Origin of the sequence: Nonomuraea marmarensis (assembly GCF_043197025.1) — a bacterium.
GTDB lineage: Bacteria > Actinomycetota > Actinomycetes > Streptosporangiales > Streptosporangiaceae > Nonomuraea > Nonomuraea marmarensis.
The window spans coordinates 55,164-112,021 of record NZ_JBICRM010000016.1 but is presented as its reverse complement, the minus strand read 5'-3'; the positions used below and the strand labels follow the sequence as shown (position 1 = coordinate 112,021).

Sequence of the window (56,858 nt, the reverse complement as noted above, 5' to 3'; positions counted from 1 at the left end):
ACGACATGCCGTTGATGATCCACGACTCCAGGCCGCTGCCCTCGTCGTTGAGGACCTTGCCGTCAAGGATGCGAGCGCCGGGGGCGACGCCGACGTATTTCCCGCCCGATTTCGCGCCGCTGCCGCTGACGATGGAGGCCACGTGGGTGCCGTGACCGACCCGGTCGACGTTGTCAGGGGAGTCGGTGAAGTTACGTTCGCCGACCTCCCTGTCGGCCAGGTCGGCGTGGGTCTGGTCGACGCCGGTGTCCAGCACGGCGACCTTGACCCCCGCTCCGGTATATCCGGCCGCCCACCCCGCCGGCGCGCCGATCTGCTTCACGCTCTGGTCCAGGACGGCCTTGGCCTTGCCGTCCAGCCATACCTTGTGGATGCCGCCGGCGAACGCCCGCGTGGTGGTGGCGCCCTGGGTCATGGTCGCCCACAGCGCCGAGACCTCGTCCTTCTTGCGGGCCTGTACGGCTTCGCCGCCGATCGCGGGCAACGGGCGGGCGGCCTTGACCGTCGGCCTGGCAGCACGCGTACCGGCACCGGTGTACGTGATGATGAGTGGGAGATCGTCTCGGTGGGCGTCGTCGTAGCCGAAGCCGAGCAGGGCGGTGATGTCGAACAGCCGCTCATCCAGCTTGCCGGACGCGACGAGTGGCGCGGCGTCCGACGGCAACACGCGGACGTGACCATTGGTGCGTAAGGTCCAGAAGGTCACGTCCCGTCTGCCCTGACCGGGCTCCACGGAACTGACCTCGCCTCGGGAGTCGACCAGGACCTGGTCACCCGTGATCAAGGTGACCGATCGTTGTCCTGGTGCCGGACCCTGTGCCCGAGCCGGTTCGGCGCGCGCAGGGGCCGCTGTGATCGCCATAGCGAGCGTGAGAGTGACAGCAGCCCCGCCTCTGAAAATGCGCAGAAGTTTCATGCGACATCGACCGGCAGGGAGGAGATCTGACCGTCACGGGTGGCGATGACGACGTGCCGCGGATCCGGCCAGGCCAGAGCGCTGACTTCGGAGCCGAGAGCCCATTCCCGCAACGGAGACATGGTGCGGCTCGGGCGTCCTGTCGCCGGACGCCACAAGAAGACGTTGCCTTCCCTGCCCGCGGTGGCGAGGACGCCGGATCCGCCGGGCCGCCAGGCGAGGGCGGTGACGCCGTCGTGGCCGGGCAGCATCCTCGGGGTGGTGCCCGCGGGGCCCTTGCCGGCGAAGTCCCAGACGGTGACCTCGGGAGCGCCGTCGGCGGCGAGCCAGCGCCCGGTGGAATCGAAGGTGAGGTGGGAGACCTTCTGTGGATAGCCCGACATGGTGAGTTCGGCGCCGTCGCGGGCGCGCCAGATGTGGATGCTGGAGTCCTGGTTGCCGGTGCAGATCCAGCGTCCGTTGGGCGTGACGGCGATGGCCAGGTGGGATCCGCCGTAGGGGTAGGTGGCGACCGGCGTGGCCTGGTGACGCTCGTGGCAGTAGACACCGTTGTAGGCGATGATCGCCAGGCGCCTGCCGTCGCGGAGCCAGGCCAGGTCGGTGACGGTGCTGGGGGCGGGGGCCGTACGCCACAGCTCCTGTCCGGAGGCGTCGAGCACGACGGCGGTGCGCCCGTCGGCGATGGCGACTCTTCCGGGGGTGGCCCAGCGGGCACGGGCGGACCATTGGCCGCTCTTGCGCAGGATCGCCTGCCCGCTCTGGACTTGCCAGATGCCGTAGCCGAGGGGGCCCGTCACCGCGAGGTGGGAGGCGTCGGGGGACAGCGCGACGTCCAGCATCCCGCCCGGCAGCAGGTAAGTACCTCGCGGCTGCCCGGTGGCCGCTTCCAGCAGCCACGCCGAGCCGTCGGCACCGCCGATCGCGATCAGGCCGCCCACCGCGTTCAGCGCCACCGGGGCGTTGTCCACGCCGGTATGCCAGACGGAGTGGAGCGCGGTGCTCATGCGGCGGCTCCGGTCAGGCAGGCGGCGAAGCTGCGTTCCAGCTCGTCACGGTCCAGGTTGCGGCCGATGAAGACCAGCCGGTTGATCCGCTCGCCGTCCCAGACCTTGCCGGGGGCGCCGTCGAAGAGCATGTGCACGCCCTGGAACACGTACTGGCGGTCCTCCCCGTCGATGGCGAGGATTCCCTTGGAGCGGAAGATGTCGGTGCCCTTGGTCGACAGCAGGTCTCCGAGCCAGTCGTTGAGCTTGTCGACGACGACCTCGCCGGGCAGTTCGATGCCGACGGAGGTGACGCTCTGATCGTGCTGGTGGTCGGTGTCGGTCAGGAAGGCGGGGTCGTTCTCCAGCACCCGGTTCAGGTCGAACGCCCCGACGTCGAGGACCTGGTCCAGCTCGACCTTGGCCTGCTGGGCGGGGATGATCTCGGCGAGGGCGTTGATCTGCCGCAGCTGATTTCTGACCTCGCCCAGGTCGTGCTCGCTGACCAGGTCGGTCTTGTTGAGCACGATGCGATCGGCGAAGGCGACCTGTTCGATCGCCTCGTTCTCCACGCCGTCGGGTTTGACCTCGACCAGGTGCCGGCGGACGTGCGCGGCGTCGACGAGGGTGACGATGGCGTCCAGCCGGAGCTGGTCCTTGATCTCGTCGTCGACGAAGAACGTCTGCGCGACCGGGGCGGGGTCGGCCAGGCCGGTGGTCTCCACGACGATGCGGTCGAAGCGGTCGCGCTGCTTCATGAGCGCGCCGAGGATGCGGATCAGGTCGCCGCGCACGGTGCAGCAGATGCATCCGTTGTTCATCTCGAAGATCTCTTCTTCGGAATCGAGTACGAGAGCGTCGTCCACGCCGACCTCACCGAACTCGTTCTCGATGACGGCGATCCGCTTGCCGTGTTCCTCGGTGAGGATCCGGTTGAGCAGCGTGGTCTTACCCGAGCCGAGGAAGCCGGTGAGCACAGTCACCGGCACACGGTCGTCAGACATGATTACTGTCCTTTCTTGGAGAACTGGGAATGGGCGGTCCATGACTTCAGCGGCAGGCGATGTACGGCTTGCGCCAGCAGGAAGAAGACGACGAGGGTCAGCACGACCGTGGCGCCGGACGCCAGGCGCCAGCCGTACGTGATGGAGGCCCGGTAGCTGACCTCGAGCCCCGCCCAGGCGGCGACGGCCGCCAGGACGCAGGCGAGCGGGACGATCAAGCGCAGCCGGTCGCTCAGGAGCCGGGCGGTGGCGGCGGGCACGATGAGCAGCGCGATCACCAGCAGAGTGCCGATCGCCCTCGCTCCGGCGACGACGACCAGCGCGACCACCACGTTGAACAGCAGCTCCAGCAGCCGCAACCGGTATCCCTGCGCGCGGGCCGTCACCGGATCGAAGGCGATGAGCACCAGCGGCCGCCAGCAGACGGCGAGAACGCTCAGCACGATCGCGGCGAGCACGGCGGTCTCCGTCAACTGCGTAGCGCTGGTGAACAGCACCCGGCCGAACAAGAACGCGGTCAGGTCGGCAGCATAGGTCTGGCGCTGGGAGACCAGCACCACGCCGAGCGAGAACATCGTGGTCAGCAGCACCGCCAGGCCGGTATCCGCCCGGACGCGCGCCGACACCGCGGTGAAGACGGTCGCGGTGAGTACGGCCGCGGCCAGGGCCCCCGGCAGCACCCCCGGCTCCCCGGCCAGCACGAACCCGGCTGCCACGCCGGGAAACACCGCATGCGCCGTGGTGTCGGCGGCGAACGCCACACCACGCAGCATGACCAGGACGCCGACTGGGCCTGCCAGCAGGGCCAGCAGGAGGAGCACGATCAGCGCCCGCGCCATGAACGGAACGTGCAGGAAGGTCATGGCGTCATCGCCTGGTAGAAGTGCTCGGGTTGCAGCACCTGATCCGGGGTGCCGAGGGCGCGTACGGTCCCGTTGAGCAGGCAGACCAGGTCGCAGGCCCGCCGGGCGAGGGCGAGGTCGTGGGTGGCGAGCATGATCGTCGTGCTGATGGCGCGAAGGCCGGCCAGGGTTTCCAGGATCGTCTCCTGGCTGGCGGAGTCCACGCCGTTGAAGGACTCGTCCAGCAGGAGGAGCCGCGGCTCGGCGGCGATCGCGCGGGCGAGCAGGACGCGCTGCCGCTGCCCCATCGACAGCGTGCCGAACCGGTCCTTCGCCCTGGTGGCGAGGCCGACCCGGTCCAGGGCCGATGCGGCGATCTCCCGGTCGTGCCGGCGAGGGCGCCGCAGCCAGCCGATCGAGCGGTAGCGGCCCATCAGCACGACCTCGCCCGCGGTGGCCGGGAAGGCGGCGTCCAGGGTGTCGGCCTGGGGCACGTAGGCCACCTCGGGGCGGGCCCGCGCCGGGTCGCGGCCGAGCACGCGCATCAGGCCGCCGGTCTCGACCAGTCCGAGTACGGCCTTGATCAGCGTGGACTTGCCGGCGCCGTTGGGGCCGATGAGAGCCAGGGCGCTGCCGTACGGCACGGAGAGGGTCACGTTCGTGAGCACGATCCGCTGGCCATAGGACGCCGACAACCCCTCGCAGGTGAGCGCGGCCTCAGCCACCGAGGGCTCCGACGATCACCTCGGTGTTGTGGCGCATCATGCCGAGGTAGGAGTCGGCGCCTGTTCCCGCGGGGCCGAGCGAGTCGCCGTACAGGGAGTTCTCGCCTCCCACGACCTTGACCCCCGCTTCGGTGGCGAGCGCCTGGGCGGTCTTGGGGGGCAGCGTGGACTCGGAGAAGATCGCCCTCACGCCGGCCTTCTGCACGGCGGCGACCAGATCGGCCAGGTCCTTGCCGGTGACCTCGGCGGACGTGTCGAAGCTCGGGATGATGGCGCCGACGAAGGTCAGGCCGTAGCGGTCGAGGTAGTAGCCGAAGGCGTCGTGGTTCGTGACGATCTTCCGGTTGGCCTCGGGGATTGTGGCGATGCGCTGCTTGATCCAGCCGTCGAGCCGGTCGAACTCGGCCTCGTACGCCTTGCGCCGTTGGGCGTAGGCGGCCGCGTGCGCCGGGTCGGCCTGGGCGAACGCCTTCTCGATGTTGGCCACCATGATTTTGGCGTTTACCGCGCTGTGCCAGATGTGCGGGTCGTGCTGGCCGTGCTCGTGGCCCTCCTGACCTTCGCGCAGCGTGACTCCCTGGCTGGTGTCGGCGACGGGGCCGTTGTAGCCCGCCGAGGCGACGGCCTCGTCCAGCCACGGCTCGAAGCCCACACCGTTCTCGACCACGACCTGAGCGGTGGCCAGGGACTGGAGATCGGCGGGGGAGGGGTCGAAGTGGTGCGGATCCACGTTCGGCTTGAGGAGTTGGGTGACCCTGACGGCGTCGCCCCCCACCTGCCGCGCCATGTCCGCCACCTGGGTGGTCGTCGCCACGACGGCGATCGTGGCCTGTGCCTGCGTGGCTGGCACAGCTGTGCCGCCGCACGCCGCAGAAGCCAGGAGCGCCAAGATCGCGGCGCCCCGGCGCGCTCGCTTGAGCACGTTTTCTCCTCAATTAGGGCTGGTGCTTGCGGCCTCAACCATGTAGAAAATGAAAACCATTGTCAAGCGAAGCATGGAGGTGATCATGGAATCGCAGTGGATCGCTGCTCTCGGCGAGGCGGGCATCAGGATGACCCGGCAGCGGGCGCGAGTGCTGGACGCGCTGGCTCGGCACGCGCGGCCGATCACCGTCCAGGAGCTGCATGCCGAGCTGCTGGCGCGAGGGGAGCACATCGGCCTCACCACGGTGTACCGGGCGATGTCCTCGCTCGTCGAAGCCGAGTTGGTGCACGTCTTCTCCCAAGCGGGTGAGGCCACCTACCGGTTGTGCGGCCCGGCGCGGCACCACCATCTCGTCTGCCGGATCTGTGGCCTGGTGGTGGAGCGGCGGGAGGACGACGACATGGGAGGATTCATGGCCGAAGAGGTCTACGGTGTCTGCGCGACCTGCGTGGCGGCGCCGTGAGCGCCTTCGCCTGGCGGGGTCTGGTGGAGCTCATCCTGGTCGGCGCCGTCTGCGGCGCGCTCGGCGTGCACGTGGTGCTGCGCCGCCTGGCCTACACCGCCGACATGCTCTCGCACGTGATGCTCCCGGGTGCCGTCGCGGCCAGCCTCGCTGCCGTGGACATCCGGTTCGGAGCCGCCACCGCGGTGGCCGCGGCCGGTGGAGCCATCACCTTGCGCCGGACCGCCGCATGGATGGGAAATCCCGCGGTCACCGGAGTGATCGTCAGCGGTGCACTCGCCACGGCAGGCATCCTGGCCTCCGCCTCGGACGGTTTCCGGGTCGACCTCGCCGCCGCGCTGGTCGGCTCGCCGCTGACCGTCACCACCTCCGACATTGCGGTGTTCGCCGCCGTCGGCCTCGTGGTCGTGACCACGCTGGCATCGCTGGCCAAGGAGCTCCGGCTCTCTGCCTTCGACCCCATCGGCGCGCAGGCGCTCGGCTATCCGGCGCGCCGGCTCGACGCCGTGCCGCTGGCGCTGCTCGGCGTGGTGGTCGTGACCGCCGTGCCGGCGGTCGGCTCGATGCTGCCGCTCGCCCTGCTGGCCGGGCCGGCCGGCGCCGCGCTGCTGTGGACTCGCCGCCTCCTGCCTGCCATGGTGCTCGCCGCCCTGCTCGGCGCGGCGGCCGGAGCCGTCGGCCTCGCCCTGTCTCTGCACTACCGGCTCGCGACCGCGGCCACCGTCGCTCTGGTCTGCGGCCTGATCTTTCTTGCCGCCTTCGCGACGAACCTCAGGAGGAATCGATGAACGGGGTAGAGCGGGGCCGCCACATCGCCGAACGATTCGGTGGAGGCCACCCAGGTCGGCACCAACTGTCCGATCAGGCTTGACGATCGCCGCACAGCATCCCTAATGTCCTCATTTGGAAACGATTATCAATTTAGTGGGTCTGGTGTGATCGATCAATACGAGCGTTCCGCGGAGTTCTTGGACCTCCTGCTGGCGCCGCACTGGCCGGAGCTCGGGCCGCCGCTCGCCCGCGCGCTCCACGGCGTGCCCGGGCCCGTGGTGGACGTCGGCGCCGGCGGCGGCCATGGCACGCGGGTGATCGCCGAAGCGGTGCCCGGCGTTGAGGTGCTGGCCGTCGAGCCGTCACCTGGGCTCCGCTCAGTCCTGCTGGCGCGCGTGCACGACACCCCCGGGTTGCGCGAACGCGTGACGGTGTTGCCGGAGGGCTTGCTCCAGGCACGCCTGCCCGCCCGGCTCGGCGCGGTGGTGGCGATGAACGTGATCGGCCACTTCGATCCGGCCGAGCGGGCGGCCCTGTGGGACCTGCTCGTCGAGCGGCTGGTTCCGGGCGGCCGGGCGGTGGTGAACCTGCAGCCGCCAACGGAGGCCGCGGCGGTTCCGGAGTTCCGGGGCGGCGACGTGCGGATCGGCAGGCGCAGGTACGAGGGACTCGCCCGCGCGGAACCGGCGGGGCCCGAGCAGCTCACCTGGCACATGACGTACCGCACGCACCAGGACGACGAACTCGTCGACGAGGTGAAGGTGAGCTATGCCTGGTGGCTGCTCAGCGAGGAGCGGATGGTGGCGGAGCTCGGCGGGCGGGGACTCAAGGTGCAGGCTGCCGGCCCCGGCATGTACGTGATCAGTTGAACAGGGCGCCCTCCGACCTACCGCCGAGGACACACCGATGAACCTGTTCACCTCCGGCGGACTCGGAGCCGGTTCGGCTCACACCACAGAGCTGAAGAGAGCCGTACGGAGCCTGCTCCGTGCCTGTCCATGAAGCCAGTTTGATCGGAGATGCCGATGTCCTTGTCCCGAAGTCCCCATGGCGCCCCCTCGGTCGAGACTGAGCTGAGTCGGATTTGGGGTGAGTTGCTCGACCTGGACCCCGGCGCAATTCCGGCCGACGCCAGTTTCCTGCGGCTGGGTGGTGACTCGGTCCTAACCGTGCGCATGTCGGCCATGGTCCGCAAGCGGATGGCGGTGGAGCTGGCGCTGTCAGACGTGACGGTGGAGATCACCTTGGCCCAGCTCGCGGACGCGGTCAGGCGACGTCGAACCGCCGGGAACGGATCGGCACGCGCACTGCCGGTGGAGATCGAGCACCGTCCTGACCCGTCGGCGCCGTTCCCGCTGATGCCGCTTCAGCAGGGGTACTTCGTGGGGCAGCACGACGGCTGGGAGCTGTCGTACGAGTCGGCACACTTCTACGCCGATTTCGGGCTTGTCGGCCTGGATGGGGACGAGGCCGCGGAGGCGTTGGAGGACGCGCTGGCGCGGCTGGCATTGCACCAGCCGATGTTGCGCGCCCGGATCACGCCGCAGGGAGAGCAGTATGTCCTCGCTCCCGACGCGCCCAGTGCGATCCCCCGGCCCCGCGTGTACGACCTCCGCGACGCAGACCGTCCGGAGGTGGAGGCGCATCTGCTGGCCGTCCGGCATGAGATGCGCACCACCGGGCCGAACCCGCTCGACGGGCCGGGGCTGGACATCCGGCTCAGCCTCCTTCCTGATGGGCGCGGGCGGTTGCACACGGGCGAGAGCCTGCTCATCATGGACGGCTGGTCGGCGACGCTCCTCAACCGCGAACTGCTCACCTTGGCCGCCGACTGGAACGCCGTTCTGGCACCGCTGGACGTGGACTTCGGCGACTACGTGACCTCTTTGGGCCGACTGCGTGACAGCGAGCCGTACGCCGCGGACCGGGACTGGTGGTGGTCGCGACTCGGCGACGTGCCGAGCCCGCCCGCGCTGCCACTCCGCGCCGATCCCCGCGACGTGCGAGCCACCACCATGGAAACCCGGGAGAACCGGCTGGCGGCGGACCGCTGGGCGGCCCTTCGGGACCGTTGCGCCTCTCGGGAGGTCACGCCGTCGGCCGCCATGCTGACCGCGTTCGGCGTGGTGCTCGCTCGGTGGGCCGGGCATCGGCGGATGCTGCTCAATTCTCTGCAACTCAACCGGCTGCCGTTGCACCCCGACATCCATCGCGTCATCGGCGCGTTCGCGACCACGATGCTGCTTCCGGTGGAGCTGGCGCAGGGCCGTACGTTCGCCGATCTGGCGGGGGAGGTGCAGCGGACCTTCACCGAGCACGCGGCGCACAACCTGGTCTCAGGCGTGGAGGCGTCACGGGAGCTGGCCCGCCGGCGTGGGACCATCCGGCCCGTCGCGCCGGTGGTCTTCCAGAGCACCCTCGGCATGGACGCGGCGATCGGCGCGCAGGCCGAATCCGCCGGTCCGCTGGGCGATCTGGACTTCGACGACTTCCACCATCAGCTGCGCACCCCGCAGGTGGCGCTGGAGGCTCGCTTCTACGAGCTGCGCGACGAGTTGGTGCTCGTCTTCTCGCTGGTGGCGGAGCTGTTCCACACCGAGCAGGTGGACGCCGCCTTCGCCGATCTGCTGACGCTGGTCGAGACGCTGGCCGATGGGCCGGGGTGGGACCAGATCGTCGACCTGCCCGGCGGCGCGGCTCCGGAAGGTAGGACCGGCCTGTCGCTGGACCGGCTGCCGGAACACGACGCCGCCCACGAAGACGGGCCGCCGGTCGACGAACTCGAACAGCGAATCTGCACGCTCTGGGAGGAGATCCTGGGTGTTCCGGTGCTCGACCGGGCCGCCGGCTTCTTCGCCCTCGGCGGCGACTCGCTGCTGGTGGTCCGCGCGCTGGCCCGTCTGGCCAAGGACGTGGGCGGTGCGCCCAGTGTCCGCGAGTTCCTCAACGCTCCCACGGTGGCGGGGGTGGCGGTGGCGGTTCGGGCGCGCCTGCAGGATGCACGGCGATGACAACGATCGGCATCCTCGGTGGCACGGGGACCGTGGGCCGGGTCGTCGTGGATCGGCTGGCCCGCTACGGACTTGGCGAGCTGCGCATCGGCGGGCGCGACCTGGACCGGGTGACGGCCGTTTGCCGGGCGACGCCGGGGGTGGCTGTGCCCGTGCGCCTGGATCTGTACGATCCCCGCGAACTGCGCGAATTCTGCACCGGGTGCCAGGTCGTGGTCAACTGTGCTGGGCCGTCCTACCAGGTGCTCGACACCGTGGCACGGGTTGCGGTGGCGGCCGGGGCCGACTACGTCGACGCGGCCGGGGATCTGGCGGCCATTGACGCCCTGGAGTCGGCTGCGCCGCCGGAGCTGGGCGAGCGGGCGGCGGTGTTCTCGGCCGGCCTGATGCCGGGGCTGTCGGGGTTGCTGCCCCGCCTGCTGGCCACCAGGCCCCTGGCACGGCTGGACAGCTACGTGGGCGGTGCCGCCCGCATCAGCGAACTGTCGGCCGTGGACGCGCTGCTCACCCGTGGTCCGCGCTTCGGCACCGCGTTGGCGGCTTGGCGGAACGGTCGAATCGTGCCGGGTGCCCTGGCCCCGCTGCGCGACGTGACGCTGCCCGGTTTCCGCGGGCGGGTGCACGCGTGGCCGTTCCTGTCGGCCGAGTCGGCCCGGCTCGCCACCGAGCTGAATGTCAGAGAGCTGCGCAACTACACCGTTTACGTCACCGACGCCATCCAGCGAGCGCTGGCCATGGCTTGGGCGGACGATGGGCCGATCGAATACCACGTCCCCGCCGTCGTGGCGGCGGCCGAGGCCGACATCGCCGCCACCGGCCCCTACTACACGCTGCTCTTCCAGGCCGTGCCCGCTCCCGGGCGGGACACGGCGACGCCGGACGGTCCGCGCCGGCTGCTCCTGCGCACGCCGGATTCCTATGCGCTGAGCGGTGTCGTCGCGGCCATCGCCACCAGCGAGGTGCTGAGCGGCCGGGTCAAGCCGGGCGCCCGATCGGCCGCCGAGTGCTTGGACGCGGCCGGCGTGTTCGCCCGGCTGTCCGCTGATCCGCTGGTGACGGAAGCCGAGATCCGCTGACGCCCGCTTGCCACCTCTGTAGTGAAAGGCCCATAGATGACGGAGGCGACCGTGATCACCCTGACGGATGAAAAGAGCATGCGATGAAGTACGACGTGATCGTGGTGGGTGGTGGCCCCGCGGGGCTGAGCGCCGCGCTGGTCTTCGGACGGCAGCGCCGGCGGGTGCTGCTGGTCGACGGGGGCAGGGCGCGCAACGCCCCGGCCGACGAGATGCACATGTACCTGAGCCGGGACGGGTTCCCACCCGCGCGGCTGCTGGAGCTGGGCCGGTCGGAGTTGGCCGCCTATCCTTCCGTGGAGATCCGGCAAGGCGCCGTGCTGTCGGCACGAGGCAAGAAGGATGACTTCGAGGTCGAGTTCGACGGCGGTGTGATCGAGCGGGCCCGCCGGCTGGTGCTGGCCACCGGGCAGGTGGACGAGCCGTACCCGATCGACGGGCTGAGGGAGCGTTTCGGGCGCGGCGTCTACCACTGCCCCTTCTGCCACGGCTGGGAAACGCGCGACAGGTCCCTCGCCGTGATCACCCAGAAGCCGGCGGAGACCTCGCTCGCGCTGTACGTCGCCGACCGGTTCAGTACCGATGTCGTGCTGTGCACGCACGGCCCGCTGGAGCTGCCCGCCGTGATCGCCGCCAAGCTTGACGAAAAGGGGGTCCGGGTGATCGACATCCCGATCACCCGGGTGGCCGGCGAGCCGGGTGCCCTGGAACTGCACTTCGCCGACGGCAGCACGCTGGCCCGCCAGGACATCTATCACCGGGCGCCCACCCGGCAGCACTCCGCGCTCGCCGCCGAGCTGGGCTGCCGGCTCAACGACGACGGCACCGTCCGGGTGAACGAGTTGCAGGAGACCACGGTGCCGGGCGTGGCGGCGGCCGGGGACACCGCCAAGCTGCCGGCCGTCCCGGACGCTCCCACTCTGGTCTCGCTCGGCACCGCCGACGGGGTACGCGCCGCGGTGTGGATGGACGGCGACCTGTTCCGCTCCGACCTCGGCCTGGTCCCGTCCTGACCAGGCGGGTGGCCGGAGTGCCCGGCGGCACTCCGGCCACCCGGCTCAATCCCTGCGGGCCACGAACAGGTGCAGCCCGGTGGCGGCGAGGGGGTGATCCTCGCCTGGCAGGGTGAACGACGGGCGCAAACCGGCGCCTGTCAGCACGGCCAGCCATTCATCCCGGGTGAGGAACACCCGGTCGCCGGCGTTCCTCGGATCGCCGGGTTCCAGCCGGGGTTCATCGACCCGTGGCGACATGAGGAACTGCATCGACGTCAAGATGGCGGGCATCTCCCGGCAAGTCTCCACGAAGACGAACAGCCCGCCCGGCGCCAGCAACCCGCTGAGCCCAGCGACCACGTCCTGCGCGTGGCGGGCGTTGTGCAACACGTTCGCCGACAGCAGCACGTCCTGGGATCCAGGCGGTACGCCCTGGGTGGCCGGATCGGCGTTGACATCGAACAAGGCGAAGCGGACCCCCGGACGGTCCCCGAAGCGCTCATGCCCCAGCGACAGGAAGTAGCGGGACACGTCGGTGAAAAGGTAGTCGATGTCCTGGCCGGTCAGCGCCCGCAGCGCGTCCACGGTCGTGCCGCCGACCCCGGCGCCCAGCTCAAGCACCCGCAACCGGCCTCCACCCTGTTCGGCCGCCCACCGCAGCGTCTCCCCGGCGGCGGCGTTGAGATACCGGTTGACGGTGTTCTCCCGGTACGCGCCGTCGGCCGTGCCGGTGTCGTCGCCGGCGAACAGCAGCGCCTGCAACGGCACTTCGTCGTGCAGCAGTTCGGGCAACCGGTTCATGGCCGCCAGCAGGAACCTGGTCGTCTCCGCCGGATAGCCGATCTCGGCGCCGTCGGCCTCCATGCCCCGGCCGGCCGCGACGACCTCGTCCCTGCGCACTTTCCGCAACCCATGGAAGCGGCCCTCCGTGTCACGGGCCAGCAACCCTTCCCGCGTGAGCGCTTCGAGCCAGCGGCGCAGGATCCACCGGTGCCGCTCGGCCACCCCCAGCGTGCCCGCTATCTCGTCGGCCGTGGCCCTGCCCCGGATCAACCCGGCCGGACGCAACGTGCACGCCATCGCCAGCAGCGCCGCCTGGTCCAGCCGGTCCAGGAATCCCGGCAGCCGCGCGGCCTCCACGTCCGCGACCGCCTCGGCCGCCCGCTCAGCGGCGCGTCGCCGTACTTCTGCGCCGTCGCAGGCCGTGGCGCTGGTATCGGGCAGATCCACCAGTATGGGGATGTCAACACTTGACAGTGGCGAACGGCGTAGGACGGCGCGGGAGATCTCCTGAAGCCTGCGGCGGGCGAAGGCGGCGAACGGGTCGTGCACCGTCCCGCCTCCGGCTCCGATCCCGGCCACCGGTCCCGCCGCCGCATCCGCCGGGCTGACCACGCCGAGCGTTCCCGGGTCGCCGGGATCGGCCACCACGGCGGCCCGGCGGCCGAGGACGGCACGCAGGCGGGAGGGCGCCACGGCCCCCTGGCGATCGGGCGCGAGGATGGCGTTGGGTATGCCGTGGACGTGCACCGGCTCACCGGACAGCAGGGCCTTCAGCGCGCCCAGGCGGTCGTCGCCGGGAAGGGACGTCCAGGCGACCTTCTCCGGCGCGGGCGGCGGCTCGGCGTCCACACGCAGCACCGCGTCGAAGCGGTAGCGGGTGAGCTCGGTGTCGTCCGTCATGGTCTTGGGATGTACGCTCATCCGGACCGTCCGCCCGCTCTCGTAGGCGATTCCGGCGGCCAGCCGGGCCAGCAGCAGCGGGTCGAACAGCAACTCCTCGTCACGCGTGGCCCGGTCTTTGGCACGCTTCGCGAGCTCGGCGTCGGCAGCCGCGAGGTCGGCGGCCCGCTCCACCCACAGCGCGTAGACGTCCAGCAGCCTGGAGTCGCGGACATCACCGACGATCACCGAGCCACCGGGCGCGACCAGCCCGATCGCGTCGCCCAGCACGGCCCGCAGGTAGTCCACACCGGGGAAGCACTGGGTGACGGAGTTCAGCAACACGCAGTCGGGGCGGCCGTCGGGCGCACCGACCTCGCCGAGGGCGGCGCGGACCGCGGGAGCCGTCGCCTCGTGCGCCGCCGCGTGCACGATGGCAGTCCCAGGACGAGCGCGGGCGCGGAGGGCGGTGACGGCGGAGGCCGCGACGTCGGTGCCCACGTATCCGTCGACGTGATCGAGCAGCCGGTGCATCAGCAGCCCAGTACCGCAGCCGAGCTCCAGGATCCATCGCGGACCGGTGCTGCGCACCAGATCGATGGTGTGCTCGATCCACTCGCGCATGTGCGCGACCGGCAGCGGGCGGCCCGTGTCGGACGCGCGCCATCCGGACAGGTCCAGGTCCGCGGCGTGCTGGACGTCCGCCTGCGTGTAGGTCCAGTCATAGACCTCGCCCCAGTGCTCCAGGTACTCGGTGACGAGGCCGCCGGTGGGCTGTACGGTCAGCGCGGACGGGGCGGGACAGATGCGCAGGGAACCGTCAGGGCCCGGTTCGGCGTCGCCGATCCAGGGGTGGGCGGTCAGTGCTTCGGCCGCCTCGGCCAGCGCGGATGCTGGGGCTGGATCAGGGTGCACGGGTGTGGTTCTCCGTTCCGATGGGATCTTGGGACAGCCGGTGGCCGGCCACGTGGAGCACTCGATCGGCGCGGGCCGCGACCCTGCGGTCATGAGTGACCAGCAGCACGGCCATGCCGTCGGCCCGCAGGCGTTCCAGCAGTCGCAGCAGTCCGGCCGCGGTGACGCCGTCCAGGGCAGAGGTGATCTCGTCGGCGAGTAGTACGGCGGGGCCGGCGGCCAGCGCCCGGGCGAGCGCCACCCGCTGACGCTGTCCGCCGGACAGCTCACCGGGTCTGCGGGCGGCCAGGGCGGGGTCGAGCCCGACCTGCCGGAGTAACCGGGGCACCTCGGCGTGCGCCCGGACTCGGGAAAGCCCGCCCAGGACACGTGCCGGCCGGGCGAGGGCCGTTCTCACGCGGTGGGCGGGATTGAGCGCTCCGGCCGGGTCCTGGCCGACGAGTTGTACGTCCCGTAGTGCCTCGCGTGGCCGTCGGTCCAGCGGCCACGCGAGGGGAAGCCCGCGCAACCACAGGTCGCCCGCTTCCGGACACAGCAGGCCGGTCAGTGCACGCAGGAGCGTGCTCTTACCGGCACCGGACGGCCCGAGAACCGCCACCAGCTCGCCCGGCCACAGGGTCAGCCCGGTGCCGGCCAGCAACGTCTCGCTCCCTTGGGTGAGTCGCAGCTCCCGAGCACGGAGCACGGGCTGCCCTTGGGCGGGCCGTTCACCCCGATCCGGATGCGCGGCCCTGGGAGCGGCGTCGAGGGCCGCGGCATCCGGCGCCCGGATCGTCAGGACCCGGTCGGCGATGCGGGCCACGAACTCCTCGTCGTGGGAGATCACCAGGGTCACCGACCGGCCGTCGCCCCGGCGGCGTTCGATCGCCTGGACGACCAGGTCGAGCGCGCCTGGGTCGAGCCCGCTGGTGGGCTCGTCCAGCACCAGCAGGCTCGGTTCGCCGAGCAGGGCGCGGGCGAGCGCCACCCGCTGGGCCTGGCCGCCCGACAACCGGTGGGGCCGGCGGTGCCACAGCCGGTCGGCGTCCAGGCCGAGCGCCGTCAGCATGGCCCGCACCCCGGCCGGTGTGCGATGACGGCCTTCACCGACCAGGATGCCGACTCCGAGCAGCGGGTTCAGGGATCCGGCCGGATCCTGGTCGAGCACGCCGACGTGCGCCATCCGCCACCGTCGCGCGTCCCGCCCCGGGCGCACCGGGCTCCCGCGCCAGGTGACGACGCCATCCGTCCTGCGCAGCCCGGGTCCGAGGATGTCGAGCGCCGCCCGTACCATCGTGGTCTTGCCGCTGCCGGAAGGGCCCACGATCGCGATGACATCTCCGGGTTCGGCGCGCAGGGCACCCCCCGTGACGATCAGCCGTCCGCGGTCGTCGGTGACGGTGAGCCCCGCCACCTCCAGCACGGCATCCCTGCCGGTCTTCGCGATGGCGGGCCCGGTGCTGCGGCCCGGCCGGTCGGCGGCGGTTTCGCTGGGCGGGGAGGGGGCGGTGAGCGCAGTCGACAGCAGCATGGCCACCAGGGCGAGTACGGTGAGCGCGGCGGCCGGGGCCAGCAGCGCCGCGGGATTGAGGGCCACGCCCGCCAGGTTCTCCCGGAGCATCGATCCCCAGTCCGGCGCGGGAGGCTGCGGGCCCAGACCGAGCATGCCGAAGGCGGCAGCGAGCTGTAATGCCAGCACGAAACGCAGCACCACGTCGGCCGACGCGAGCCCTGCCACCGACGGCAGGATCTCGCGCCCGAGGATCGCGACGGCCGTCTCGCCCCGGCAGCGGGCCGCCTCGGCGTAACCTGTGCGGCGGGCGTGCCGTACCAGGTCGCGCACCATCCGCAGCCCCAACGGGGCTCCGCCGCACACCGTGCCCGCGATCACGGCAGCGGGCGCGGGCAGGGCGACGGCGAGCACCAGCGCCGTCAGCATGAACGGCGCGGCCAGGAACAGGTCGGCCAGCGCCGTCAGCCACCGCCCGGTCCGGCCGCCCGCCCATCCGGCGGCCAGTCCGCCCGCCACGCCTGCGAGCCCGGCCGTCACGGTCGCGGCCAGCGCGGTCGGCGTGAGCTCGCGACCACCCGCCAGGAGCCGGGACAGCACGTCGCGCCCGGCCACATCGGTGCCGAGCGGCCACTGCGCACCGGGCGGCGCCCACGGCATGCCGATCGACGCGGCCGGATCGTGCGGGGTGAGCGCACCGCCGCACACCGCCGCGGCCACGGTCACCGCCGCCAGCACCGCGGCCGCCCAGCTACGCCGGTGCACGGGCGTATCCCCGGTCGGGGTCGGTCAGCGCGCCGAGCGCGTCGGCGACGGCCGACCCGGCGAGCACGACCACGGCAGTGAGCATCGCCACGGCCTGCACCACGGGGGCGTCGCGCGTGCCGATCGAGCTGACCAGCAGCTCCCCCAGCCCGGCGTAGCCGAACATCATCTCGATCACGGCCGTCGCGGCGATCAGGGCGCCCGCCGTCAGGGCGAGTACCCGAACTGCGGGAGCCAGCAAAAAGGGCGCCACGTGCCGGAAGGCCACTTGGTGGCGCGGCAGCCCGCGCGCCGCCGCGTCCCGTACGTGCGGCCGGCGCACGGTGTCGGCGACCGCCCCGCCGAGCAGCCCCGCCCCGAACGCGGCTGCCGGGACCGCCAGCGCCAGTGACGGCAGCACCAGCCGCTCAAGGTCGAACAGCGACGCGCCCTCGGCGGGCAGCAGCGACACTGGCGGCAGCCAGCCCAGCACCACGGCGAACAGGACGATCAGACCGGTGGCGAACACCACCTGCGGGACCGCGGCCATCCCCGTCACCATGGCCGAGAACGGCCTGCGCCATCGTGGTGAGGCCGTGCCGACCAGCCAGGCCAGCAGCAGCGTCAACGGAACGGCCACCGCCAGCGCACAGCCGGCCAGGGTGAGCGTCGCGGGTAGCCTCTCGGCGACCACCTCCGCCACCGGCCGGTCGGTGACGAGCGAGGTGCCCGCCTCACCACGGCACAGCCCTGCCAGCCATGACAGATAGCGCTGCCAGGCGGGGCGATGCAGCCCGAGCCCTTCCCGCACCTGTTCGAGCTGTTCGGCGGTGGCTCCGCCCCCGGTACGGCTCTGGGCCGCGTCCGAGGGCAGCAGTTCCGTCGCACCGAACACCAGCACCGACACCGCGACGAGCAGGACCAGCGCCCGCGAGACCGCCACGCCGACGACACGCGTCATCACCCGTCCAGCCGGACCTGCTCGATGAAGGCCACGTCGAACCCGGGTCCATCAGGCAGGCCGGAGACGCGCGTCGAGGCGAGGTCCAGCCCGTCGCCGACGCCCCACACCACGTACCCGCCCTCCTCACGCAGGTCGCGCTGGAGCTTTCCGAGGGACTGGCGCCGCCGCTCGTCGTCCTTGGTCGCCATTGCCTGGTCGTAGGCGGCATCCCAGCTCGGACGCTGCCACGCGGTCTCGTTGGTGGGGGAGTTACTGAGCAGGGAGACACGGGCGACATCGGTGAACGGGATGCCGCCGAAGAAGCCGGTATAGAAGTCGCTTTGTGCGAACACCTTCGTCCAGTAGGTGTCCGGCGGCTGGTTGGTCACCCGCACGGTGATACCGGCCTGGCCGAGCTGCGCTGCGAACAGGGTCGCCGCGGTGTCCATCCCCGGATACGAAGCGGTGGTGGCCAACTCCAGTGTCAACCCGTCGGCGTGCCCCGCCTGCTTGAGCAGCTCCTTGGCGCGGGCGAGATCCCTCGTCCGCTGCGGCACGCCGGCCGGGCTGGAGGGGTCGGCTGGGGTCAGCAGGTCGTTGCCGATCTTCCCGTACCCGAGGAATACCTTGTCCAGCAGTTCCTGGCGGTCGGTCGCGAGTTTGATCGCTTCCCGCACGCGGGGATCGTCGAACGGTTCGCGGTCCAGCCGCATGACGAACGGGTACATGGTGACGGCGGGGCGATGCACGACCTTCAGGTTCGGGTTACCGGAGACCTGCCGCACTGTGGCCGGATTGACGCTGCTCGCCACATCAGCCTGACCGGAGATCACCGCCTGGGCGCGGGCCTGCGGATCGGGCACGGCCATGAGCTCTATCCGCGGCGTCGGCGGCCGGTCGCCCCACCACCGGTCGTTGCGTTCGAGCACGGCGTGCTGGGCGTTGCCGCCGGTCATCCGGTACGGGCCCGAGCCGACCACCGGGCGGTCGAAGGCGGTGGTGCCCTCGGGGATCACGAACGTGAACGATGCCAGCGCCTGCGGCACCTCCGCGTAGGGCTTGACGGTGACGAGTTCGAGGGTGTGGTCGTTCACCATGCGGGCGGCGTCCATGTCGAACATCTGCAGCCGGCCGAAGTTCTCGGCGGCCTTGTCGGCGATACGGCGCAGCGAGAACAGCACGTCCGCCGCCCGTACGGGCTTGCCGTCGGTGAAGGTCACGCCCTCGCGCAGCCGGATCGTCCAGGTGGTGAGCTTGGCATCGGGTGCGAAGGAGGTGGCCAACCGCGGCTTTATGTTGCCATCCGGCGCGTATGTTGCCAGGACGTCGTACATCAGGGCGAAGCGGGTCAGGTCGGACTGGTTGCCGATACCGCCGTGCGGGTCGTAGATCGCGGTGGCGGGAGCACCGACCGCGACGTACCGCAGCGTCTGAACGGCCGGTGCCGTCGCGGAGCCGCCGCTGTCGCCGCCGCATCCGGCCGTCACCAGGGCCAGGCCGAGGACGAGGGCACCGAAGCGGGTAGGCAGGGAGGTCATCAAGGGTTTTCCGTTTCTTGTTCTGGTCGGGTCAGTACCGGGCGAGAACCCGATTGATCAGTTCGGCGAGCGAGGTGACGGCGGGCGGGCGCAGCACGCCGTAGTGGTCGGTGTCCAGCCCGTGGACCTCCAGCGGGCCGGCCAGATGGCGGCCCCAGCCCAGGTCGGGAAGGTCCGGCGGAGTGTCGTCCACGCCCATGCCCACGCCGGAGTTGCGCACGGCCCGCCGTTCGGCCCGGACCAGCACGGTGGCGGCGGTCTCGTCGGCCAGCCGCCGGGGCGTGTGGGCGCCCAGGCCACGCAGGTGGCGGGCGAAGACGGCGACCCGTTCCCGCGGGTCCTCGCCCCGGCCCAGCAGCCGGTGCTCCCGAAGCCGCGCCGCGACCGCCTCCCACCGCTGCTCGGCGGGCATCGCGAGCAGCGCCTCACGGTCCGCGCGGGTGCCGACGCCCAGGTCGAGGCCCAGGTACGCCTCGAACGCGCCGAGCTGCCGTACGGTCGCCTCGGCCAGCTCATCGCCTGGCAGCGGCGTGATGTAGGTCGGGTCGTTGGAATCGAACATCAGCAGCAGCCCGACCGCGGCGCCGTCTTCATGGAGCTGACACGCCACCTCCTGGCCGAGGCTCCCGCCCATCGACCACCCGCCGAGCAGATAGGGACCGCGCGGGCGGTGCCGCCGGATCGCCTCTCGGTAGCGGCGGGCCAGGCCCCGCAGGTCGTCCGGGGCGGACGAGCCGGCCAGGCCGGGGTCGGTCAGCGCGACGATCGCGAACCGCTCATCCAGCAGCCGGGACAGCTCGGCATAGCACAGGACGTCACCGCCGGACGGGTGGATCAGGAACAGCGTCCGCTCTTCCGTCCCCTCCCGCATCGGCACGAGGATGTCGTCATGGCCGCCGGACACGGCAGCGGGAGGCTCGTCCCACGCCGAGGGCTCGGTGGCCAGGCGGCGCAGCCGGGCCGCGTACCTGGCGAACATTTCATCCACCTCGGCGTCGGGCAGCAGCCCGGCGACGGCATCCCACTGCACCAGCAGTTCCTCACGCTGCACCAGCACCTGGTGGTCCAGCCACGTCTGCGGGGTCTGGCTGAGGGCGTGGACCTGTTCACCCACCCACTGCAGATCGGGCCGGCCGCCGACGAGGTCCTCCAGGCCGAGAGCGCTGGTGAACACCACGGGCACGGACTCGGCGCGTCCCTGCCCCGAGGCGCGTTCGGCGAGGAGGTCAAGCGCCGAGTAGGTGCGGTGGTCCAGGTCGGCGAACAGCCGGCGCTGCGCCCGCCGTACCTGCTCGGCGAACGTCCCGGGCTCGCGCCGGTCCACTTCGTGCAGGAGCAGCGAGGTGAAGTCGCCGACGACCTTCTCGACGTCGGGGTGGATCGGCGGACGGTCGAACAGGGTGAGTGTGACCGCGAAGTGCTCGCTTCCCGACCAGTCCGCCAGCGTCTCCGCATAGGCGGTCAGCAGGACGGCGGTGGGGGTGACCTTCTGCCGGGCCGCCTCCTGTTTCAGCGCGCGCCACTGTTCGGTCGTCAGCCGCGCGGTGCGGCGGACGAAACGCGGGGCGCCGTCGGGTACGGCGACCGGCAGCGGCGGAGGGCCGGGCAGCGTGTCCAGCCGTTCCCGCCAGTAGCCGGCGGCGCGCCGCCATTCGGCGCCCTGCCGGGTCTGCTCCAGAGCGCGCACGCAGGCCGCGAAGTCGATGGCGGGCTCGGGCAACGGGGTATCGGGGTGCTCGTAGTAGTGGCGGACCTCCCGGTCGATGATCCAGTAGCTGCCGGCGTCACAGATCAGCACGTCAACGCCGATGAACAGCCGCACCCGCCCCCCAGGCAGCCGGGCGACCTGGATCTGCACCAGCGGCCAGCGGTCGGACGGGCCGGGGTCACGGGAGATCCGCTCCCGCAGCCGCGTCAGCCGGTCGGCCAGGGCCGCCTCGCCGGACCCGGTCAGGTCATGCATCCGGATCCGGTACGGAGGCACGTGGTCGAGCACCTTGAGGCGCCCTTGGCGGGTGACGATCGCGCGCAACATCGGATGCCTGGCGATCACCTTCCGCCAGGCATGCTCGTACCGGGCCAGGTCCAGGTCGGGGCAGTGGTATTCGAGGTAGAACTGGCAGGCGATGTCGCCCAGTGCGTAGCCGCCCTCACGCCCGACCCAGTAGGCATGCTGGACGCGGGTCATGGAGAAGGTGCCGTCAGCTGAATCCGCCGGGTCGTCGCGTCGTGTCCCGAGGTCTTCAACGGCGGCCGGCGGTCCCGTCACGGCGGGCCGGCCCGGCTCCCGGGCGGTCAGCAGACTGGCGAGCGCACCGACCGTGGGGTGGGCGATCAGGTCCCGCAGCCGCAGGTGCACCCCGTGGGAACCGCGCAGCAGGGCGAGAATGCGGGTGGCCAGCAGGGAATGCCCGCCGAGGGCGAAGAAGTCGGCGTCGGCCGAGGTCACCGGCACGCCCAGCAACTCCGACCACAGCTCGGCCACCGCCCGCTCAGCGGGGGTGAGCACGTTCTCCTGGCCGGGATCGGCGGCCTGCCGCACGGGCGGGACGTAGGCAGCCTGGGCGACGCGTTCGCGCAGGTCGGTGGTCGACACGGCGACCACCGGCGGGCGGGGGCGGCGCCGGCCGGCCAGGACCCGGTCCAGCGCCGCCATCCCGGTCTGTGCCCCAAGTGCGAACGCCAGCCGTACCGTCCGCTCGGTACCGGCGGGGCCGACCTTCCACGCGTCCCACACCACGCTGACCCATCTGGCGCCGGATCCCGCTCCTTCGGCGAGGGCGTCCAGGTAGCGGTTGGCCGCGCAGTACGGCCCCATGCCGATGCCGCCGACAAGGGTGCCCGCCGAGGACATCAGCACCACGTCGCGGGGCCTGCGGTCGGCCGGCAGCCGGTCGACCGCCTCGCGCAACGCGAGCGCACCGGCGATCTTGGCGTGCACGTGCCCGGCGACCTCGCCGGGTCCGACCCCGCGCAGGGGACGCAGGCCGGCAGTCGCCACGACCCCGGCCGCGTGCACGACCAGGGCGAGCGGTCCTTGGGCCGATAGCTCCTCAAGGAGCGCGGCGGTGCCTTCGGGATCGGCGGCGTCCAGCCGCCTGACCTCGATGGGCAATCCCTCCTCGGCAAGCCTGCGCAGTGACGCGGCCCGGTCCCGGGCGGCCGGATCGGCGTCATCGCCGGCGGGCGGCCCGGTCCGGGAGGTGACCACCACGCGCAACCCCTTGCGGGCGAGATGGGCGGCGGTGGTGAGGCCGACATCACCGAGTCCTCCGATGATCAGTGCCGTCGGGACGCCGGCGGAACCGGAGGTGTCCGGGGCATGCCGGGGCCGCCATGGGACGATTCCCCGCAGCCAGCGGTTTGCGCCGCGCAGGGCCGGCTCCGCGCCGGAGGCCGCGGTGGCGAGGAGGTCGGCCAGCTCGGCGGGCACCGCCTCGGCCAGGTCAGTGTGCTCGTCCACGTCCAGCACCCGCCAGCGCACACCTGGCTGCTCCTGGGCGATGACCCTGGGCAGCGCGTGCAGCGCCGCGGCGGCGGGATCGGAACGTTCGATGCCGGTCACCCGCTGGGCTCCCCGGGTGACCTGGAGGAGCAGCCGGGCGGACCGCTCCCCGGTGAAGAAGGTCTCGGCGAGCCGCGCGTGCGCCAGCACGCCTTCGCTCACGGCCTCAGGGTCGGCGCGGCGGGCACCCCACTGCCCGGCCAGCATCACCACGCCCGTCCACTCGGCGTCGGGATGTTCACCTGCCCGGGCCGCGGGAATCGCCTCCGCGCCGGCGGCCGACAACGACTCGACCACCGTGGCGATCGTGTCCTCGTCATCACCGGTAACTGCCCAGAGGCCCTCCAGCCCAGCCACCGGATCGAGCGGCGGGACCTGAGTCCAGACGGGAATCTGCAACGGTTCATCCTCGTCGGGCTCCCGCGTCCCCGTGACGGGCCGCGCGGGCTCCTCCGGCGGATCGATCCACAGCCGCCGACGCTGGAACGCCTGGCCGGGCAACGCGACCCGCTGCCGCCGGTGATGCATTCCCGCGAAGTCCGGCTCCACTCCGTGCGTCCACAGCTGTCCGACTGTCTCGCGAAGAGCCAGCAGATCGTTGTCGTCCTGGTCGGTGGCCAGGGTGGTCAGTGCGGCCCGCAGATCCGGCAGGCGGTGGGCTCGGGCCAGAGCCGCCAGTGCCCCGCCGGGCCCGACGTGGACCAGCACCACCGGTGCCCCCTCGGCCCTGTCCACGGCTGTCCGGAGCCCCTGGGAGAACCGCACCGGCTCACGAAGCTGCCGCACCCAGTGGTCGGCCGTACCCAGCTCGGTGGTCACCACTTCCCCGGTCAGCGTGCTGACCACGGGCAGCGACGGCACCCCGGCGGCCAGCCCCGCCGCGGCGGCCCGCAGCCGGGGCAGGGCCGGTTCGACGAGCCGCGAGTGCGCCGCTCCGTCGAACCGCAGCCGGGCCGGCTCGTGTCCGGCGTGCATCAGCGTCTTCTCCAGCGCCGCCACGGCCGGCTCGGGGCCGGAGACCACGCACGAACCGGGAGCGTTGAGTGCCGCCAGATCGATGCCGGGATGCTCGCGCAGCAGCTCGCGGGTCTCGGCCTCGCCGAGCGGCACGGACAACATGGCGCCGTCGCCGGCGGCTTGGGCCATGGCCAGGGAGCGGACGGCGACGAGCCGTACCGCGTCCGGCAACGGCAACGCTCCGGCGACCACGACCGCGGTGTACTCGCCGAGGCTGTGCCCGACGACCAGATCGGGGCGCACACCCCAGGTCTCCAGCAGCCGTGCCGTGGCCAGGGAGACCGAGAACAGGGCGGGCAGCCCCGGCACCGGCCCGCGGATCCGGTCCTCGTCACCACGGACGACCGCACGGATGTCAAGGCCCAGGTGGGCGGCGAACAGCTCAGCGCACTCGTCCACGCACGCGGCGAACGCCGGCTCGGCGTCGTAGAGGGTGGCGCCCATGCCCGCGCGGGCGCTGCCCCCGCCGGGAAAGGCGAACACGAGCCTGGGTGGTACAGGGGGCGCTGCGACCGGCGCGGCCTCGCGTAGGGCCGCCGCCACATCCGCGTCATCGGCGATGACACTGACCCGATGGGTCTGGTGGCGACGGCCCTGCTGCAACGTGTAGGCCAGGTCCGCCACCTGTACGGCGGGCGCCCCCTCGACCCAGCCGGTCAGGGCTGCCACGGTCTGCTCCAGCGCCTCGGGGGTGTGCGCCGACAGCACCACCGGGTGCGGCCGGCGATCGGCGGGCGGGGCGGGCCGCTCGGGTGCGGGTCCTGCGACGACGTGGGCGTTGGTGCCGCCGATGCCGAACGAGCTGACCCCGGCCAGCTCCGGACCGTCCCAGCGGCGAGTGCGGTTTACCACCTCGAACGGCGACCCCGCCAGACTGAGCAGATCGTTGACGGGTTCGGCGTGCAGCGAAGCGGGCAACACGCCATGCCGGATCGCCAGCACCGTCTTGATGAACGACGCGATCCCGGCTGCGGAGTTGGTATGGCCGAGATTGCTCTTGACCGAACCCAGCCCACACCACGCTGGGCCGGTGTCGCCGAACACCTGACGCAGCGCGGCGACCTCGATCGGATCGCCCAGCCGGGTGCCGGTGCCGTGCGCCTCGATGTAGCCGACCTGCCGGGGGTCCGCCCCGGCGATCGCCAGAGCCTCTGCGACAGCCCGGGCCTGCCCGCGCACCGACGGCGCGGTCAGCCCGGTCTTGCCCGCTCCGTCGTTGTTGACGGCCGATCCGTGCACCACGGCGAGAACCGGGTCGCCATCGTCCAGGGCGTCGCGCAGCCGGCGCAGCACGACCGCGCCGACGCCCTGGGTGTAGACGATTCCGGTGCCATGGGCGGAGAACGGGCGTACCCTGCCGTCTTCGGAGTAGATGCCGTCGGGGGTGGATAGGTATCCCCGGCCCTGCGGCACGATCAGAGAGGCGCCTCCCGCCAGTGCCGTGTCGCACTCACCCGACAGCAGCGACTGCACCGCGAAGTGCACCGCGACCAGCGAGGTCGAGCAGGCGGTGTTGACCGAGACCGCCGGGCCGGTCAGGTCCAGCCGGTAGGCCACCTGTGCGGGCAGGTAGTCGGTCTGCGTGGAGATGGCCGTCTGGAGGCTGCCACCGGGATCGGCGCCGCCGCCGGTGGGATCCCAGCGCCCGGTCAGATTCGCGGCCAGATAAGCACTCTGCGCTGCTCCGGCGAACACCCCCACCGCTCCGGCGCCACGGCCGCCCCCGTGCCCGGCCTGCTCCAATGCCCGCCAGCAGATCTCCAGGAAGAGCCGCTGCTGCGGGTCCATCAGCGCGGCCTCCCCGTCAGTGAGCCCGAACGGCTCAGGATCGAACAGGTCCTGGCCCTCGATCAGCCCGGCCACCGGCACGTAGGCGGGGTCGCCGCGCAGCTTGCGGGGCACTCCGCGCTCGGCGAGCTCGTCATCGGTGAGCCGGGTCAGCCCTTCACGCTCTTCGACCAGCAGCCGCCACAGCGCATCAGCGTCCGGCGCGCCGGGGAAACGGCAGGCCAGACCGGTCACGGCGATAAGGTCGTGATGAATGTTCATCGGATGGCCGCCTCGGCCTTGAGCCGCGCCAGGCGCCTGGCCTGGGCCCGTCGCGAGGCGGTGTCCACCGGCTCCGCCGCACCGGTTCCGGCCGGTACGGCTGGCGCCGAGGGCGTCGGCGGCGACTCGCTTTCCTCCCGGCGTTCGGTGATGTGCACGGCGAGCTGCCGGATCGTGGGACGGTTGAACATGTCGAGCAGTGTCAGCTTCGGATCGAGCAGTTCGGTCAGCGTCGCGTGAGCGCGCACCAGGGTCAGCGATGTGGCCCCGAGCCGGAAGAACGGCAAGGTGGGATCGACCTCCATGCCCCCGAGCAACTCGCTCAGCACCCGGCTCACCACCCGCTCGACCTCGGCATCGGGCCGTGTCGGGCCTGGCGTGCCAGCCTGCGCTTCATCCCCGATGGGCTCGGGGGCCTGCGGCGTGGGAAGCTCGCGATCCTGGGCGGCGGGGCCGGAGGGTATCGCGGGCAACTCGATGAGGGCATCGTCATCGGCCAGGCGCTCGCCCAGCGTCAGGCCCGCGGCCGCGCGTAGCCGTTCGGCCCAGAAGCCGGCCGCGGCCATCGCCCGCGCTGGGGGCAGTGTCCCCGCGGCGATCCTCACGGTGATCTCCAAGCCATCCTCGGCCGCCTCCCGGATCAGCGTGGCGAGGTCCGCCTCAGAGGCTCTCGGACCGGGCACCGATTCGGGCGCCGGGGGAGCGGCCACATCATCGACCAGTTGCTGATCGGCGGGATCGCCGGGCCGTTGATAGGGGTTCGGCAGCGCCTTGTAGTCGATCTTGCCGTTGCTGGTGACGGGGAACCCGTCCATCGGCACGAACCGGCTCGGCACCATGTAGTCGGGCAGGCGCTCGCGCAGATGGGCGATGACGGCCTCGTCGGCGGGCGGTTGTCCGTGGTCGGCCGCGACCACGTAGGCCACCAGCCGGGGCCGGCCGTCCGGCCCCGGAACCGACAGCGCTACCGAATGCTGGACGCCCGGCATACGGCGCAGCACGGACTCCACCTCGCCGAGCTCGATCCGATGCCCGCGGATCTTGACCTGGCGGTCCATGCGGCCCATGAACTCGATGGTGCCGTCGGAGCGCCAGCGTCCCAGGTCACCCGTGCGGTACAGGCGGCGTCGCAGGACCGGATCGGTGACGAAGCGCTCTGTTGTCTGCCGTTCGTCACCGATGTAACCGCGGGCCAGCCCGTCTCCGCCGATGCGCAACTCGCCGGGCCGTCCGATGGGGCACGGGCGCCCCTGATCGTCCAGGATGTGGAAGCACTGGCCGGGTAGCGCCCGGCCGTACGGGATGCTCGCCCAGGAGGGAGACACCTCACCGATCGGGTAGCAGATCGACCAGATCGACGCCTCCGTGGCGCCGCCCAGGCTGACCACCTGGGCGTCCGGCGCCATGGCACGGATGCGATCGGGCAGCGTGACCGGGATCCAGTCACCCGACAGGAAGACCAGCCGGAGCGACGCGAGCGCCCGGCGGGCCCGGTCCGGGTCGATCTCGGCGTACTCGACGAGCATTTCCATCAGCGCCGGGGCGGTGTTCCACACCGTCACCCGGTGACGTTCCATGAGGTCGAGCCAGTGGCCGGGGTCCCGCTGGCGGGCGGCGTCCGGGAGGACGAGGGCGGCGCCGGTGCCCATCACCCCGAAGACATCGTGGACGGAAAGGTCGAAGCTGAAGGCCGACAGCGCCAGAACGCGGTCCTCGGGGCCGACGGGAAACCTGTCGATCATCGCGTCGATCGTCGTGCGCGCGGCCCGATGCTCAATGGCCACGCCCTTGGGCCGCCCGGTCGAACCGGACGTGAAGATCACATAGGCGAGGTCGTCCGGACCGGGCCGGCGGGCAGGTGCCGTCCGTGCCTCCTTCTCCAGATCGGCCAGCCGGTGCACGCTCACCGTGCCGGGCCAGGCTGGCCCACCGTCTCCGGGTACCAGCGCGTGGTGAATGCCGGCCTGCTCGCAGACGGAGGCGATCCGGCTTTCCGGCCAGGACGGTTCGACCGGCACGTATCCCGCGCCGCTCGCGCAGACGCCGAGCAGGGCGACCACCTGTTCGACGCTCTGGGGGAAGGCGACGGCGATGAGGTCTCCGGGGCCGACGCCGAGGGCGGCCAGCGCGGAGCCGATCCGTTCCGCCCGACCGGCCAGTTCCTCGTGCGTGAGGCCGCCGCCCGTGGCCAGCAGGGCTTCCTTGGCCGGCATGGCGTGGGCCGCGGCGCGTAGCGGATCGGTCAGGAGCGGCCCCGCATCTGTGCGGACGCTCAGCGGTTCGTCCGCCAAGTACGACGGATCCCAGCCGAGCCCGGGATCGTGCCAGGCGTCGGGATCGGCGGCCAGTCTGCGTAGCAGCCTGTGATGCGCGTCTCGCATGCCCTCAACGAGCCCGTCGGCGAACACCCCTTCGACCGCGTCCCAGCAGATGCGCAGCCGGCCGTCCTCATCGTGGACGATGTGGTCCAGGGCCACCTGAGGAGTTTGGGAGACGCCGAAGATCTCTTCGCCGAGCCAGCCTGCGGGGGAACCTCCTGGTGCGGTCAGACCGACGCCGCTGGTGAAGACCACCGGATGGCTAGGGGTGAGGTCAGCAGGCGTCGCGACCTCACGCATCACCTCGATGCCGGAGACGGCGCGGTGCTCCAGGTCAGTCCAGAAGCGGCGGTTGACCTGGGCCGCGAAGTCTTCGAATCCGTTCCAGTGCCGCAGGTCTACCTGCGCGAACTCGACGAGTACCGTGGTGGTGAAGTCGCCGACCACGTGCGTCAGTTCAGGATCGTCAGGGCGGTCGAACAGCGTGGTGTTCAGGCAGAACGCCTCGTCGGCGCCCCAACGGGCCAGCACCAGCCGGAACGCGGCCAGCAGCACCCCGGTTGGACTCAGCCCGCGCCGCGCCGCCTGTTCTCTTAGCGCTCGCCATTCCCCGCTGTCCAGCTCGGCGTAACTGCGGGTGAACCGATGGGCACGGACCTGCGCCAGATCCTTGGCCCATGGCAGACGCGGTCCTGGCGGCAGTGACGTGGCCCGCCCCCTCCAGTACTCCAGGTCATGTTCCCGGCGCCGCACCTCGTCAGGATCGGTGTGCCGGCGGCGAACGACCTCGGCGAAGGTTGTCGGTACGGGGGGCAACGCGGTGTCCGGATCAGCGACGAGCCGCCCCCATTCGGACATGACCTGCATCCAGCCCGTCAGATCCAAGGAGAGGATGTCGGTCCCGAGGAAGATCCGGGTGCGGCCGTCCGGGAGAAAGGCCGCCCGGATATCGAAGAGCGGCCACCTGTCGGCGGGACGCACCTGGTGGGAACGTTCGTACCGCAGCAGGCGGACTCGCTCCTGCACCTCGCCCGGGCCGGCCTTCCGCAGGTCCTCGACGGCGATCTCGTACGGATCGACGTGGGGGAGGATGTGCTGCCGTCCCCGCCGATCGACGATCATCCGCAGCATGGGATGGCGCTGCACCAGCCGGTTCCAGGCTTCCGTCAGCCGCGCCAGGTCGGCCTCCGGGCCGTCAGGACCGGTTTCGCGGTCGTACTCCCGGTAGTAGAACGTCGCGACGCCTCCCAGCGGGAACGCCGGATCCCTGCCGATCCAGTAGGCGGTCTGCAGTGGCGTAAGCGGGAACCCTTCCTCTTCGGCAACGGCCGTGAGACCGAGCCCCGGTTTCCCAGGGTCGGCCATGCCCGCCGCGATGGTCCGGACCGTCGCCGCTCCCAGGAAAGCCGTCATCGGCAGGTCCAAGCCCAGGTCGCGCAGCCGTCGGCGCAGCCGGACGGCCGTGAACGACTCCAGCCCCATGAGGGTCAACTCGGTATCGGCGGCCACCGCCGAGGTCGCTAGTCCAAGTACTTCCGCAACGAGATCCGTGACGTCCTCAACGGACACAGGCGAAGAGGAGAGGGGCGCTTCGGGCATGGGTCTCCTTCAGATCGACGCACAAACCGGCCAAAACCAGCACAAGCCGCGCTATCTACGCAATGATAATCATTATCATGGTCTGTCGCTCGACTCCATAGGCCACACCGGTTGTCACCGGATCGGCGTCGGCAGGGGTGCCAAGAGCCCTGATCTTCACTCTCAAGCTGATGCTTCGAACGGTTTGATCAACTGCGATGGATGTTCACCGATCGACGCGACTTCTCCGCTAGGCGTCCGTGCTCAGCGGGGCGGGAGTTCCCGTTCCGATGAGTGAGGTGGCGTCCAGGTCGTCCAGCTTGCGTTCGCCGAGGAGGTGCTGGAAGGCCGTGTGCACTCGCTCGGCGGCGGATTCGTCCAGGCCGGTGAGCATGCCGCGAAAGCCGCTGCCGAGCGCGAGTCGCCAGGCGAGCGTGGGGTTCAGCGGGATCCGCAGCGGTGCGCGGGTCACGGTGATCTGTGTAAGCCTGCGGGCGGCCAGCCATGCGGCCAGCTCGTCCTCGGTGTCGATCCTCGACACCGCCTGCTTGCTGGGGGGCGGGCCGATCCGGACGTCTCGTACGCGCTCGACCGCCTCGGTGAACAGCCGGCCGAAGTCCTCCATCGCGCCCTCGGCCCAGGTGGTGATGACCAGCCGTCCGCCGGGCCGGAGCAGCCTGGCCAGGCGGGAGGCTGATGCGTCCATGTCGGGCAGCAGGAATACGCCGTGGACGCATTGCACCACGTCGTAAAGGTGACCCTGGTGAGGCTCCCAGGCGGTGGCGTCGGCCTGGATGAAGCGTGCGTTGTCCAGACCTTCGAGCGCCGCGCGGCGCCGGCCGTGGGCGAGTAGCTCTCCGGCGAGGTCGATGGCGTCCACGTGCCCCTGTGGCCCGGTCGCCTTCGCGGCCGGTATGGCCGAGGCGCCCGCGCCGCAGCAGACGTCCAGCACGCGTTCGCCCGGCTGGATCCGGGCGGTCGTGACCGTCGCCTCTCCGATGCGGTTCCACAGCAGCGGCGAGACCGCGGCGTACTCGTTGGCGGCGCTGTCGAAGACGGTGCCGATGCCAGCAGATGTCATAGGAATTCTTCCGTCGGTGAGGTTCCGGCCATTCTGACCGGGAAATGATTATCGCCACCGCCCCGTCATTGCAGCAATGAAAATCATTCTTGTATGGTGTCGAATGCGGCGGCACGGGGATCCGGGGCCGCTAGGGCGGGGTGGGGCCTTGGGCGTGGAGGCAGGGTGAAGCTGCGCAGTCCTTCGTCACCCAGTGTCCTGGCCGGCTTTGCTGCGGCCGTCTACCACGAGTGCGATGGCCAGCCCGGTGAGAGCGAGGGCGAGGGCGGGCACGATCGCGAGGCGAGGTGCGGCGACCAGCAGCGGCGTGGCCTCGCTCACCATGCCGCCCCAGTCGGTGTCGGGCGGGGGCGGGCCGATGCCGAGGAAGCTCAGCGAGGTGACGGCGATCAGCGTCCGGGCGATGTCGTGGTCGCCGACGACGGCGTGGTGATCGTGCCTTCGGGCAAGGCACTCGAGCTCGTGCAGTCGGCTGAGGACCACGAGAACTGGGAGGAGTTCAGCCGGATGCGGCTCGCGCAAGGCGCACGACTGTCCGACTACTACCCGCTCAGCCCCGACAGCCGCGCCGAGTACGAGGCGTGGCGCGACGCCGGCCGCCGGCCGCTTGTCTGAGCCCCCGCCCGCCATCCGGGGCTGGCCGTCGTGATCGACCACCTGGCGAACGCGCACGAGCCGGGTGCCGACCCACGGTCCTGGCGCACCGCGCTCGATGAGCTCGCCCGGGCCCGCTCTCGGGCGATCAAGCGCTGTGGTCACCGAGCTGAGGCTCGGGACGGCGCAACTCGGCGGGCTCTACGCACCCATGGGTGGCCGTCCGCGTCCGTCGCAGGCCAGATGGATCTTGCTGGTCAGTCCGCCACGGGATCGTGCACGTACACGGTGAGTACGGGTGTGCCTTCCCGACCCGAGCTGGCGCGTCGGTCATTCTCGGCGGCCTGACCCACCCCGTTGGCTTGACCAGCAGTTCACCAGGTCTTGCCGGCCTGCTCCCGGATCGTGCGGTTGATCCGATTGAAGAAGTTGGTGATCGCGATGTTCAGGATGATCGCGGACAGTTGCTTCTCGTCGAAGTGAGCGGCGGCGGCGTCCCAGATCTCGTCGGTCACGCCCGGCGCGCCGTCCTGGATCCGGGTGGCGCCCTCGGCCAGCGCGAGCGCTGCCCGCTCCGCCTCGGTGAAGAAGGGCGTCTCGCGCCACGTGACCACGTTGTGCAGCCGCTCGTCGGTCTCTCCGTGCTTCTTCGCCGACTCGACCCCGGCAAAAACGCACGGGCTACAGCCGTTGATCTGGCTGGCCCGCAGGTGGACCAGCTCGAGCAGGCGCGGATCGACGCCACCGGCGTGAATCGCCTTGTGGAGGTGCTGGATCGCGGTCATCACGTCGGGATTCGCCCGGCTCTTCATACGTGCTTCCATGGTCTTGCCCCTTCATCGGTTACCTGCGCCCATCCGGGCTCGTCATCACCCATGACGGAGCAGATCCGAGGAAGGTAACAACATGTCCGACACCAGCCCGACGGACCCGGTGGCCGAGGCGTTCGAGGCCCAGCGCGACCGGCTGCGCGCGGTCGCCTACCGCATGCTCGGATCGCACGCCGACGCCGAGGACGTGGTCCAGGAGGCCTGGCTGCGGCTCTCCCGCCAGGACAGGGCGACCATCCACAACCTCGCCGGCTGGCTGACCACGGTGGTCGGCCGGATCAGCCTCGATGTCCTGCGATCGCGCCAGGCCCACCCTGAGGCGTCCTACGACGACCGGCTACCCGAGCTCGTCGTGACGGTCGACGACGGCCCTGCGCCAGAGGACGACGTGGCGCTCGCCGACTCGGTCGGGCTCGCGCTCCTGGTCGTCCTGGAGTCGCTCGGGCCGAGCGAGCGGCTGGCGTTCGTGCTGCACGATCTGTTCGCGGTGCCGTTCGACGAGATCGGCCAGATCCTCGGCAAGTCCACCGACGCCACCAAGATGCTCGCCAGCCGCGCCCGCAGGAAGGTGCAGGCGACCGAGCGGCCGACGGTTAGCGGACGGGAGCAGCGAGAGGTGGTCCAGGCCTTCCTGACGGCGGCTCGCCGCGGCGACTTCGAGGGGTTGCTGCGCGTACTCGACCCCGAGGTGAGGCTGACCGTCGACACCCCCGATGGTGCGGTCGTCATCCTCGGCGCCACCCAGGTCGCCGCCGGCGCGCAGCTGGGCGCCAGCGCAGCCGCGCGGGGGCGAGCGGTGCTCGTCAACGGCCTTCCCGGGATCGTATCTTGGCGCGAGGACGGCTCCCCACTCTCGGTCATCGCGTTCACCGTCGTCGACGGCCGGATTGCCGGCATCGCGACCGTGACCGACCCGGCCAGGCTCGCGTCGATGGACCTGCCGGATCCGGGGTGAGCCACTGCCGAGACGGCGCCAGTGCGAGCAGTCAAGGTATGTGGATCAGTTGACCTGTTTCAGGCTGCGTGGGCTTCGGGGCGTTCGACGAGGTGTCCGCGTTCGAAGCGGGCCCGCCGGAGAGCCGGACTCAGTTGCCCACGCCGAGGTAGGACATGAACGCGGACGGGTACCGGTCGCCGCGGGCCCCGCCCGGCGGCACAGCCTTCTCGATGTCGGCGAGATCGTCCGCCGTGAGGACCAGGTCCATCGCGGGCAGCGCCTCGGCCAGCCGCTCGCGGGTGCGGGCGCCGGCCAGCGGCACGATGTCCTCGCCCTGTGCGGCCACCCAGGCGATGGCCAACTGGGCGACGGTGCAGCCCTTCGCCTCGGCGACCCGGCGCAGCGCGTCCACGAGGGCGAGGTTGTGTTCCAGGTTCCCGCTGGAGAAGCGCGGGCTGAAGCCGCGCATGTCGCCGGGGCCGGCGGTGTGGCCGGCGGTCCAGTGCCCGGAGATGAGGCCGCGGCTGAGGACGCCGTAGGCGGTCAGGCCGATGCCGAGCTCCCGCAGCGTGGGCAGGACGTCCGCCTCCACCGCGCGGGACATCAGCGAGTACTCGATCTGCAGGTCGGCGATCGGATGCACGGCGTGCGCCCGGCGGATCGTCGCCGCATCGACCTCCGAGAGCCCGATGTGCCGCACGTATCCGGCGTCGACCATCTCCTTGATCGCGCCCACCGTCTCCTCGATGGGGACCGCCGGGTCCAGCCGGGCGGGACGGTAGATGTCGATGTGGTCGGTGCCCAGCCGGGTCAGCGAGTAGGCCAGGAAGTTCTTCACCGCCTCGGGACGGCCGTCCTGCCCGCCGAACTCGGAGCCCGGCCCCCGCAGCTGGCCGAACTTGACGCTCAGCTGGTAGCTGTCGCGATCCCGGCCGCGCAGTGCCTCGGCGAGCAGCAACTCGTTGTGGCCCATGGCGTAGAAATCGCCGGTGTCGATCAACGTGACGCCGGCCTCCAGCGCGGCGTGCACGGTGGCGATGCTCTCCGCGCGGTCGGCCGCGCCATAAGCGCCCGACATGCCCATCGCACCCAGGCCCAGCACGGAAACGGCCGGTCCGGTGCGGCCCAAAGTTCGCATCTGCATCACGTTCTGCCTCCTTGTCGATGTCACCCCCAACCCTGCGCCCGGGCCGGGACGGGCGGAAGCGGAGCGTTCATCATGGGAGAGCCGCTCCCTGGCTCGGCTCGCCGGCCGCGCGGCAGAATGAAGCCATGCAACGTGACCAGCTCGCCGACTTCCTGCGCCGCCGCCGCGAGGCAATCCGGCCGGCCGAGGTAGGCCTGGCCGACAGCCCCCGCCGCCGCACCAGCGGCCTGCGCCGGGAGGAGGTGGCGATGCTCGCCGGCATGTCGGTGGACTATGTCGTACGCCTCGAGCAGGGCCGCAGCAGTCAACCCTCGACCCAGCTGCTCGGCGCGCTGGCCCGGGCGTTGCGCCTGTCCGACGATGAGCGCGACCACCTGTTCCACCTGGCCGGCCACCGGCCCTCGCCCGCCGACGGGGTGGCCCGCCTGGCCCGCGCCGGCCTGATACGCATGCTCGACCTGCTCGGCGACACCCCGGCCCTGGTGCTGTCCGACCTGGGCGAGGTGCTCGCCCAGAACCGGGCGGCCGCCCTGCTGACGGGCGACCACACCCGCTTCACGGGCGACCGGCGCTACCCCGTATACCGCTGGTTCACCGAGCCCGCCGCCCGCGCCGTTTGCCCGCCCGAGGAGCAGGAGCATCAGGCCCGCCAGATGGTGGCCGACCTGCGCGCGGTCGCCGGCCGCCGGTCCGGTGACCCGACGGTCGCCGGGCTCGTCGACCGGTTGCAGGCCGCGAGCGCCGACTTCCGCCGGCTCTGGTCCGAGCACGAGGTGGCGGTCCGGCGCGCCGACCGCAAGACCCTGCTGCACCCGCGGGTGGGCCGCCTGCTGATGGACTGCGAGACCCTGATCACCCCCGACCAGGGGCAGCAACTGCTGGTGCTCACCCCGGCGGACGCCGAGACCCGCGAGCGGCTGGAGCTGCTGCGGGTACTCGGCATCGAAGAGTTCCCCACGAGGGCAACGGACACGCCCGTACGGTGAAGCACGACCGGCTGGTGGAGATCGCGGCCAACCTCGAGGCCCAGGTCCAGGAAGCTCACGAACGTGGGTGGCGCGGAGAGGTCACCGGGCTGCAGGTCCCGTGGTTCCGCCCGATCCGTTTCCCGGCATCTTCGCTACGGTGGTCGAACCGAGCCCGCCGAAGTTCCGTCAGGTGTCGGGTGATCTAGATCGGCGCCGCCCGATACGGTCGGCTGACCAGACGGAGAATCGACCCGGTCACGATGTGCACCGTGGGTGACAGTGCGCCCTCTTCGATGCCGTCGGACCAGGTGCTCCGTCAGCCGCCGCGCTGACATGGGGTGGTTCACGATGACACGAGGAATGCCGCGCCTGCGGATCTCCACTCGACTGGTCGTCCCGGCTCTGGTGGCGCTGACCGCCGCCACCGGGATTGCCGGGCCGGCCACCGCCGACCCACTCCCGGGGCCGGTCTTCGTCGACGGGCAGGCCCAGATAGTGCCCGAGTTCGCCGATCCCGGCACCTGGATCCGGGAGCGGTTGTGGGTCGAGACCGAGTTCGACTCCGACGGCGACGGCCGACGTGACCGCATGCACGTGGACGTGACCAGGCCGGGGCCGACCGCCCACGGGCTGAAGGTGCCGGTAGTCTACGAGACCAGCCCGTACTACGCCGGAACGGCCTCGACCCAGCGGCAGTACTTCTGGAACGTCAACACCGAACTCGGCCAGCAGCCTCCGCCCCGGACCTCACCGCCGCCGATTGCGCACAGGCCGGACCGGACCGCCGTGTCGACCAGCGAGGTCAGCACCTGGGTGCCGCGCGGTTTCGCGGTGGTGCACTCGGACTCGCCCGGCACCGGTCTGTCCGAGGGCTGCCCGACGGTGGGCGGGGCCAACGAGTCGCTGGCACCGAAGGCGATCGTCGACTGGTTGAACGGCCGGGCGAAGGGCTACACCGGCGTCGTCGGCGGTCAGCGGGTCTCGGCGACCGGCTGGTCCACCGGCAAGGTCGGGATGACCGGTACGTCGTACAACGGGACGCTTCCGCTCGCGGCGGCGACGACCGGGGTCAGGGGGCTGGAGGCGATCATCCCGATCGCGCCGAACACCTCCTACTACCACTACTACCGCTCGAACGGGCTGGTCCGGAACCCGGGCGGCTGGCCGGGCGAGGACATCGACTACCTATTCGACTACATCAGCAGCGGCTATCCGGACCGCCGGGAATACTGCGCCCAGCACGTCCGAGCCGACCTGATGAACCGGTACCAGGACCGGTTAACCGGTGACTACAACGACTTCTGGGCGGGGCGGGACCTCCTCAACGCGGTGCGCGGGGTCCGGGCGGCCACCCTGATGGCGCACGCCTTCAACGACTGGAACGTGGTGCCGGAGCACAGTGTCCGGATCCTCACCGCGCTGAAGGCGCAGGGCACACCGGTGCAGGCATACTTCCACCAGGGCGGGCACGGCGGTGCGCCGCCGCTGGACATGCGTAACCGGTGGTTCACCCGCTATCTCTACGGAGTACGCAACGGCGTCGAGAATGATCCGCGGGCCTGGATCGTCCGCAACGAGACGGGGGAGAGCCAGCTCACGCCGTACGCCGATTATCCGAACCCGGCGGCGGCGCCGGTCAGCCTGACGTTGCGGCGCGGCGGCAGCACCGCCGGCGGGTTGACCTCGCTGGCCCGGGCGGACAGCGGCACCGAGCAACTCGTCGACGCCGGTAACCTCGCCTGCAGCGCGGGCACCCTGGCCACCCAGGTGTCGGAGCACCGGCTGCTCTACGTCACTCCGGAACTCAGCGCGCCAGTGCACATCTCTGGCACCACGCAGGTCCGGATCCGGCTGGCCGCGAGCAAGCCGGCGGCGAACCTGTCGATCGCGCTGGTCCGGTTGCCGTGGACCAGCGGCGCGGACTGCGAGTCCAGCACCCGCGGCTCGACGACCAGCATTATCACCCGGGGCTGGGCCGACCCGCAGAACAACCGTTCGTTGCGGCACGGTGACCCACTCAAGCCCGGCAAGTTCGTCGAGCTGACCGTGCCGTTGCAGCCGGACGACCAGGTCGTTCCCGCTGGGTCGCGGATCGGGCTGATGATCTTTTCGACCGACCACGAGTTCACCCTGCATCCCGCGCCGGGCACCGTGCTCACCGTCGACCTGGCCAGAACGTCGGTCGAGCTGCCCGTCGTCGGCGGGCCGCTGGCGATGCCGATCTGCGCCGAGCCGGACGTCCGGCAGATGGTGGTGGTTGGCGGGATCGACAGCGGGGTGCCGAACCGGTCGCTGGCCGGCACCTGCACGGTCAACGACCACATCCTGGACACGGAGGAGTGGCCGGACCACGGCCAGTTCGTCCGGCACGTGACCGAAGTCGCCGGCCGGCTCGTCGCGGCGGACGTGATCACCGCCCGGGAACAGTCCGCACTCGTCCGCGCCGGCGCCCAGTCGAAGGTCGGCAAGTGAGCCCCCGTGACCACCGTCCTGGCCAAGCTCGGCGTGCGGGATCGAGTGCAGGCCACCGTGGCAGCATACGAATCCGGCCTCGTGCAGCCGGGCAGGGATCGCCCTGACTGCCCGCCGTCTTCGGTCAGCCAGCTCGGGTGAGGGTGTCGATTGCGGTGACGTCTTCGGTTGTGAGGTCGAAGCCTTGCAGGTCGAAGTTGGTGGCGATGCGTTCCCGGCGGGAGGACCTGGGCAGGATCACGATGTCGTGTTCCAGATGCCAGCGGAGGACGACCTGGGCGGGAGTGACTTCGTGCCTTTGGGCGATCTCGGTGAGGACTGGGTTGTGCAGGTCGGTGTTCTTGAGGCCGCTGTAGCCCTCGACGACTACCCCTCGGTGGCGGTGCTCCTCCAGCAGGGCTGGGTCGTGCCGCGCCGGGCTCCACGGAATCTGGTTGACCGCCGGCTGCTGTCCGGTGGCCTTGGTCAGCAGGTCGATCAGTGCCGGGCTGTAGTTGCTGACCCCGACGTTGCGGACCAGTCCGGCGTCCTTGGCGGACAACAGCTCCTGCCACGTCGAGACGAGCTCGTCCCGGCCCGTCGGCCAGTGGATCAGCCAGAGATCCACGTAGCCGGTGTCGAGCAGCCGAAGACTCGACTCCAGGGTACGACGGGCATGCCGCGCGTCCTGCGGGGGGAGCTTGGTGGTGACGAAGACCTGCTCCCGGTCCAAGCCACTGTCTTTCACGGCTCTGCCGACGTCCGACTCGTTCTGGTACAAGGTCGCGGTGTCGATATGTCGGTAACCGATCTCAAGCGCCGCACGCACCGACTCGTACGCCGCCTTGGGCCGCAGCTGCCAGGTCCCAAAACCGATCAACGGCAGCGCTGTGCCACCAGGCAGGTTCACTGTCTTAGTCATGCGTAGCATTCTGCCCCAACACCCTGCCTTGATCGACGGCCGCTCGCTAGGCACGGGCAGCTGTGGCACTTTGTCGAGCTGCTGGTGCGGCCCTCTGCCGCCGCGCTGGCCGAGGCGGGTTCTATCAAGATCGACAGTAGCTGCCGGGTCGGCGGCGGACAGTCTGGTGAGCCGCCCAGGCTCGGCCGGCAAGATCATTGTCTGGATACGGTCTGTTCGTGATCGTGTCGAACACACTCTTCTGCCGCTGTGATGTGAGTGCGTTCGCGCTGGCCCACTCGGTCTGCCGGCTCGCCGGACGAGGCCGGAGTCCAGATGCACCGAGAACGCGCGCCCCATACCCGGCGCCGAGGGGGATGAGGCCTTCTTTCATGAAAGGCCCGTGACAGACCTCCGGCACAGGCAAGGCAGTCCGCGGGCAGCGGCTTACCCAAGGGGCGGGCTCGCGGTGTTGCCGGACCGGATGGCTCATCGGTCGCTCTGCCCCGTACCCCCCAGGCCCTGGCGGTGAGCCGGATGGACCCGTCCGGGGCGGAGGGCAGGCGGACACGCAGCAGATCGCGCAGCGCACCACGGTGCTGTTCGGTCAGGGGCTCGTAGGCATCGCCGACAGCGCACACCTCGTGCTCGTGGCCCACATGGTGACAATACGACCGTTTCCGATCACAGCTCCAGCAATGCACTCATCTGCCGCGATCCTCACGCCGCCCCGTGGGCTCCGCGCACATCCCCCGCCGTGATCACACTTCGCCTCCTTGCCCTGACCGCCCGGCCATGCCGCAAGCTGGGTGGTCGGTAGGCGGGTCGGCTCTGGTCTTCCGTCCAAGGTGGGCGCAGCTTCGGGTGTGACTTCGTGCGATGAGTTCTTGATGGCGACGACCGGAGCGGTGGGTGCTGATCCGCTGCGGATGGCGACTCGTGACCCCAGGAGGGACTCGAACGCACTGGTCTGCCCATGAGCGGTCGCGCGATCAGCCGACGTCGCGGCAGAGGCAGAAGGGATGGCCGGCCGGGTCGAAGAGCACCCGGACATTGTCCTGCGGCTGGTAAGTAGCGACCGAGGCTCCGAGTGCGACCGCCTCGGCGACCGCCGAGTCGAGGTCTCCGACCTGGAAGTCGAAGTGCATCATCGGGCGCTGCTGCCCGTCGACGGGCGGCCACACGGGGGCCTGGTAACCGGCCGCCTGCTGGAACACGACATAGATGGATCCCTCGGGAGCGGCGAGGATCGTGGTGCCCGGCTCCTCGTGACCGATGGTCCACCCGAGCAGTTCGGAGTAGAACCTCGCCAACGCGCCGGGGTCAGGCGCCTCGATAGCGGTTCCCCACCACATGCCTTTCGTTCGAGATCGCACCCGTGCACCTTCCAGGGGAGTGTCATTGTCGGTCATTGGGCACCCTAGAACCCATTGCGGACGTTCTACTTCCGGAATCGCAGGCCCGCTGACGATCGTCGCGCTGCCCCGCATCGCGTCTGCCGCTACCGGGGACACCCGCTCATGCCGCGATGAGCGCGTTGGGTCAGCTCCCCTCCCTGCGCAGGTCATCGATGATCCACAGCAGAGCAGACACCCCGTTGGAGTACCGCAGGTAGCGCGGGTTCTGGTTGCTCTTCGGTTCGCACTTGTTGCGGAGTCGACGTAGCTCCTCGATCATCTGCTGTAAGCGTTCGACATCAGTCATTGATCACCAAACGGGCGTTCGTTCGGACCGGCCGGGCTTCCCCGCCGGGTTACGCTGATCACGTGTGGGTTTCTCCCCGTGAGGACTGTGGTTCCATGACCGATGGCGCGCGGACCGGCCCCTCGATCCGGCAGCTCTCCTCCGAGGTCGTCTACTCCAACAGCTGGATGACGCTGCGCGAGGACAGGATCGAGCGGCTGGACGGGTCGCACGGCGTCTACGGCTATCTGGAGCGGCCCAACGCAGTGCTGGTCATGCCGCTGGAGAATGACGGCTTCCACCTCGTGGAGGAATACCGCTATCCGATGCGGCGCCGTTCGTGGAGCTTCCCGCAGGGGTTCGCGCCCGCGCCCACGCTGGAGGAGGCGGCCCGGGACGAGCTCGAGCAGGAGACCGGGCTGCGGCCCTCCAGCATGACGCTGCTCGGCACCATCGACGTGGCGCATGCCATCAGCACCGAGCACTCCAACGTCTACCTGGCGACGGACCTCACGCACGGTGAGAGCGTCCGCGAGCACACCGAACAGGACATGCGCCAGCATTGGGTGTCACGCACCGAGTTCGAGCAGATGATCCGCACGGGCTCGGTCCGGGACTCTGGGTCGTTGGCGGCCTACACGCTGTTCTTGCTGTCCGGGCATGCCTAGCGCCCGATGTTCTCGCGGGCGGAGGCCACGGCCTGGAGGATCTCGATCTGCCCGTCGCCGGTCGCGGCGAAGGGCGAGACGACCAGGGTCGTGGCCCCGTTCTTGAGATACTCCCGCATCCGGTCGGCGATCCGCGTGACGGGGCCGAGCAGGGAGACGCGGTCGGCGAACCCGGCGGGCACGGCCGCCTGCGCACCCTTGAGGTCGCCCGCGGCGTACCGCTCGTGGACCACGGCGGCCTCCTGCCCGAAGCCCATCCGCCCGGCCAACTGGTAGTAGAAGTTCCGCCTGCGGTCGCCCATGCCGAGGAAGTGCGAGAAGTAGCCGCGCACCGTGTCCACGGCCCTGTCCGGGTCGTCGTCGACGGACACCGGCAGGCCGGGGAGCACCTCGAAGCCGTCGAGGTCCCTTCCGGCCCTGGTCCGGCCGGCCCGAAGATGGTCGACGGCCTGGGCCAGCGACTCCGGGGTGCAGAAGACGCCGAGCCACCCGTCGGTGATCTCGCCCGCCAGCCGCAGGTTCCGCGGGCCGACCGCGGCCAGGTAGATCGGGACACGCGGCCGGACCGGCTGGGTGAGCAGCCTGAAGGGCGGTGCCGTGCACCCGCGAGGCGGGAGCTGGAAGTGCTCCCCGTCGTAGGTCACCTGCTCGCGGTCGAGGGCGCGGCGCACGATCTCGAGGTATTCGCGGGTACGTCCCAGCGGCCGGTCGAACGGCATGCCGTACCAGCCCTCGGAGATGTCCGGGTTGGAGATGCCGAGCCCGAGACGGAACCGCCCGCCGGACAGGGTGTCCAAGGTCGCCGCCGTCAGGGCGGTGAGCGCCGGGGTCCGGCCCGGGATCTGGAACACGCCCGACGCCAGGTCGATGTCGCGCGTGCGCAGCGCCACCGTGCCGAGCACGGTGGCGGCGTCGGAACGGTACCCTTCAGGCGCCAGGGCGAGGTCGTAGCCGAGTCGTTCGGCCTCCTGCGCCACCCGCACTGCGTTCTGGTATGTGAGGTTGACGCCGAGTTTCATCGCCATGGCTCCTTCCGGACGGACCGGTCTCGGGGGATGTCGGACGGCCGGGCTCAGGCTGGCCTGCCCTCCACGATGCCGTGGGGCGGAGCCGTCGGGTGGATGGTGGCCAGCTCGAACCCCGACGCCTCCAGCAGCCGCCGCCACTCCTCTGCGGTGCGCTCGGCGCCCTTGTCGTTCACCAGCATTGCGATGTCCATGAGCTTGCTGTAGTGCCACTCGTTCAGCTCGGGGAGCACGCCGTCGATGATCAACAGCCGGGCGTCCTGCTTGCCGCCGATGGCCCGGCGCACCCGGCGCAGAATGCCCTCGCACTCCGCGTCGCTCCAGTCGTGCATGATCGCCTTGAGCACGTACGCGTCGGCGCCGCTGGGGACGCTCTCGAAGAAGCTGCCCTCCTCGCAGTGCACGCGCTCGCTCATGCCCTCGCGTTCGAGCAGCTCGCGGGCGCCCTTGATGGCGGTGGGGATGTCGTACAGGATGCCGCGCACCGACGGGTAGCGCCGCAGGATCGCCGAGAGCAGCTGGCCCTGCCCGCCGCCGATGTCGGCGACGATGGGGAAGCGGCCGAAGTCGAACGACTCGGCGATGCGAGGGGCGCGCGCGTCGTTGAGCGCCGTCATGGACCCGTGGAACACCTCGGCGAACTCCGGTGCGTCCTGCTCCAGGTACTGGAACCAGGTCTTGCCTCCGCGCAGCTTCGGACCTACGGCCTCGCCGGTACGGACCGTGTCCATCACGTGCCCCCAGCAGTTCCACACGGTCGTCTCGCCGTAGAAATAGGCGAGGTTGCGCAGGCTCCCGGGCACGTCGCTGCGCAGGTACTGGGCCTTGGGGGTGAGCTCGAAGCGGCCGTCGGGCCGCTCGGCGAACACTCCCACGGCGGCCGCGGCGCGCAGGAACCGGTAGAGCGTACGCGCGTGCCCCCCGGTCGCCCCGGCCAGGTCCTCGGCCGTGCGCGGCCCGTCGGCCAGCAGGTCGGCGATGCCCAGGCGAGCGACCACGTGCAGCACGCCCGTGATCCACTTGCCGGCCAGCATCAACAGGACCTGCTCCTGCTCGGGCCGGTCGTCGCTGAACGGCGGGGTGCCGAGTGCCATGGGCGAGGGCTCGTTCGTCATGTTCCCTCCATCGGGTGGCCGAAGGTCTGATACCGGTGCTGGGGACGACCGGTGCCGCCGTGATGCTGGCAGTTACCGCTGGAGCGCTGCTGGTTACCGGATAGAGCGGTCCTCGCCACGGGGCAGGACGCCCGGTGCGGCGCGTGCCTGCGGCCAGCGAGGCTCGATCGAGCCTGGAGAACGCACTGCGACACTCGCCCGAGTGACGGCTCGGACGACAGGAGGCGACAGATGCGGGACCAGGTCCGTTGGCGGGAGGCGTGTGGCGCGGTGACCAGGTGGTTGGCCGACGGGTTGATGCTGACCGGCTTCGCATTCCATGATCCGTCAGTGGGCGACCGGGCGCTGTTTGAAAACCAGCGACGCTCGAGTGATTCCAGAGGTCCTGGTTCTAACCTCCCAGCAATTCCCGGGAGGCGACGTCCGGAACTGGCTGGAGGTCACGGGGTGGATTCAACTTGGAGGATCAGTGGCAAAGACGATTGATCGTCGAAAGCTCCTGTCGAGGGGCGCGATAATGGCCCCCGCTGCGGGAATGGCGGCGCTGTTCAGTGCTGATGTGGCGAACGCGGACATCGAGGGCGTGGGCAACCACTTCATCCTCGGCACCTGGCACGTGGACATCTTGTTCCCGGGGCCGAACCCGCCGGAGAAGGGGTTGTTCCTGTTCACCAACACGGGGCTGGTCATCTGCACCAACACCCGCGTCAGAGATCTCGGGCTGGGCAAGTGGAAGCCGCTCAGCTCGACCCGCTTCGACTACTCGTTCAGGCACCACATGTTCATGCCTGACGGCAGCTGGGTGGGGACTCTCGACGTCGCCCATTCGGGCACCGCGGCACAGAACTCCTTCACGTCGTCGGGAACAGGCACGGTTTACGATACGAGCGGGAATCAGACTGAGACGGTGACGTCCCAGACGTCCGGGGTGCGTTACTGACCCGTACGCCGTCGGCGCACGGACGCTTGGCGCCTGAGCGCGCGCCGGCCGGATTCGGAGCGACGGGGATGACTCCAGCCCGGCCGGCATCCGGAGAGGGCCGACCCCGGTCTCACCGACCGGGGTCGGCCGCACCCATGTCGTACCCATCTATGCTGGGGAAGCCGGTCGCGGCATCCGCCCCGGGGTGGTCTCACCGGCCCTACTTGCCCCCCGCTACGTGCACCACGCTGCCGGTGACGTTGCCGTTGACCGCCGAGGCGAAGTACAGGACCAGCCCGGCGATGTCCTCCGGTGTGGAGATGTGCCCGGCCGGCTCGCCCTTGTTCAGGGCGCGCTTGATCTCCTCCGGGGACTTACCGGCCAGCCTCTGCCTGAACTCCTCCGGGACCCGGGCGAGAAAGCCCTTGGTGACGGTGGGGCCGGGGGCCACGACGTTGACGAGCACGCCCTCCGGCGCCAGCTCGGTGGCCAGCGTCCGGCTCAGCCCGTGCAGGGCCATCTTGCTCGCGACGAACGCCTCGTCGCCGGTGGCGCCGCGCTGGACGATGTTGGCCGAGATGAACACGATCCGGCCCCAGCCGTTCTTCTTCATCCACGGCAGGGCGGCCTGCACGGTGTGGAAGGAGCCCTCGACGTCGGCGCGCAGCGACGGTTGCCACTCCTCGACCGGGACGTCCTCGAAGGCAACTGGATCGACCTTCGTCCCCGCGATGGCCGAGGCGTTGATGACGAGCGCGTCCACACCGCCCCACTCGGCGGCAACGGCGTCGAAGGCGGCGCGGATGGACTCCCGCTCCGTCAGGTCGTAGCGGACGACGATCGCTTTGCCGCCCAGCCCTCTCACATCCTCCGCCACCTGGCGCGCACCGTCCTCGTTGCGGTGGTAGGTGATGGCCACACTGGCACCCTCGGCCGCGAAGGCGCGGGCGAGATGGCCGCCGATCGAGCCGCTGCCACCGGTGATCAAGACGACTTTACCGGCGAGACCGAGATCCATTGACCACTCCCTGACGGTCGGCGGGGCAAGCGAGTTAGACGTTGAGTCACGCTAAAGAGCTTCGCTCGCAGAATGCTCGAATAGCGCTCGATGACGCCGCTTGGCACGGGCCGCGCCATCGTCCGGCCTTCGAGGGGGAGCTGTCAGGGTTCAGAGGACCGAATCCCGACACGACAGGAAGGCAACGGACCATGCGCGTGCTGTTCACGGGGTGGGCATGGCCCTCGCATGTGTATCCCATGGTTCCGCTGGCCTGGGCCTGCCTGGCCGCGGGACACGAGGTACGCGTGGCCGCCCCGCCCGGCCTCGAAGGCATGATCCTCCGCGCGGGGCTCACGCCGGTCCGCGCCGGACGCGAGGTGGACGTGACCGGCGTCGTGCGCGGCTTCGTCAAGGGGCCGGGAAACGGGAACGGAAACGGGCCGGCGCGCTCCGCGCAGGCCGGCCCGTCGGCCAAGATGCCCCGCGCGCTGGGCATGTTCGTCGACCTCGCCGTGGCGATGGTCGACGACCTGGCGGCCTTCGCCCGAGACTGGCGGGCGGACGTGGTCGTCTACGACCCGACCGCGTGGGCGGGCCCGCTGGCGGCCGCGGCGGCCGGCGTGCCCGCGGTCCGCCAGTTGTACGGGGTGGACCTGCTGTTCCCGGCCAGGGACGCGATCGTCCGGGCGCTGGAGCCCGTCGGCGACCGGCTCGGCGTCGGCCCGGTGGACCCCCTGGGCCTGCTGACCATCGACCCTTGCCCCGCCGAGCTGCAGGGCCCGGCGCCCGGAGCCAGACAGCGGATGCGCTACCTGCCCTACCACGGCGTCCACGATCGCCGCCCGGCCGGGCCGCCCGCCCGGCGGGACCGGCCCGTGGTCTGCGTGACCTGGGGAACGACGATGTCCAGACTCGGCGACGAATACTTCCTCGCCGGTCACGTGGCCCGGGCCCTGGCCGGCCTGGACGCGGAGATCCTGCTGGCGGTCACCCCCGGGCAGCGGACCACGCTGGGGCCGCTGCCGCCGGACGTGCATGTGGTGGAGTCGGCCCCGCTCCGCCTGCTGCTTCCCGGCGCCGACCTGCTGGTGCACCACGGAGGTGCCGGCTCGATGCTCACCGGCCTCGTCCACGGGCTGCCGCAGCTCGCGTTGCCCGAGCTCCCCGACCACATCGCGCACGCCGGGCGGCTCGCGGCCACCGGCGCCGGGGTTGCCCTGAATCCCGCCGAGGGGTTCGGTGCGGACCGGATCCGCGCCGCCGTCGAAGGCCTGCTGGCCTCGGCAGATCATGAAGGCTCGGCCAGGCGCCTGAGCGCTGAGATGGCCGCCCACCCGACCCCGGCGGCGCTGGTCGCCGAGCTGGAGCAGCTGGCCGGGGCGCGGGCCGCCGGCCGGGCGGCGGTGTGAACCGCTGCCGCGACCCGCATTCGAAGGTGCTCCGCGCCAACGCGCTGGGCTGAAAGGAGACGCACATGCGCCGTACCTTGATCGTTGCCAGGATGGACCCTGGTAACGCCGACACGGTGGCGGACATTTTCGCCGACTCCGACGCCACGGAACTGCCAGGGCTGTTCGGCGTCACCCGTCGCACGCTCTTTCGCTTCCACGACTTGTACTTCCATCTGGCCGAGGCGGAGACCGACGTCGCATCGCGCGTGGACGACGTGCGGCAACACCGCCTGTTCCGGGATGTCAGCGACAGGCTGGCCCCGTACGTGCTGCCCTACGACCCCAGCTGGCGTGGCCCGCGCGACGCGATGGCCAGCCCGTTCTACGAATGGGAGAGAGGACAAGGTGGCCGACGTGTCTGACACCGGTGTCGCGCCCTCGGAGGCGAGCCCGACGGACAAGGTCCTCCTGACGAAGGTCAGCCTCGACGAGACGCCGGTGAACAGGCGCCGCGGCGGCGAGATCCGCGTGCTGCTCAGCCCGAGGACCACGCGGACCAGCTCGGGGTTCATGGGGATGCTCACCCTGCGGCCCGGCGAGTACGTCTCGGAGCATTACCACCCGTACTCGGAGGAGTTCCTCTATGTGTCCCGCGGGACGATGGTGGTGCGGATCGACGGCGAGCAGGAGCTGGAGCTCGCCGCCGGCGAAGGCATGGTGATCCCCAAGAACGCCCGGCACCGGGTGATGAACCGCGGCGACGGCGAGGCGTTCGCGGTCTTCCACATGTGCCCGCTGGCGCCGCGGCCGGAGCTCGGCCACGTCGACACCGAGCCGTACCCAGACGGGTCCGCGGAGGTGGGGCCGTGACCGGCGGGCGACGGGTCGTCATCACCGGCATCGGGACGGCCACCCCGGGAGGCATCGGGACCAAGGCCTTCTGGGAGCTGCTCACGGCCGGCCGCACGGCGACCCGGACGATCTCGCTCTTCGATCCGACCGGGTTCCGCTCGCGCGTCGCCGCCGAGTGCGACTTCGACCCGCGTGCGGAGGGACTGTCGGCGCAGGAGGTCCGCCGGATGGACCGTGCCGCGCAGCTCGCGGTGATCTCCGCGCGGGAGGCGTGGGAGGACAGCGGGCTCGGCCAGGATGCCGTGCCGCCGGAGCGCCTGGCGGTCAGCCTGGGCAGTGCCGTGGGCAACACGATCAGCCTCGAGCAGGAGTACGTCGTGGCCAGCAACGGCGGCAGTCGCTGGGAGGTGGACCACTCGTACGCGATCCCGCACCTGTACGACTACCTGGTGCCCAGCACGCTGGCCGTCGAGGTGGCCTGGGCGTGCGGGGCCGAGGGGCCCGTCTCGCTGACCTCGACCGGCTGCACCTCCGGGCTGGACGCCGTCGGGCACGGCTACCAGCTCATCCAGGAGGGCTCCGCCGACGTGGCCGTGGTGGGCGCGACCGACGCCCCCATCTCCCCGATCACCGTGGCGTGCTTCGACGCGATCAGGGCCACGACACCCAGGAACGACGACCCCGAGCACGCCGCGCGCCCCTTCGACGCCAGCCGCAACGGCTTCGTGCTGGGCGAGGGCGCCGCCGTGATGGTGCTCGAAGACCGCGACCTGGCCATCCGCCGGGGCGCCCATATCTACAGCGAGGTGGTCGGCTTCGCCGCCCGCAGCAACGCCTTCCACATGACCGGGCTCAAGCCCGACGGCCGGGAGATGGCCGAGGCGATCCGGGCCGCGCTGGACCAGGCCCGCTTCGACCCCGCGGACATCGACTACATCAACGCGCACGGCTCCGGCACCAAGCAGAACGACCGGCACGAGACGGCCGCGTTCAAGCGCAGCCTCGGTCAGCGCGCCTACGAGGTGCCCGTGAGCTCGATCAAGTCGATGGTCGGCCACTCGCTGGGCGCCATCGGCTCCATCGAGGTCGCCGCCTGCGCGCTGGCGATCGAGCACCAGGTCGTCCCGCCCACGGCGAACCTGCACAACCCCGACCCGGAGTGCGACCTGGACTACGTGCCGCTGACGGCCAGGGAGCAGGTCCTGGACGGCGTGCTGACCGTGGGCAGCGGCTTCGGCGGCTTCCAGACCGCGATGGTGCTCGCGCACCCGGGGAGGTGACCGCGTGAGGGCCCCGACCACCAGGTACGTCGTCACCGGCATCGGGACGGCCGCCCCCAACGGCCTCGGCACCGAGGCGTTCTGGTCCGCCACTCTCGCGGGCCGGAGCGGGATCGGGCGCATCAGCCGGTTCGACCCGGAGCCGTACCCCGTGACACTGGCCGGAGAGGTCGGCGACTTCGCCGCGGACGACTACCTGCCCACCAAGATCACCGTGCAGACCGACCTCATGACCCACCTGGCGCTGGCGGCCTCTGAGATGGCGCTCGCCGACGCCGGGATCGACCCGGCCCGGCACCCTGAATACGCGATGGCCGTGATGACGGCCAACTCCTCGGGGGGCAACGAGTTCGGGCAGCGCGAGATCCAGGCGTTGTGGCGCAACGGCCCCCGCCATGTGGGCGCGTACCAGTCCATCGCCTGGTTCTACGCCGCGTCCACGGGCCAGATCTCCATCCGGTACGGCATGCGCGGCCCATGCGGGGTGATCGCCACCGAGCAGGCGGGCGGGCTCGACACCGTCGCGCAGGCCCGGCGGGCGCTGCGCCAGGGGACCGGCATGGTGCTGACCGGCGGCACCGACGCCTCGCTCAGCCCGTACGGGCTGGTCACCCAGTTGCCCACCGGGATGCTGAGCCGGCGCGCCGACCCCGCCCGCGCCTACCTGCCCTTCGACGTGGCCGCGTGCGGCTACGTACCGGGGGAGGGCGGCGCGATCCTCGTCATGGAGGACGAGAGGAGCGCCAGGGCGCGCGGCGCCGAGCGGATCTACGGCGAGATCGCCGGCTACGCGGCCACCTTCGACCCGGCGCCCGGCTCCGGCCGGCCGCCGGGGCTGCGCCGGGCCATCGAGGGCGCGCTCGCCGACGCGGGGATCGCCTCCGGCGAGGTGGACGTGGTCTTCGCCGACGCGAAGGGCGTCCCCGAGGCAGACCTGCTGGAGGCCCGGGTGCTGGCCGCGGTCTTCGGGCCGAACGGCGTGCCGGTGACGGCCCCCAAGACCATGACGGGCCGCCTGTACGCCGGTGGCGCGGCGCTCGACCTGGCGGCGGCGCTGCTGGCCGTGCACCACTCGATCATCCCCCCGACCACCAACGTCACCCGGCTCGCCCTCGGTTGCGACATCGACCTCGTCCTGGACGCCCCCAGGGAGAGCAGGGTCAGGACCGCCCTGGTGGTGGCCCGCGGTCATGGCGGGTTCAACGCCGCCCTTGTGGTCCGGGCCGTGGGCGGCTGAGGCCACACATCCGCACTGAAGGAGGAACACGTGGACAAGACAGAGCTCCAGTTGGACGAGTTGAAGCGGATCATGCGCGAGTGCGGCGGGTCGGCCGACCCGGACGCCGACATCCTCGATGTGTCGTTCAAGGACCTGGGCCTGGACTCGCTGGCGGTCCTGGAGATCGAGGCCCGCATCGAGCGCGACTACGGCGTCGAGACGTCCGACGACGCCATGGACAAGCTGCAGACGCCCCGCCAGACGCTCGACTTCGTCAACCACCGCCTGTCGGCTGCTTAGGAGTGACGTGATGGCAGGTCACACGGACAACGAGATCTTCATCGCCGCCCCGTTCGACCTCGTCTGGGAGATGACCAACGACGTGGAGTCGTGGCCGGAGCTGTTCAGCGAGTACGCCTCGGTGGAGATCCTGCACCGCGAAGGCGACCTGGTGCGCTTCCGGCTGACGATGCACCCCGACGAGAACGGCAAGGTCTGGAGCTGGGTCTCCGAGCGGGTCATCGACCGGCAGGCCGGCACCGCCCGCGCCCAGCGGGTGGAGACGGGGCCGTTCGAGTACATGAAGATCCGGTGGGACTACACCGACACCCGGGACGGTGTGCGCATGCGCTGGATCCAGGACTTCCACATGAAGCCCGAGGCCCCCGTCAACGACGCGGGCATGACCGATCGCATCAACCGCAACACGGTCGTGCAGATGCGCCGCATCAAGGAACGAGTCGAGAGCGCCGCCCGGGCGGCGTCGGCTCCGGCATGACGTGGTGGTCCTGGTCCTGGTGCCGCTGGCGCTGTTCGGCAACGGCCTTGCGGCCGGCATCATGCTCTCGACCGTCATCGGGGTCGTGCCCTGGATGCTGGTCCAGCCATACGACAAGTACGTCGTCGCGACCCGTTTCCTGTGGGCCCGTTACGACCCGTTCATGCCGATCGTCAACGCGCTCACGTGCGTGCTCGACCTCGTGCTGATCTTTGTGGCGCCAACGGTCGCGTCCCGGACGCTGTTCGCGGTCGCGGCCGGGCTGCTGCTCGTCGTGATGGCGATCTCGATCATCAAGAACGTGCCGATCAACCGGTACGTGACCTCGCTCGATCCCGACGTCCGCCCTGCCGACTGGGAGCGGCGGGACCCGCGGATGCGCTGGCGCAGCTGGAACCTCATCCGCACGGTCCTGGCCCTGGTCGCGTTCGGCGTGAACGCCGGGGCCGCGACCACCCTCATCTGAACGTGAAGGGACGACCCATGGAATTGCGACTCGCCGGTAAGAAGGCGATCGTCACGGGCGGCACCCGCGGCATCGGGCGGGCGATCGTGCTCGCCCTGGCCCAGGCCGGCGCCGACGTCATCACCTGCTACCGGCAGGAGGGCGAGGCGGCCGACCAGCTCGCCCGGGAGCTGAAGGAGCTCGGCGACCAACACCACGTGATCAAGGCTGACGTAGGGAAGCCGGAGGAGATCGAGCGGCTCGTCGAGGAGTGCCGGTCCCGATTCGGCTCGCTCGACGTCGTCGTCAACAACGCGGGCGCGATCAGCCATATCCCGTTCGCGGAGCTGACGGTCGAGGAGTGGCGGCAGGTGCTCGACACCAACCTCACGGGCGCCGCGTTCGTCGTCGGCAAGGCACTGCCGCTGCTCGGCGAGGGCGCCTCCATCATCAACGTCGGCTCGCGGGTGGCCACCGTCGGGGTGCCGCTGCGCGCCCACTACACCGCCGCCAAGGCCGGCTTGATCGGGCTGACGCGATCGCTGGCCAAGGAGCTGGGCCCCAAGGGGATCCGCGTCAACGTCGTCGCGCCCGGCCCGGTGGAGACCGAGATGGACATCCCCGCCCCGGTCCGCGAGCGCTACCAGAACCTGATCGCGCTCGGCCGGCTCGGGACCTCGGAGGAGATCGCCAACGTGGTGCTCTTCCTGGCCAGCGACCTGTCGAGCTTCGTGTGCGGCGAGACGATCCACGTGGACGGAGGCATCTGACATGACGGCCGGCAGCGACGCCCCCATCTTCCGCGTGATGCTGCGCATGCAGATCAGGCCGGGCATGGAGGAGGAGTTCGAGAAGACCTGGTACCAGGTCGGCGACGCGGTCACCCAGCATCCGGCCAACCGCGGCCAGTGGCTGTCCAAGAGCACGGAGGAGACGGGCGTCTACTACATCGTCAGCGACTGGGTCGACGAGCCGTGCTTCAGGGAGTTCGAGAAGAGCGAGCGCCACCTGGAGCACCGCACCAAGCTGCACCCGTACCGGTCGGGCGGCTCGATGACCACCATGAACGTGGTCTACGACATGTCGCGCGAGACGGCGCACCGGCGATGAGCGACCGGGTGCGCGTCCTCGTCTTCGTCACCGCCGTCGGTGCCGGGGCGCAGGCCGTGGAAGACGCCTACCACCAGATCAGCCGGCGCCTGGCTGGCACGCCCGGGCTGCTCGGCAACGAACTGCTGCGCTCGCTGCACGATTCCGACGGCTTCCTGGTGTTGAGCGAGTGGCGTGACCTGGACGCCTTCCGCGCCTGGGAGGAGGGGGAGTCGCACCGCTCGACGACCGCCCCGCTGCGTCCCCTGCAGGACCGCTCGCGGGGCGCGTCCTTCGGGATCTACACGGTCCACGCCGCCTACAGCGGCAGGACCGTGGCGTACGCGGAGGGGGAGATGAGCTAGGCATGCCGGAGCTGATGGGCACCGTGGCGGTGCTGGGCAGCGGCCTCACAGCGGGAGTGCTGTTCTGCGTCGCGCTGAGCGTCGTGCCGACGCTGCGCGCCCTGCCTCCCGACCGCTACGTGCAGACCCACAAGCTGCTGGGGCGCAACTACGACCCCACGATGCCGTTGATCGTGCTGACCACCGCGCTGGTGGACGTGCTGCTCGCCGTCGTGACGCCGGCGGACGGGCCGCGCTCGCTGTTCGCGGTCGCCACCGTGCTGATGGTGGGCGTCTCGGTGGTCTCGCACCTGTGCAACGTGCCCATCAACCGGAGGGTCAAGGTGCTCGATCCGGCGGCGATCCCGGAGGACTGGGCGGACCCGCGCCCGGTGTGGCGCAGGTGGCACCTGCTGCGGACTGTACTCGCCGTGGTGGCGCTGGTCGTCAACGCGGCGGCCGTCGCGCTGGCCTGAACACGGCTCGGAACCAAACGGAGGAATGATGGACCTGGCGATATCCGGCAAGCGCGTCCTCGTCACGGGCGGGACGCGAGGGCTGGGAAGGACGACCGTGCTTGCGCTCGCCCGCGGCGGCGCCAAGGTGGTGGCCTGCCACAGCAGCGCCGGCGCCGCCGCCGACGACCTCTCCCGGGAACTGAAGGAGCTGGGCGATCAGCACCACGTGGTCCGCGCGGACGTGACCGCGCAGGACGACGTGGAACGGCTGGTCGGCTGCTGCGAGGACGCGCTCGGCGGGCTCGACGTCGTGGTCAACAACGTCGGCGTGGCCGGCGAGGCACCGGTGGACGAGCTGTCGCCCGAGGAGTGGAACCGCGTCCTCGACACCAACCTCACCGCCTGCTTCCTGGTCACCCAGGCGACGCTGCCCCTGCTGACCGAGGGCGGGTCCGTGATCTACGTCGGCGCCTCGGCCGCGCTGCGCGGACGCCCCGCGACGGCCCACTACACCGCCTCCAAGGCCGCTCTGATCGGGCTGACCAAATCGCTGGCCAAGGAACTCGGCCCCCGGGGCATCCGGCTCAACACGATCGCCCCCGGCGTGATCGACAAGGGGGAGGGCCAGGGCCCGCCGCCCCACCTGAGGGAGCGCCTGGCCGGGATGACCGCGCTGGGCCGGCTGGGCACGCCTGACGACGTGGCCGGCGCCGTGCTGTTCTTCGCCAGCGATCTGTCCCGGTACATCACGGGAACGACTCTGAACGTCGATGGAGGAATCTGATGCCGTACGCAGCCATCACCTACCGGGTCAAGCCCGGCCACGAGGACGAGATCGCCGAGATCTTCGCCGGATTCCAGCGGGTGTCCACGCCCGCGCTCGTCGACGACGAGGGCAAGGCGGCCGGCCGTCTGCTGGGCACGGCGGTGTTCATCAAGGACGAGGTGATGATCCGGGTCATCCACTACGAGGGCGACCTGATTCACGTGGCCAGTAACATGGCGCGGCACAAGGGCGTGCATGCGCTGGAGGCGAAGCTGGCACCGTACCTCGCCGAGACCCGCGACACCAGCACGCCCGAGGGGTTCGGGCAGTACTTCAGGAACGCGACCATGCGCTGCATCTCGCAGCTGTCCGCCGACAGCCTGCTGACCGAGGCCCGGACGCCATGAGCCTGCCACACGTCGCGCTCATCGGGACCGGTGCGATGGGCGCGGGCATGGGGCACCGGCTGCTGGCGGCCAGTCATCCCGTCTCCGTCTACAACCGCACCCCCGTCAAGGCCGCCTCGCTCGTCGAGGCGGGTGCTCGGGCGATCACCACCCCGCAGGCCGCGGCCGAGGCGCCGATCATCCTGCTCAGCCTGAGCGACGAGTCGGCCGTCGAGCAGGTGCTGTTCGACACCATGCTGCCGGAGCTCAGGAAGGGCACGGTGGTGGTGGACACCACCACCACCTCACCGCTGTACGCGCGCATGGCTGCCACGCGGCTGTCCGGACTGGGGGTCGCCCGCGTCGAGGCGTGCGTTCTGGGCAACCCGGTCATGGCGCGCGGCGGGAACCTGCGCATCTTCACCGCGGGCGAGCATGACGACGTGGAGGCCGTCGGCGCGTTGCTGAGCGTGCTCGGGCAGGAGATCCGCTACCTGGGCTCCGCCGGTACGGCCAGCACCATGAAGCTGGCCTTCAACCTCCTGCTCGGGGTGCAGACCGTGGGCTTCGCCGAGGCGGTCTCGTACGGAGTGAGCGCCGGGCTCGACCGCGATCTGCTGATCGACGTGATCGCCAACAGCGGCTTCAGCTCACCGGTCCTGGCCTTCCGCGCCGCGTTCATGCGCGAGCGCTGCTACGAGCCCGCGGCCTTCAAGACCCGCCTGATGGAGAAGGACCTTCGCCTCGCCGCGAACGACGCCATGGCCCGCGGGATCTTCCTTCCGCTGACCGAGAGCGCGGGCGACCTCATGGCCGACGCGGTCGCCGCCGGTCTGGGCGACCAGGACGCGGCGGTGATCAGCGAGCTGCCGAAGCGGCGGCTCGGCGAGACCCAGCCACCCAAGAACGGAGCCGCCAGATGACCGCGCAGCCCCCGAAGATCACCACCCCCGCCGAGCTGATCCAGCTGGGAAAGACCGCCTTCTGCACGGCCAAGGTGATGCTCAGCGCTCTGGAGCTGCGGCTGTTCGCCGTGCTCGCCGAGCAGCCGCTCACCGGCCCGCAGCTCGAGGAGCGGCTGCGTCTGCACCCCCGCGCCTCCCGGGACTTCTTCGACACCCTGGTCGCGCTCGGGCTCCTGATGCGCGAGGAGGGGCGCTACTCCAACACGCCCGCGGCGGGGCAGTACCTCGACCCCGGCAAGCCGGCATACGTCGGCGGCTTCCTGGAGCGCTCCGACCGGGTCCTGTACCCGGCGTGGGGCGACCTGACCAGGGCGCTGTCCACGGGCAAGCCCCGCGTGACGAATGCCTTCCGCGAGATGTTGTCGGACCCCGACCGGCTGAGCAGCTACCTCGGCATGATGGACACGCTCAGCACCATGCTGGCACCGCTGATCGCACGTGCCTTCGACTGGAGCGCCGTCAAGTCCTACGCCGACATCGGCGGCGCCCGGGGCAACCTCGCGGGCCGTATCGCGCAGGAGCATCCGCACCTGTCCGTGCACGTCTTCGACCTGCCGCCGATGGAGAAGGCATTCCACCAGCACGCGGAGCGGCTCGTGGTGGCCGATCGGGCCACGTTCCACGCGGGAGACTTCTTCGCCGACCCGCTCCCCGAGGCGGACGTGCTGACCATCGGGCACGTGCTGCACAACTGGGCCCCCGCCGAGCGGCGCACGCTGATCGAGAAGGCGTTCCAGGCGGTCAACCCCGGCGGCGCGCTGATCGTCTACGACCGGATGCTGGCCGACGAGCCCGTCGACGCCGAGAACCTTGTGATCAGCCTGGACATGCTGCTCACGACCGACGGCGGCTCCGAGTACCTGGTCGCGGAGTGCCGCGAGTGGATCGAGGAGGCGGGGTTCACCTTCGAGTCGGCCCAGCCGCTGGGCGAACACGACACGCTCGTCGTGGCGAGGAAGGAGAGCTGACGCGTGAACGTCGGAGTCGGTCTGCCGACGACGGTGCGCGGGGTGGACGGCGCGACCGTGCTTGAATGGGCGCGGCGGGCCGACGCCTGCGGCCTGTCCTCGCTCGGCGTGCTCGACCGCCTGGTGGCCGGTAACCAGGAGCCCGTCGTCACGCTCGCGGCCGCCGCCGCGGTGACACGGCGCATCAGGCTTGCCACGACGATCCTGATCGCCGCGTACCGGGGCGGCGCCGCGGTGCTGGCCAAGCAGCTGGCCACCGTGGACGAGCTCTCGGGTGGCCGGCTGGCGGTCGGGGTGGCCGCCGGGGGCCGCGCCGACGACTTCGAGGCCGCCGGGCAGCCGTACCGGCAGCGGGGCCGGCGGCTGGACGCCCTGGTGGCGGAGCTGCGCGAGATCTGGGCGCCGCCCGGCCGCATCGGCCCGCGCCCGGCCGCCGCGGGCGGTCCGCCCATCTGGGTGGGCGGCCACACGGACGCGGCCCTGCGCCGGGCCGCCCGCCTGGGGCAGGGGTGGATCGCCGGCGGCTCGTCGTCGGTCCCCTACGCGGAGCTGGCGGCCCGGGCCCGGGCCGCCTGGGCGGCCGAGGGCCGGACGGATCGGCCGCGCATGGTGGCGCTGGCCTACTTCTCGCTCGGCACGGACGGAGCTGAGCGGGCCCGCACGCACATGCGCCTCTACTACGCGCAGGCGGGCCCGTACGCCGACCGCGCGGCGGCCCAGACCGTGACGACCGCGAGCGAGCTCCAGCGGACGCTGAAGGAGTACGAGTCCGCGGGCTGCGACGAGCTCATCTTCTTTCCCTGCTCCGGCGACCCGGACCAGGTGGACCTGCTGGCGGAGGCCGCGCGGACATGAAGGGGATCATCCTGGCCGGCGGGCGGGGCACCCGCCTGCACCCCATCACGCTCGCGGTCTCCAAGCAGCTGCTCCCGGTGAATGACAAACCGCTGATCTACTATCCGCTGTCGGCCCTGATGCTGGCCGGCATCAGGGACATCCTCATCATCTCCACACCGCTGGATCTTCCGCAGATCCAGCGGCTGCTCGGCGACGGGGCACAGCTGGGGCTGCGCCTGAGCTACGCCAGACAGGCCGAGCCGCGCGGGCTGGCCGACGCGTTCATCAT

General features: G+C 70.9%; 51 protein-coding genes and 1 pseudogene (2 of these 52 cut by a window edge). 30 read left to right on the top strand and 22 right to left on the bottom strand.

Translation table 11 applies throughout. From position 1 onward, the window contains the following. From ACFLIM_RS25840 to ACFLIM_RS25815, 6 genes are all read right to left on the bottom strand, one after another. A protein-coding gene (locus tag ACFLIM_RS25840) for a S8 family peptidase (RefSeq protein ID WP_393169640.1) crosses the window boundary here: on the bottom strand, positions 1 to 784 show its start. It extends 2,399 nt beyond the left edge of the window; only the first 784 of its 3,183 coding nucleotides appear in the window; its start codon is at positions 782 to 784; the stop codon falls past the left edge of the window. 128 nt (positions 785 to 912) lie between these two features. Continuing rightward, on the bottom strand, positions 913 to 1,920 hold the full coding sequence (locus ACFLIM_RS25835) for a WD40 repeat domain-containing protein (RefSeq protein WP_393169638.1): 1,008 nt from the start codon (positions 1,918 to 1,920) through the stop codon (positions 913 to 915). After that, positions 1,917 to 2,903 carry a CobW family GTP-binding protein gene (locus ACFLIM_RS25830; RefSeq protein ID WP_393169636.1) on the bottom strand — a complete coding sequence of 329 codons (987 nt, stop codon included), beginning with the start codon at positions 2,901 to 2,903 and terminating at the stop codon, positions 1,917 to 1,919. The genes ACFLIM_RS25835 and ACFLIM_RS25830 overlap by 4 nt, the downstream gene beginning before the upstream one ends. A gap of 2 nt (positions 2,904 to 2,905) precedes the next feature. Continuing rightward, positions 2,906 to 3,766, bottom strand: a complete 861-nt coding sequence (locus ACFLIM_RS25825; protein WP_393169634.1) for a metal ABC transporter permease — start codon at positions 3,764 to 3,766, stop codon at positions 2,906 to 2,908. Continuing rightward, positions 3,763 to 4,470 carry a metal ABC transporter ATP-binding protein gene (locus tag ACFLIM_RS25820; protein WP_393169632.1) on the bottom strand — a complete coding sequence of 236 codons (708 nt, stop codon included), beginning with the start codon at positions 4,468 to 4,470 and terminating at the stop codon, positions 3,763 to 3,765. Before ACFLIM_RS25820 ends, ACFLIM_RS25825 begins: the two co-directional genes overlap by 4 nt. Beyond that, entirely contained in the window at positions 4,463 to 5,392 is a 930-nt protein-coding gene (locus tag ACFLIM_RS25815; RefSeq protein ID WP_393169630.1) for a metal ABC transporter substrate-binding protein, read from the bottom strand. The genes ACFLIM_RS25820 and ACFLIM_RS25815 overlap by 8 nt, the downstream gene beginning before the upstream one ends. Before the next feature lie 49 nt (positions 5,393 to 5,441). Between ACFLIM_RS25815 and ACFLIM_RS25810 the strand changes: the two genes are divergently transcribed. From ACFLIM_RS25810 to ACFLIM_RS25785, 6 genes are all read left to right on the top strand, one after another. Continuing rightward, positions 5,442 to 5,858, top strand: coding sequence for a Fur family transcriptional regulator (locus ACFLIM_RS25810; protein WP_393169628.1), 417 nt, complete (start codon positions 5,442 to 5,444; stop codon positions 5,856 to 5,858). Beyond that, positions 5,855 to 6,646, top strand: a complete 792-nt coding sequence (locus ACFLIM_RS25805) for a metal ABC transporter permease (protein ID WP_393169626.1) — start codon at positions 5,855 to 5,857, stop codon at positions 6,644 to 6,646. Before ACFLIM_RS25810 ends, ACFLIM_RS25805 begins: the two co-directional genes overlap by 4 nt. A gap of 147 nt (positions 6,647 to 6,793) precedes the next feature. Further along, positions 6,794 to 7,498 (top strand): class I SAM-dependent methyltransferase, encoded by a 705-nt coding sequence (locus ACFLIM_RS25800; protein ID WP_393169624.1) that lies wholly within the window; start codon positions 6,794 to 6,796, stop codon positions 7,496 to 7,498. Positions 7,499 to 7,648: 150 nt separating this feature from the next. Next, entirely contained in the window at positions 7,649 to 9,640 is a 1,992-nt protein-coding gene (locus ACFLIM_RS25795; protein WP_393169622.1) for a phosphopantetheine-binding protein, read from the top strand. Further along, positions 9,637 to 10,716: a saccharopine dehydrogenase NADP-binding domain-containing protein gene (locus ACFLIM_RS25790; protein ID WP_393169620.1), complete on the top strand. Its 1,080-nt coding sequence runs from the start codon at positions 9,637 to 9,639 to the stop codon at positions 10,714 to 10,716. Before ACFLIM_RS25795 ends, ACFLIM_RS25790 begins: the two co-directional genes overlap by 4 nt. Positions 10,717 to 10,799: 83 nt before the next feature. Further along, entirely contained in the window at positions 10,800 to 11,729 is a 930-nt protein-coding gene (locus tag ACFLIM_RS25785; RefSeq protein ID WP_393169618.1) for an NAD(P)/FAD-dependent oxidoreductase, read from the top strand. 45 nt (positions 11,730 to 11,774) lie between these two features. Here ACFLIM_RS25785 and ACFLIM_RS25780 read toward each other — a convergent pair whose 3' ends face one another. The 8 genes from ACFLIM_RS25780 to ACFLIM_RS25745 all read right to left on the bottom strand — a co-directional run bounded on the left by ACFLIM_RS25780 (position 11,775) and on the right by ACFLIM_RS25745 (position 31,033). Next, a complete protein-coding gene (locus ACFLIM_RS25780; protein WP_393169616.1) occupies positions 11,775 to 14,288 on the bottom strand; it encodes a methyltransferase in 2,514 nt (837 codons plus the stop codon). Further along, complete coding sequence (locus tag ACFLIM_RS25775) at positions 14,278 to 16,542, bottom strand: ATP-binding cassette domain-containing protein (RefSeq protein ID WP_393169614.1); 2,265 nt, start codon at positions 16,540 to 16,542, stop codon at positions 14,278 to 14,280. The genes ACFLIM_RS25780 and ACFLIM_RS25775 overlap by 11 nt, the downstream gene beginning before the upstream one ends. Then, on the bottom strand, positions 16,529 to 17,482 hold the full coding sequence (locus ACFLIM_RS25770; protein ID WP_393169612.1) for an ABC transporter permease: 954 nt from the start codon (positions 17,480 to 17,482) through the stop codon (positions 16,529 to 16,531). The genes ACFLIM_RS25775 and ACFLIM_RS25770 overlap by 14 nt, the downstream gene beginning before the upstream one ends. After that, complete coding sequence (locus ACFLIM_RS25765) at positions 17,482 to 19,002, bottom strand: ABC transporter substrate-binding protein (RefSeq protein WP_393169610.1); 1,521 nt, start codon at positions 19,000 to 19,002, stop codon at positions 17,482 to 17,484. Before ACFLIM_RS25765 ends, ACFLIM_RS25770 begins: the two co-directional genes overlap by 1 nt. Positions 19,003 to 19,033: 31 nt before the next feature. Beyond that, positions 19,034 to 25,573, bottom strand: coding sequence for an SDR family NAD(P)-dependent oxidoreductase (locus ACFLIM_RS25760; RefSeq protein WP_393169608.1), 6,540 nt, complete (start codon positions 25,571 to 25,573; stop codon positions 19,034 to 19,036). Next, the gene (locus ACFLIM_RS25755) at positions 25,570 to 29,490 is read right to left on the bottom strand and encodes a non-ribosomal peptide synthetase (protein ID WP_393169606.1); all 3,921 of its coding nucleotides are present in this window, start codon (positions 29,488 to 29,490) and stop codon (positions 25,570 to 25,572) included. Before ACFLIM_RS25755 ends, ACFLIM_RS25760 begins: the two co-directional genes overlap by 4 nt. Before the next feature lie 229 nt (positions 29,491 to 29,719). After that, a complete protein-coding gene (locus tag ACFLIM_RS25750) occupies positions 29,720 to 30,550 on the bottom strand; it encodes a class I SAM-dependent methyltransferase (protein WP_393169604.1) in 831 nt (276 codons plus the stop codon). Positions 30,551 to 30,736: 186 nt separating this feature from the next. After that, on the bottom strand, positions 30,737 to 31,033 hold the full coding sequence (locus ACFLIM_RS25745; RefSeq protein WP_393169602.1) for a hypothetical protein: 297 nt from the start codon (positions 31,031 to 31,033) through the stop codon (positions 30,737 to 30,739). A 150-nt stretch (positions 31,034 to 31,183) separates the two neighbouring features. On the opposite strand from ACFLIM_RS25745, the pseudogene ACFLIM_RS25740 reads away from it, so the two are divergent. Further along, positions 31,184 to 31,492 (top strand): annotated as a pseudogene (locus ACFLIM_RS25740) (hypothetical protein); the annotation flags it as partial. 26 nt (positions 31,493 to 31,518) lie between these two features. Here the strand turns inward: ACFLIM_RS25740 and ACFLIM_RS25735 are convergent. After that, entirely contained in the window at positions 31,519 to 31,968 is a 450-nt protein-coding gene (locus tag ACFLIM_RS25735) for a carboxymuconolactone decarboxylase family protein (RefSeq protein WP_393169600.1), read from the bottom strand. A gap of 82 nt (positions 31,969 to 32,050) precedes the next feature. Between ACFLIM_RS25735 and ACFLIM_RS25730 the strand changes: the two genes are divergently transcribed. After that, positions 32,051 to 32,929: a sigma-70 family RNA polymerase sigma factor gene (locus tag ACFLIM_RS25730; protein WP_393169598.1), complete on the top strand. Its 879-nt coding sequence runs from the start codon at positions 32,051 to 32,053 to the stop codon at positions 32,927 to 32,929. A 130-nt stretch (positions 32,930 to 33,059) separates the two neighbouring features. On the opposite strand, the gene ACFLIM_RS25725 is transcribed toward ACFLIM_RS25730, so the two are convergent. Next, complete coding sequence (locus ACFLIM_RS25725; protein WP_393169775.1) at positions 33,060 to 34,055, bottom strand: aldo/keto reductase; 996 nt, start codon at positions 34,053 to 34,055, stop codon at positions 33,060 to 33,062. Between the two features lie 128 nt (positions 34,056 to 34,183). Here ACFLIM_RS25725 and ACFLIM_RS25720 point away from each other — a divergent pair, with 128 nt between their 5' ends. Further along, the gene (locus ACFLIM_RS25720) at positions 34,184 to 35,044 is read left to right on the top strand and encodes a helix-turn-helix transcriptional regulator (protein ID WP_393169597.1); all 861 of its coding nucleotides are present in this window, start codon (positions 34,184 to 34,186) and stop codon (positions 35,042 to 35,044) included. A 330-nt stretch (positions 35,045 to 35,374) separates the two neighbouring features. Further along, positions 35,375 to 37,498, top strand: a complete 2,124-nt coding sequence (locus ACFLIM_RS25715; RefSeq protein WP_393169595.1) for a Xaa-Pro dipeptidyl-peptidase — start codon at positions 35,375 to 35,377, stop codon at positions 37,496 to 37,498. A gap of 124 nt (positions 37,499 to 37,622) precedes the next feature. On the opposite strand, the gene ACFLIM_RS25710 is transcribed toward ACFLIM_RS25715, so the two are convergent. The 3 genes from ACFLIM_RS25710 to ACFLIM_RS25700 form a co-directional block, all read right to left on the bottom strand. Further along, entirely contained in the window at positions 37,623 to 38,399 is a 777-nt protein-coding gene (locus ACFLIM_RS25710; RefSeq protein WP_393169593.1) for an aldo/keto reductase, read from the bottom strand. 971 nt (positions 38,400 to 39,370) lie between these two features. Further along, complete coding sequence (locus tag ACFLIM_RS25705) at positions 39,371 to 39,754, bottom strand: VOC family protein (protein WP_393169591.1); 384 nt, start codon at positions 39,752 to 39,754, stop codon at positions 39,371 to 39,373. Positions 39,755 to 39,920: 166 nt separating this feature from the next. Continuing rightward, positions 39,921 to 40,082 (bottom strand): hypothetical protein, encoded by a 162-nt coding sequence (locus ACFLIM_RS25700; RefSeq protein WP_393169589.1) that lies wholly within the window; start codon positions 40,080 to 40,082, stop codon positions 39,921 to 39,923. A 95-nt stretch (positions 40,083 to 40,177) separates the two neighbouring features. Here ACFLIM_RS25700 and ACFLIM_RS25695 point away from each other — a divergent pair, with 95 nt between their 5' ends. Next, positions 40,178 to 40,729, top strand: a complete 552-nt coding sequence (locus tag ACFLIM_RS25695; RefSeq protein WP_393169587.1) for an NUDIX domain-containing protein — start codon at positions 40,178 to 40,180, stop codon at positions 40,727 to 40,729. On the opposite strand, the gene ACFLIM_RS25690 is transcribed toward ACFLIM_RS25695, so the two are convergent. Beyond that, positions 40,726 to 41,754, bottom strand: a complete 1,029-nt coding sequence (locus ACFLIM_RS25690; protein WP_393169585.1) for an LLM class flavin-dependent oxidoreductase — start codon at positions 41,752 to 41,754, stop codon at positions 40,726 to 40,728. The genes ACFLIM_RS25695 and ACFLIM_RS25690 overlap by 4 nt on opposite strands. A 47-nt stretch (positions 41,755 to 41,801) precedes the next feature. Beyond that, complete coding sequence (locus tag ACFLIM_RS25685; protein ID WP_393169583.1) at positions 41,802 to 42,869, bottom strand: methyltransferase; 1,068 nt, start codon at positions 42,867 to 42,869, stop codon at positions 41,802 to 41,804. Positions 42,870 to 43,386: 517 nt separating this feature from the next. Between ACFLIM_RS25685 and ACFLIM_RS25680 the strand changes: the two genes are divergently transcribed. Beyond that, positions 43,387 to 43,809, top strand: coding sequence for a hypothetical protein (locus tag ACFLIM_RS25680; RefSeq protein WP_393169581.1), 423 nt, complete (start codon positions 43,387 to 43,389; stop codon positions 43,807 to 43,809). A gap of 202 nt (positions 43,810 to 44,011) precedes the next feature. On the opposite strand, the gene ACFLIM_RS25675 is transcribed toward ACFLIM_RS25680, so the two are convergent. Continuing rightward, positions 44,012 to 44,809: an SDR family NAD(P)-dependent oxidoreductase gene (locus ACFLIM_RS25675; protein WP_393169579.1), complete on the bottom strand. Its 798-nt coding sequence runs from the start codon at positions 44,807 to 44,809 to the stop codon at positions 44,012 to 44,014. Positions 44,810 to 45,048: 239 nt separating this feature from the next. Between ACFLIM_RS25675 and ACFLIM_RS25670 the strand changes: the two genes are divergently transcribed. From ACFLIM_RS25670 to rfbA, 18 genes are all read left to right on the top strand, one after another. Beyond that, positions 45,049 to 46,200 carry a nucleotide disphospho-sugar-binding domain-containing protein gene (locus ACFLIM_RS25670; protein ID WP_393169577.1) on the top strand — a complete coding sequence of 384 codons (1,152 nt, stop codon included), beginning with the start codon at positions 45,049 to 45,051 and terminating at the stop codon, positions 46,198 to 46,200. 65 nt (positions 46,201 to 46,265) lie between these two features. Then, positions 46,266 to 46,604, top strand: coding sequence for a TcmI family type II polyketide cyclase (locus tag ACFLIM_RS25665; protein ID WP_393169576.1), 339 nt, complete (start codon positions 46,266 to 46,268; stop codon positions 46,602 to 46,604). Beyond that, positions 46,597 to 47,052 carry a cupin domain-containing protein gene (locus tag ACFLIM_RS25660; protein ID WP_393169574.1) on the top strand — a complete coding sequence of 152 codons (456 nt, stop codon included), beginning with the start codon at positions 46,597 to 46,599 and terminating at the stop codon, positions 47,050 to 47,052. Before ACFLIM_RS25665 ends, ACFLIM_RS25660 begins: the two co-directional genes overlap by 8 nt. Continuing rightward, on the top strand, positions 47,049 to 48,314 hold the full coding sequence (locus tag ACFLIM_RS25655) for a beta-ketoacyl-[acyl-carrier-protein] synthase family protein (protein ID WP_393169572.1): 1,266 nt from the start codon (positions 47,049 to 47,051) through the stop codon (positions 48,312 to 48,314). Before ACFLIM_RS25660 ends, ACFLIM_RS25655 begins: the two co-directional genes overlap by 4 nt. Positions 48,315 to 48,318: 4 nt before the next feature. Further along, the gene (locus tag ACFLIM_RS25650) at positions 48,319 to 49,551 is read left to right on the top strand and encodes a ketosynthase chain-length factor (RefSeq protein ID WP_393169570.1); all 1,233 of its coding nucleotides are present in this window, start codon (positions 48,319 to 48,321) and stop codon (positions 49,549 to 49,551) included. Between the two features lie 30 nt (positions 49,552 to 49,581). Then, a complete protein-coding gene (locus tag ACFLIM_RS25645) occupies positions 49,582 to 49,833 on the top strand; it encodes an acyl carrier protein (RefSeq protein WP_393169568.1) in 252 nt (83 codons plus the stop codon). A 10-nt stretch (positions 49,834 to 49,843) separates the two neighbouring features. Further along, entirely contained in the window at positions 49,844 to 50,311 is a 468-nt protein-coding gene (locus tag ACFLIM_RS25640; RefSeq protein ID WP_393169566.1) for an SRPBCC family protein, read from the top strand. A gap of 1 nt (position 50,312) precedes the next feature. Beyond that, a complete protein-coding gene (locus tag ACFLIM_RS25635; protein ID WP_393169564.1) occupies positions 50,313 to 50,777 on the top strand; it encodes an anthrone oxygenase family protein in 465 nt (154 codons plus the stop codon). A gap of 17 nt (positions 50,778 to 50,794) precedes the next feature. Next, positions 50,795 to 51,526 carry an SDR family NAD(P)-dependent oxidoreductase gene (locus ACFLIM_RS25630; protein WP_393169562.1) on the top strand — a complete coding sequence of 244 codons (732 nt, stop codon included), beginning with the start codon at positions 50,795 to 50,797 and terminating at the stop codon, positions 51,524 to 51,526. 1 nt (position 51,527) lies between these two features. Further along, a complete protein-coding gene (locus ACFLIM_RS25625; RefSeq protein WP_393169560.1) occupies positions 51,528 to 51,866 on the top strand; it encodes an antibiotic biosynthesis monooxygenase family protein in 339 nt (112 codons plus the stop codon). Beyond that, positions 51,863 to 52,210 carry an antibiotic biosynthesis monooxygenase family protein gene (locus ACFLIM_RS25620; protein ID WP_393169558.1) on the top strand — a complete coding sequence of 116 codons (348 nt, stop codon included), beginning with the start codon at positions 51,863 to 51,865 and terminating at the stop codon, positions 52,208 to 52,210. Before ACFLIM_RS25625 ends, ACFLIM_RS25620 begins: the two co-directional genes overlap by 4 nt. A 2-nt stretch (positions 52,211 to 52,212) precedes the next feature. Beyond that, positions 52,213 to 52,665, top strand: a complete 453-nt coding sequence (locus ACFLIM_RS25615; protein ID WP_393169556.1) for an anthrone oxygenase family protein — start codon at positions 52,213 to 52,215, stop codon at positions 52,663 to 52,665. Positions 52,666 to 52,690: 25 nt separating this feature from the next. Beyond that, complete coding sequence (locus ACFLIM_RS25610) at positions 52,691 to 53,431, top strand: SDR family NAD(P)-dependent oxidoreductase (RefSeq protein ID WP_393169555.1); 741 nt, start codon at positions 52,691 to 52,693, stop codon at positions 53,429 to 53,431. Next, the gene (locus tag ACFLIM_RS25605; RefSeq protein ID WP_393169553.1) at positions 53,431 to 53,820 is read left to right on the top strand and encodes a SchA/CurD-like domain-containing protein; all 390 of its coding nucleotides are present in this window, start codon (positions 53,431 to 53,433) and stop codon (positions 53,818 to 53,820) included. The genes ACFLIM_RS25610 and ACFLIM_RS25605 overlap by 1 nt, the downstream gene beginning before the upstream one ends. After that, on the top strand, positions 53,817 to 54,722 hold the full coding sequence (locus ACFLIM_RS25600) for an NAD(P)-dependent oxidoreductase (protein WP_393169551.1): 906 nt from the start codon (positions 53,817 to 53,819) through the stop codon (positions 54,720 to 54,722). Before ACFLIM_RS25605 ends, ACFLIM_RS25600 begins: the two co-directional genes overlap by 4 nt. After that, complete coding sequence (locus ACFLIM_RS25595) at positions 54,719 to 55,732, top strand: methyltransferase (protein ID WP_393169549.1); 1,014 nt, start codon at positions 54,719 to 54,721, stop codon at positions 55,730 to 55,732. Before ACFLIM_RS25600 ends, ACFLIM_RS25595 begins: the two co-directional genes overlap by 4 nt. Before the next feature lie 3 nt (positions 55,733 to 55,735). Beyond that, on the top strand, positions 55,736 to 56,587 hold the full coding sequence (locus ACFLIM_RS25590) for an LLM class flavin-dependent oxidoreductase (RefSeq protein ID WP_393169547.1): 852 nt from the start codon (positions 55,736 to 55,738) through the stop codon (positions 56,585 to 56,587). Continuing rightward, positions 56,584 to 56,858 carry the start of a glucose-1-phosphate thymidylyltransferase RfbA gene (gene rfbA / locus ACFLIM_RS25585; protein WP_393169545.1) on the top strand. 622 nt of this gene lie beyond the right edge of the window, so only the first 275 of its 897 coding nucleotides appear in the window; its start codon is at positions 56,584 to 56,586; its stop codon lies beyond the right edge, outside the window. Before ACFLIM_RS25590 ends, rfbA begins: the two co-directional genes overlap by 4 nt.

Bases quoted from the DNA above. Each gene is read 5' to 3' on its own strand.
- ACFLIM_RS25795 (WP_393169622.1), top strand. From the start codon at position 7,649: ATGCCGATGTCCTTGTCCCGAAGTCCCCATGGCGCCCCCTCGGTCGAG.
- ACFLIM_RS25710 (WP_393169593.1), bottom strand. From the start codon at position 38,399: ATGACTAAGACAGTGAACCTGCCTGGTGGCACAGCGCTGCCGTTGATC.
- ACFLIM_RS25700 (WP_393169589.1), bottom strand. From the start codon at position 40,082: ATGACTGATGTCGAACGCTTACAGCAGATGATCGAGGAGCTACGTCGA.
- ACFLIM_RS25725 (WP_393169775.1), bottom strand. From the start codon at position 34,055: ATGCAGATGCGAACTTTGGGCCGCACCGGACCGGCCGTTTCCGTGCTG.
- ACFLIM_RS25690 (WP_393169585.1), bottom strand. From the start codon at position 41,754: ATGGCGATGAAACTCGGCGTCAACCTCACATACCAGAACGCAGTGCGG.
- ACFLIM_RS25680 (WP_393169581.1), top strand. From the start codon at position 43,387: ATGGCCCCCGCTGCGGGAATGGCGGCGCTGTTCAGTGCTGATGTGGCG.
- ACFLIM_RS25665 (WP_393169576.1), top strand. From the start codon at position 46,266: ATGCGCCGTACCTTGATCGTTGCCAGGATGGACCCTGGTAACGCCGAC.
- ACFLIM_RS25600 (WP_393169551.1), top strand. From the start codon at position 53,817: ATGAGCCTGCCACACGTCGCGCTCATCGGGACCGGTGCGATGGGCGCG.
- ACFLIM_RS25675 (WP_393169579.1), bottom strand. From the start codon at position 44,809: ATGGATCTCGGTCTCGCCGGTAAAGTCGTCTTGATCACCGGTGGCAGC.
- ACFLIM_RS25720 (WP_393169597.1), top strand. From the start codon at position 34,184: ATGCAACGTGACCAGCTCGCCGACTTCCTGCGCCGCCGCCGCGAGGCA.
- ACFLIM_RS25830 (WP_393169636.1), bottom strand. From the start codon at position 2,903: ATGTCTGACGACCGTGTGCCGGTGACTGTGCTCACCGGCTTCCTCGGC.
- ACFLIM_RS25765 (WP_393169610.1), bottom strand. From the start codon at position 19,002: ATGACCTCCCTGCCTACCCGCTTCGGTGCCCTCGTCCTCGGCCTGGCC.
- ACFLIM_RS25750 (WP_393169604.1), bottom strand. From the start codon at position 30,550: ATGACATCTGCTGGCATCGGCACCGTCTTCGACAGCGCCGCCAACGAG.
- ACFLIM_RS25630 (WP_393169562.1), top strand. From the start codon at position 50,795: ATGGAATTGCGACTCGCCGGTAAGAAGGCGATCGTCACGGGCGGCACC.
- ACFLIM_RS25835 (WP_393169638.1), bottom strand. From the start codon at position 1,920: ATGAGCACCGCGCTCCACTCCGTCTGGCATACCGGCGTGGACAACGCC.
- ACFLIM_RS25810 (WP_393169628.1), top strand. From the start codon at position 5,442: ATGAAAACCATTGTCAAGCGAAGCATGGAGGTGATCATGGAATCGCAG.
- ACFLIM_RS25715 (WP_393169595.1), top strand. From the start codon at position 35,375: ATGACACGAGGAATGCCGCGCCTGCGGATCTCCACTCGACTGGTCGTC.
- ACFLIM_RS25595 (WP_393169549.1), top strand. From the start codon at position 54,719: ATGACCGCGCAGCCCCCGAAGATCACCACCCCCGCCGAGCTGATCCAG.
- ACFLIM_RS25755 (WP_393169606.1), bottom strand. From the start codon at position 29,490: ATGCCCGAAGCGCCCCTCTCCTCTTCGCCTGTGTCCGTTGAGGACGTC.
- ACFLIM_RS25825 (WP_393169634.1), bottom strand. From the start codon at position 3,766: ATGACCTTCCTGCACGTTCCGTTCATGGCGCGGGCGCTGATCGTGCTC.
- ACFLIM_RS25785 (WP_393169618.1), top strand. From the start codon at position 10,800: ATGAAGTACGACGTGATCGTGGTGGGTGGTGGCCCCGCGGGGCTGAGC.
- ACFLIM_RS25695 (WP_393169587.1), top strand. From the start codon at position 40,178: ATGACCGATGGCGCGCGGACCGGCCCCTCGATCCGGCAGCTCTCCTCC.
- ACFLIM_RS25770 (WP_393169612.1), bottom strand. From the start codon at position 17,482: ATGACGCGTGTCGTCGGCGTGGCGGTCTCGCGGGCGCTGGTCCTGCTC.
- ACFLIM_RS25610 (WP_393169555.1), top strand. From the start codon at position 52,691: ATGATGGACCTGGCGATATCCGGCAAGCGCGTCCTCGTCACGGGCGGG.
- ACFLIM_RS25640 (WP_393169566.1), top strand. From the start codon at position 49,844: ATGGCAGGTCACACGGACAACGAGATCTTCATCGCCGCCCCGTTCGAC.
- ACFLIM_RS25625 (WP_393169560.1), top strand. From the start codon at position 51,528: ATGACGGCCGGCAGCGACGCCCCCATCTTCCGCGTGATGCTGCGCATG.
- ACFLIM_RS25685 (WP_393169583.1), bottom strand. From the start codon at position 42,869: ATGACGAACGAGCCCTCGCCCATGGCACTCGGCACCCCGCCGTTCAGC.
- ACFLIM_RS25620 (WP_393169558.1), top strand. From the start codon at position 51,863: ATGAGCGACCGGGTGCGCGTCCTCGTCTTCGTCACCGCCGTCGGTGCC.
- ACFLIM_RS25735 (WP_393169600.1), bottom strand. From the start codon at position 31,968: ATGGAAGCACGTATGAAGAGCCGGGCGAATCCCGACGTGATGACCGCG.
- ACFLIM_RS25615 (WP_393169556.1), top strand. From the start codon at position 52,213: ATGCCGGAGCTGATGGGCACCGTGGCGGTGCTGGGCAGCGGCCTCACA.
- ACFLIM_RS25760 (WP_393169608.1), bottom strand. From the start codon at position 25,573: ATGAACATTCATCACGACCTTATCGCCGTGACCGGTCTGGCCTGCCGT.
- ACFLIM_RS25790 (WP_393169620.1), top strand. From the start codon at position 9,637: ATGACAACGATCGGCATCCTCGGTGGCACGGGGACCGTGGGCCGGGTC.
- ACFLIM_RS25670 (WP_393169577.1), top strand. From the start codon at position 45,049: ATGGTTCCGCTGGCCTGGGCCTGCCTGGCCGCGGGACACGAGGTACGC.
- ACFLIM_RS25605 (WP_393169553.1), top strand. From the start codon at position 53,431: ATGCCGTACGCAGCCATCACCTACCGGGTCAAGCCCGGCCACGAGGAC.
- ACFLIM_RS25730 (WP_393169598.1), top strand. From the start codon at position 32,051: ATGTCCGACACCAGCCCGACGGACCCGGTGGCCGAGGCGTTCGAGGCC.